57 protein-coding genes (2 of these 57 cut by a window edge) are annotated in these 54590 nt (G+C 62.5%); 31 read left to right on the top strand and 26 right to left on the bottom strand.

The genetic code is table 11. From position 1 onward, the window contains the following. A protein-coding gene (locus DM807_RS04215) for a sigma-54 interaction domain-containing protein (protein ID WP_012269859.1) crosses the window boundary here: on the bottom strand, nucleotides 1-1280 show its 5' portion. It extends 13 nt beyond the left edge of the window; the window shows 1280 of its 1293 coding nt (coding positions 1-1280); the start codon lies at nucleotides 1278-1280; its stop codon lies off the left edge, out of view. A 222-nt stretch (nucleotides 1281-1502) separates the two neighbouring features. On the opposite strand from DM807_RS04215, the gene DM807_RS04210 reads away from it, so the two are divergent. Genes DM807_RS04210 through DM807_RS04200 form a run of 3 tightly spaced genes read left to right on the top strand, consistent with a single transcriptional unit; the run spans nucleotide 1503 to nucleotide 4511 of the window. Further along, a complete protein-coding gene (locus tag DM807_RS04210; RefSeq protein WP_179027080.1) occupies nucleotides 1503-2387 on the top strand; it encodes an MBL fold metallo-hydrolase in 885 nt (294 codons plus the stop codon). Nucleotides 2388-2427: 40 nt separating this feature from the next. Next, a complete protein-coding gene (locus DM807_RS04205) occupies nucleotides 2428-3696 on the top strand; it encodes an NAD(P)/FAD-dependent oxidoreductase (protein ID WP_179027079.1) in 1269 nt (422 codons plus the stop codon). Beyond that, nucleotides 3693-4511 (top strand): sulfite exporter TauE/SafE family protein, encoded by an 819-nt coding sequence (locus DM807_RS04200; protein ID WP_012269862.1) that lies wholly within the window; start codon nucleotides 3693-3695, stop codon nucleotides 4509-4511. Before DM807_RS04205 ends, DM807_RS04200 begins: the two co-directional genes overlap by 4 nt. Here the strand turns inward: DM807_RS04200 and DM807_RS04195 are convergent. Further along, the gene (locus DM807_RS04195; protein WP_012269863.1) at nucleotides 4500-5387 is read right to left on the bottom strand and encodes a LysR family transcriptional regulator; all 888 of its coding nucleotides are present in this window, start codon (nucleotides 5385-5387) and stop codon (nucleotides 4500-4502) included. The genes DM807_RS04200 and DM807_RS04195 overlap by 12 nt on opposite strands. Before the next feature lie 178 nt (nucleotides 5388-5565). Between DM807_RS04195 and DM807_RS04190 the strand changes: the two genes are divergently transcribed. Both DM807_RS04190 and DM807_RS04185 read left to right on the top strand, forming a co-directional pair. Continuing rightward, nucleotides 5566-7212 carry a GMC family oxidoreductase gene (locus DM807_RS04190; RefSeq protein ID WP_179027078.1) on the top strand — a complete coding sequence of 549 codons (1647 nt, stop codon included), beginning with the start codon at nucleotides 5566-5568 and terminating at the stop codon, nucleotides 7210-7212. Nucleotides 7213-7309: 97 nt separating this feature from the next. Next, the gene (locus DM807_RS04185) at nucleotides 7310-8929 is read left to right on the top strand and encodes an MFS transporter (RefSeq protein WP_060493246.1); all 1620 of its coding nucleotides are present in this window, start codon (nucleotides 7310-7312) and stop codon (nucleotides 8927-8929) included. Between the two features lie 177 nt (nucleotides 8930-9106). Here DM807_RS04185 and DM807_RS04180 read toward each other — a convergent pair whose 3' ends face one another. Genes DM807_RS04180 through glyQ form a run of 4 tightly spaced genes read right to left on the bottom strand, consistent with a single transcriptional unit; the run spans nucleotide 9107 to nucleotide 13465 of the window. Continuing rightward, entirely contained in the window at nucleotides 9107-9892 is a 786-nt protein-coding gene (locus tag DM807_RS04180) for a lysophospholipid acyltransferase family protein (protein WP_012269866.1), read from the bottom strand. Nucleotides 9893-9938: 46 nt separating this feature from the next. After that, nucleotides 9939-10466 (bottom strand): D-glycero-beta-D-manno-heptose 1,7-bisphosphate 7-phosphatase, encoded by a 528-nt coding sequence (gene gmhB / locus DM807_RS04175; RefSeq protein WP_012269867.1) that lies wholly within the window; start codon nucleotides 10464-10466, stop codon nucleotides 9939-9941. Nucleotides 10467-10469: 3 nt separating this feature from the next. Then, nucleotides 10470-12521 carry a glycine--tRNA ligase subunit beta gene (gene glyS / locus DM807_RS04170; RefSeq protein ID WP_012269868.1) on the bottom strand — a complete coding sequence of 684 codons (2052 nt, stop codon included), beginning with the start codon at nucleotides 12519-12521 and terminating at the stop codon, nucleotides 10470-10472. Continuing rightward, on the bottom strand, nucleotides 12518-13465 hold the full coding sequence (gene glyQ / locus DM807_RS04165) for a glycine--tRNA ligase subunit alpha (protein WP_012269869.1): 948 nt from the start codon (nucleotides 13463-13465) through the stop codon (nucleotides 12518-12520). The genes glyS and glyQ overlap by 4 nt, the downstream gene beginning before the upstream one ends. An 83-nt stretch (nucleotides 13466-13548) precedes the next feature. Here glyQ and DM807_RS04160 point away from each other — a divergent pair, with 83 nt between their 5' ends. Together DM807_RS04160 and DM807_RS04155 are read left to right on the top strand one after the other, a co-directional pair. Next, nucleotides 13549-14100 carry a DNA-3-methyladenine glycosylase I gene (locus DM807_RS04160; protein ID WP_012269870.1) on the top strand — a complete coding sequence of 184 codons (552 nt, stop codon included), beginning with the start codon at nucleotides 13549-13551 and terminating at the stop codon, nucleotides 14098-14100. 41 nt (nucleotides 14101-14141) lie between these two features. Beyond that, complete coding sequence (locus tag DM807_RS04155; protein WP_012269871.1) at nucleotides 14142-15029, top strand: lysophospholipid acyltransferase; 888 nt, start codon at nucleotides 14142-14144, stop codon at nucleotides 15027-15029. A 117-nt stretch (nucleotides 15030-15146) separates the two neighbouring features. Here DM807_RS04155 and DM807_RS04150 read toward each other — a convergent pair whose 3' ends face one another. Genes DM807_RS04150 through def form a run of 5 tightly spaced genes read right to left on the bottom strand, consistent with a single transcriptional unit; the run spans nucleotide 15147 to nucleotide 19670 of the window. Next, nucleotides 15147-15455, bottom strand: coding sequence for a tetratricopeptide repeat protein (locus tag DM807_RS04150; RefSeq protein WP_012269872.1), 309 nt, complete (start codon nucleotides 15453-15455; stop codon nucleotides 15147-15149). 11 nt (nucleotides 15456-15466) lie between these two features. After that, nucleotides 15467-16840: a Trk system potassium transporter TrkA gene (gene trkA, locus DM807_RS04145; protein WP_012269873.1), complete on the bottom strand. Its 1374-nt coding sequence runs from the start codon at nucleotides 16838-16840 to the stop codon at nucleotides 15467-15469. A 23-nt stretch (nucleotides 16841-16863) separates the two neighbouring features. Beyond that, complete coding sequence (gene rsmB, locus DM807_RS04140) at nucleotides 16864-18174, bottom strand: 16S rRNA (cytosine(967)-C(5))-methyltransferase RsmB (RefSeq protein WP_060515214.1); 1311 nt, start codon at nucleotides 18172-18174, stop codon at nucleotides 16864-16866. Then, nucleotides 18171-19103: a methionyl-tRNA formyltransferase gene (fmt, locus tag DM807_RS04135; RefSeq protein WP_012269875.1), complete on the bottom strand. Its 933-nt coding sequence runs from the start codon at nucleotides 19101-19103 to the stop codon at nucleotides 18171-18173. The genes rsmB and fmt overlap by 4 nt, the downstream gene beginning before the upstream one ends. A 60-nt stretch (nucleotides 19104-19163) precedes the next feature. Further along, on the bottom strand, nucleotides 19164-19670 hold the full coding sequence (def, locus tag DM807_RS04130; RefSeq protein WP_012269876.1) for a peptide deformylase: 507 nt from the start codon (nucleotides 19668-19670) through the stop codon (nucleotides 19164-19166). A 206-nt stretch (nucleotides 19671-19876) separates the two neighbouring features. Here def and dprA point away from each other — a divergent pair, with 206 nt between their 5' ends. The 3 genes from dprA to DM807_RS04115 all read left to right on the top strand — a co-directional run bounded on the left by dprA (nucleotide 19877) and on the right by DM807_RS04115 (nucleotide 22787). After that, complete coding sequence (gene dprA / locus DM807_RS04125) at nucleotides 19877-20974, top strand: DNA-processing protein DprA (RefSeq protein WP_012269877.1); 1098 nt, start codon at nucleotides 19877-19879, stop codon at nucleotides 20972-20974. 42 nt (nucleotides 20975-21016) lie between these two features. After that, a complete protein-coding gene (gene tsaC / locus DM807_RS04120) occupies nucleotides 21017-21574 on the top strand; it encodes an L-threonylcarbamoyladenylate synthase type 1 TsaC (protein ID WP_179027077.1) in 558 nt (185 codons plus the stop codon). 895 nt (nucleotides 21575-22469) lie between these two features. Continuing rightward, nucleotides 22470-22787, top strand: a complete 318-nt coding sequence (locus DM807_RS04115; RefSeq protein ID WP_060515218.1) for a hypothetical protein — start codon at nucleotides 22470-22472, stop codon at nucleotides 22785-22787. A gap of 127 nt (nucleotides 22788-22914) precedes the next feature. On the opposite strand, the gene DM807_RS04110 is transcribed toward DM807_RS04115, so the two are convergent. Then, on the bottom strand, nucleotides 22915-23892 hold the full coding sequence (locus DM807_RS04110) for an NADPH:quinone reductase (protein WP_179027076.1): 978 nt from the start codon (nucleotides 23890-23892) through the stop codon (nucleotides 22915-22917). Between the two features lie 134 nt (nucleotides 23893-24026). On the opposite strand from DM807_RS04110, the gene hemF reads away from it, so the two are divergent. Next, a complete protein-coding gene (hemF, locus tag DM807_RS04105; RefSeq protein ID WP_060515219.1) occupies nucleotides 24027-24938 on the top strand; it encodes an oxygen-dependent coproporphyrinogen oxidase in 912 nt (303 codons plus the stop codon). Between the two features lie 25 nt (nucleotides 24939-24963). Further along, a complete protein-coding gene (aroE, locus tag DM807_RS04100; RefSeq protein ID WP_179027075.1) occupies nucleotides 24964-25788 on the top strand; it encodes a shikimate dehydrogenase in 825 nt (274 codons plus the stop codon). 143 nt (nucleotides 25789-25931) lie between these two features. On the opposite strand, the gene DM807_RS04095 is transcribed toward aroE, so the two are convergent. The 3 genes from DM807_RS04095 to betC all read right to left on the bottom strand — a co-directional run bounded on the left by DM807_RS04095 (nucleotide 25932) and on the right by betC (nucleotide 30080). After that, nucleotides 25932-27497 (bottom strand): SulP family inorganic anion transporter, encoded by a 1566-nt coding sequence (locus DM807_RS04095; RefSeq protein WP_179027074.1) that lies wholly within the window; start codon nucleotides 27495-27497, stop codon nucleotides 25932-25934. 127 nt (nucleotides 27498-27624) lie between these two features. Further along, nucleotides 27625-28548 (bottom strand): choline ABC transporter substrate-binding protein, encoded by a 924-nt coding sequence (gene choX / locus DM807_RS04090; protein WP_012269884.1) that lies wholly within the window; start codon nucleotides 28546-28548, stop codon nucleotides 27625-27627. 14 nt (nucleotides 28549-28562) lie between these two features. Next, nucleotides 28563-30080 carry a choline-sulfatase gene (gene betC, locus DM807_RS04085; RefSeq protein WP_012269885.1) on the bottom strand — a complete coding sequence of 506 codons (1518 nt, stop codon included), beginning with the start codon at nucleotides 30078-30080 and terminating at the stop codon, nucleotides 28563-28565. Nucleotides 30081-30188: 108 nt separating this feature from the next. Here betC and DM807_RS04080 point away from each other — a divergent pair, with 108 nt between their 5' ends. After that, nucleotides 30189-31088 (top strand): choline sulfate utilization transcriptional regulator, encoded by a 900-nt coding sequence (locus tag DM807_RS04080; RefSeq protein ID WP_012269886.1) that lies wholly within the window; start codon nucleotides 30189-30191, stop codon nucleotides 31086-31088. Between the two features lie 74 nt (nucleotides 31089-31162). On the opposite strand, the gene DM807_RS04075 is transcribed toward DM807_RS04080, so the two are convergent. Continuing rightward, a complete protein-coding gene (locus DM807_RS04075; protein WP_012269887.1) occupies nucleotides 31163-31717 on the bottom strand; it encodes an NAD(P)H-binding protein in 555 nt (184 codons plus the stop codon). 52 nt (nucleotides 31718-31769) lie between these two features. Between DM807_RS04075 and DM807_RS04070 the strand changes: the two genes are divergently transcribed. After that, complete coding sequence (locus DM807_RS04070) at nucleotides 31770-32102, top strand: DOPA 4,5-dioxygenase family protein (RefSeq protein ID WP_012269888.1); 333 nt, start codon at nucleotides 31770-31772, stop codon at nucleotides 32100-32102. A gap of 119 nt (nucleotides 32103-32221) precedes the next feature. Here DM807_RS04070 and trpA read toward each other — a convergent pair whose 3' ends face one another. Both trpA and trpB read right to left on the bottom strand, forming a co-directional pair. After that, on the bottom strand, nucleotides 32222-33031 hold the full coding sequence (gene trpA / locus DM807_RS04065) for a tryptophan synthase subunit alpha (protein WP_179027073.1): 810 nt from the start codon (nucleotides 33029-33031) through the stop codon (nucleotides 32222-32224). Next, on the bottom strand, nucleotides 33028-34245 hold the full coding sequence (trpB, locus tag DM807_RS04060; protein WP_012269890.1) for a tryptophan synthase subunit beta: 1218 nt from the start codon (nucleotides 34243-34245) through the stop codon (nucleotides 33028-33030). Before trpB ends, trpA begins: the two co-directional genes overlap by 4 nt. Before the next feature lie 110 nt (nucleotides 34246-34355). Between trpB and DM807_RS04055 the strand changes: the two genes are divergently transcribed. After that, the gene (locus DM807_RS04055) at nucleotides 34356-35252 is read left to right on the top strand and encodes a LysR family transcriptional regulator (protein WP_179027072.1); all 897 of its coding nucleotides are present in this window, start codon (nucleotides 34356-34358) and stop codon (nucleotides 35250-35252) included. Here the strand turns inward: DM807_RS04055 and DM807_RS04050 are convergent. Continuing rightward, the gene (locus DM807_RS04050; protein ID WP_179027071.1) at nucleotides 35249-35572 is read right to left on the bottom strand and encodes an ElaB/YgaM/YqjD family protein; all 324 of its coding nucleotides are present in this window, start codon (nucleotides 35570-35572) and stop codon (nucleotides 35249-35251) included. The two genes, DM807_RS04055 and DM807_RS04050, sit on opposite strands and share 4 nt — an antisense overlap. Nucleotides 35573-35722: 150 nt before the next feature. On the opposite strand from DM807_RS04050, the gene DM807_RS04045 reads away from it, so the two are divergent. Further along, complete coding sequence (locus DM807_RS04045; RefSeq protein ID WP_012269893.1) at nucleotides 35723-35938, top strand: dodecin; 216 nt, start codon at nucleotides 35723-35725, stop codon at nucleotides 35936-35938. 101 nt (nucleotides 35939-36039) lie between these two features. Then, nucleotides 36040-36261 carry a DUF1161 domain-containing protein gene (locus tag DM807_RS04040; RefSeq protein ID WP_003253075.1) on the top strand — a complete coding sequence of 74 codons (222 nt, stop codon included), beginning with the start codon at nucleotides 36040-36042 and terminating at the stop codon, nucleotides 36259-36261. Between the two features lie 37 nt (nucleotides 36262-36298). Here the strand turns inward: DM807_RS04040 and DM807_RS04035 are convergent, their stop codons facing one another. Further along, on the bottom strand, nucleotides 36299-37303 hold the full coding sequence (locus DM807_RS04035; protein WP_060494173.1) for an LLM class flavin-dependent oxidoreductase: 1005 nt from the start codon (nucleotides 37301-37303) through the stop codon (nucleotides 36299-36301). Between the two features lie 152 nt (nucleotides 37304-37455). On the opposite strand from DM807_RS04035, the gene DM807_RS04030 reads away from it, so the two are divergent. After that, nucleotides 37456-37881: an OsmC family protein gene (locus tag DM807_RS04030; protein ID WP_012269895.1), complete on the top strand. Its 426-nt coding sequence runs from the start codon at nucleotides 37456-37458 to the stop codon at nucleotides 37879-37881. A gap of 74 nt (nucleotides 37882-37955) precedes the next feature. Beyond that, nucleotides 37956-38189: a DUF1161 domain-containing protein gene (locus DM807_RS04025; protein ID WP_179027070.1), complete on the top strand. Its 234-nt coding sequence runs from the start codon at nucleotides 37956-37958 to the stop codon at nucleotides 38187-38189. Between the two features lie 35 nt (nucleotides 38190-38224). Here DM807_RS04025 and DM807_RS04020 read toward each other — a convergent pair whose 3' ends face one another. Further along, nucleotides 38225-38638 carry a PA0061/PA0062 family lipoprotein gene (locus DM807_RS04020; RefSeq protein ID WP_012269897.1) on the bottom strand — a complete coding sequence of 138 codons (414 nt, stop codon included), beginning with the start codon at nucleotides 38636-38638 and terminating at the stop codon, nucleotides 38225-38227. A 55-nt stretch (nucleotides 38639-38693) separates the two neighbouring features. Beyond that, complete coding sequence (locus DM807_RS04015; RefSeq protein WP_012269898.1) at nucleotides 38694-39107, bottom strand: PA0061/PA0062 family lipoprotein; 414 nt, start codon at nucleotides 39105-39107, stop codon at nucleotides 38694-38696. A gap of 85 nt (nucleotides 39108-39192) precedes the next feature. On the opposite strand from DM807_RS04015, the gene DM807_RS04010 reads away from it, so the two are divergent. Beyond that, complete coding sequence (locus tag DM807_RS04010; RefSeq protein ID WP_179027069.1) at nucleotides 39193-40266, top strand: aminopeptidase; 1074 nt, start codon at nucleotides 39193-39195, stop codon at nucleotides 40264-40266. A 33-nt stretch (nucleotides 40267-40299) separates the two neighbouring features. Here the strand turns inward: DM807_RS04010 and DM807_RS04005 are convergent, their stop codons facing one another. Further along, nucleotides 40300-40950, bottom strand: coding sequence for an HAD family hydrolase (locus DM807_RS04005; RefSeq protein ID WP_041166626.1), 651 nt, complete (start codon nucleotides 40948-40950; stop codon nucleotides 40300-40302). Nucleotides 40951-40970: 20 nt separating this feature from the next. Further along, the gene (locus DM807_RS04000) at nucleotides 40971-41519 is read right to left on the bottom strand and encodes a gamma carbonic anhydrase family protein (protein WP_012269901.1); all 549 of its coding nucleotides are present in this window, start codon (nucleotides 41517-41519) and stop codon (nucleotides 40971-40973) included. A 102-nt stretch (nucleotides 41520-41621) separates the two neighbouring features. Here DM807_RS04000 and prlC point away from each other — a divergent pair, with 102 nt between their 5' ends. The 5 genes from prlC to DM807_RS03975 all read left to right on the top strand — a co-directional run bounded on the left by prlC (nucleotide 41622) and on the right by DM807_RS03975 (nucleotide 47827). After that, nucleotides 41622-43673, top strand: coding sequence for an oligopeptidase A (prlC, locus tag DM807_RS03995; protein ID WP_247861714.1), 2052 nt, complete (start codon nucleotides 41622-41624; stop codon nucleotides 43671-43673). Next, nucleotides 43670-43951: a YheV family putative zinc ribbon protein gene (locus DM807_RS03990; protein ID WP_012269903.1), complete on the top strand. Its 282-nt coding sequence runs from the start codon at nucleotides 43670-43672 to the stop codon at nucleotides 43949-43951. Before prlC ends, DM807_RS03990 begins: the two co-directional genes overlap by 4 nt. An 80-nt stretch (nucleotides 43952-44031) precedes the next feature. Next, the gene (locus DM807_RS03985) at nucleotides 44032-45090 is read left to right on the top strand and encodes a PA0069 family radical SAM protein (protein ID WP_012269904.1); all 1059 of its coding nucleotides are present in this window, start codon (nucleotides 44032-44034) and stop codon (nucleotides 45088-45090) included. 292 nt (nucleotides 45091-45382) lie between these two features. Beyond that, nucleotides 45383-46102, top strand: coding sequence for a carbonic anhydrase (locus tag DM807_RS03980; protein ID WP_012269905.1), 720 nt, complete (start codon nucleotides 45383-45385; stop codon nucleotides 46100-46102). Between the two features lie 192 nt (nucleotides 46103-46294). Then, the gene (locus DM807_RS03975) at nucleotides 46295-47827 is read left to right on the top strand and encodes a SulP family inorganic anion transporter (RefSeq protein WP_060494170.1); all 1533 of its coding nucleotides are present in this window, start codon (nucleotides 46295-46297) and stop codon (nucleotides 47825-47827) included. A 133-nt stretch (nucleotides 47828-47960) separates the two neighbouring features. Here the strand turns inward: DM807_RS03975 and DM807_RS03970 are convergent, their stop codons facing one another. Beyond that, nucleotides 47961-48602, bottom strand: a complete 642-nt coding sequence (locus DM807_RS03970) for a hypothetical protein (protein ID WP_012269907.1) — start codon at nucleotides 48600-48602, stop codon at nucleotides 47961-47963. A gap of 369 nt (nucleotides 48603-48971) precedes the next feature. Between DM807_RS03970 and coxB the strand changes: the two genes are divergently transcribed. The 4 genes from coxB to DM807_RS03950 are packed head-to-tail and all read left to right on the top strand — an operon-like array spanning nucleotide 48972 to nucleotide 53213. After that, a complete protein-coding gene (gene coxB / locus DM807_RS03965; RefSeq protein ID WP_179027068.1) occupies nucleotides 48972-50099 on the top strand; it encodes a cytochrome c oxidase subunit II in 1128 nt (375 codons plus the stop codon). A gap of 43 nt (nucleotides 50100-50142) precedes the next feature. Continuing rightward, nucleotides 50143-51732, top strand: coding sequence for a cytochrome c oxidase subunit I (ctaD, locus tag DM807_RS03960; protein WP_012269909.1), 1590 nt, complete (start codon nucleotides 50143-50145; stop codon nucleotides 51730-51732). Nucleotides 51733-51742: 10 nt separating this feature from the next. Further along, a complete protein-coding gene (locus tag DM807_RS03955; RefSeq protein ID WP_012269910.1) occupies nucleotides 51743-52309 on the top strand; it encodes a cytochrome c oxidase assembly protein in 567 nt (188 codons plus the stop codon). Nucleotides 52310-52325: 16 nt separating this feature from the next. Further along, complete coding sequence (locus DM807_RS03950) at nucleotides 52326-53213, top strand: cytochrome c oxidase subunit 3 (RefSeq protein WP_012269911.1); 888 nt, start codon at nucleotides 52326-52328, stop codon at nucleotides 53211-53213. A gap of 61 nt (nucleotides 53214-53274) precedes the next feature. Here DM807_RS03950 and DM807_RS03945 read toward each other — a convergent pair whose 3' ends face one another. Continuing rightward, nucleotides 53275-53478, bottom strand: coding sequence for a twin transmembrane helix small protein (locus DM807_RS03945; protein ID WP_003258925.1), 204 nt, complete (start codon nucleotides 53476-53478; stop codon nucleotides 53275-53277). 51 nt (nucleotides 53479-53529) lie between these two features. On the opposite strand from DM807_RS03945, the gene DM807_RS03940 reads away from it, so the two are divergent. Both DM807_RS03940 and DM807_RS03935 read left to right on the top strand, forming a co-directional pair. Further along, nucleotides 53530-54267, top strand: a complete 738-nt coding sequence (locus DM807_RS03940) for an SURF1 family protein (protein WP_060494169.1) — start codon at nucleotides 53530-53532, stop codon at nucleotides 54265-54267. Beyond that, nucleotides 54236-54590, top strand: the 5' portion of a protein-coding gene (locus DM807_RS03935; RefSeq protein WP_012269913.1) for a hypothetical protein. It continues 227 nt past the right edge of the window; the window shows 355 of its 582 coding nt (coding positions 1-355); the start codon lies at nucleotides 54236-54238; its stop codon lies beyond the right edge, outside the window. The genes DM807_RS03940 and DM807_RS03935 overlap by 32 nt, the downstream gene beginning before the upstream one ends.

The raw sequence follows: 54590 nt of genomic DNA, 5'->3' as shown, positions 1-54590 counted from the left end.
AGCGCCTTCAGTCGGCGATACAGCGTGCGTTCACTCATACCAAGATGGCTGGCCAGTTCGCTACGCGAACCCTTGAACTGCTCCAACGCCTGCGCCAACGCCCCCAAATCATTGCGACGGCTACCCGTTGTGATCGCCCCCGCCGGCCCGATATCTGCCGGAAAGTGCTCAGGCCTGATCAGCCCGTCATCGGCAAACAGCCGCGCCCTTTCCAGTATGTTGCGCAGCTCTCGGATATTGCCCGGAAACGGATGCAGCCCAAGTTGCTGCAAGGCATCGTCACTCAGCCTGGGCGTTGGCTTGCCAGCCATGCGCTGCAGCAGGCTCTGCGCAAGCAGTGGTAGATCTTCCACCCGCTCGCGCAGCGCAGGCAGGCGAATCGGGAAGCCGCTGATACGGTAATACAGGTCTTCACGGAAGGTGCCATCCGCGACCATTTGCTTGAGCGGCTTGTGGGTGGCCGATACCAGTCGGAAATCTGAATGCACCGTGCGCAAGCTGCCAACCGGGCGGAAGCTGCCAGACTCGATCAGGCGCAGCAGCTTCACCTGCATCGCCAGGGGTACTTCACCGATTTCGTCGAGAAACAAGGTGCCGCCATGGGCCGCCTCTGCCAGGCCGATCTTGCGTTGGTGGGCACCGGTGAACGCACCTTTCTCGTAACCGAACAGCTCACTTTCGAACAAGGATTCGGTCAAACCAGTGCAGTCGACCACCACCAGCGGCCCGTTGGCCCGTGGGCTGCCCATGTGTAGCGCGCGCGCGAACAGTTCCTTGCCGGTGCCCGACTCACCCTGCAGCAATACCGGAATCTGCGCGGGTGCCGCACGTTGCAGGCTGGCCAAGGCGGCCTTGAAGGTTGGCGCGCGGCCGACCAAACCTTGCTCCTGGGGCTGTGCCGAGGCGAGGGTGATGGTGGTCAGGCGTTCGACAAAGGCCACCACCCTGCCCTGTTCATCCAGGATTGGCCGCAACTCGACGTCGACGTGCTCGGGGCCGCGTGGTGTGTGATGAATGTGCAACACCCGCTCCGGTACCTTGCTGTCCCACGCCTTGCGCATCGGGCAATGCTCGCCAGCCTGGTCGCACGGTACGGCATAGTGATGCGAGACCTTGTGGCACTTCTCGCCCAACGGCGCCTGATCATGCCGGCCGAACTGGCGACGATAGGCCGCATTGGCGGCGAGGATGTTGTAGTCGGTGTCCAGCACGATGGTCGGCAGGGCATCGTGCTCAAGGTAGGAAACCAGAGCTAGGATGAGGGGATGGGCTTCAGGCATGACGGCACCGTTTGGATGACCGATGCAGGGTAACAAGGACTGCCAAACACTGCCATTGGCTGACAGTCGACTGCCACCTTCACTGCCAGTCATGCCAACAGCTGTCAGCAACCGGCCCGTTTCATTGGCCCATGCGCAGCAAAAAGCCTGGCATGCATCTTGATAAACCTCCTGTCACTGCCTACGCCTGTACAAGGCGGGGCGGATAAATTGGAGAACGTGATGATCATCGGTAACAACCTTCACGTGGACGCCTTTTTCGACGAGGCGACCTCGACCATCAGCTACTTGGTCATGGACCGTGAAACCCGGCAATGCGCCTTGATCGACAGCGTGCTGGATTATGACCCCAAGTCCGGGCGCACCTGCAGCGCATCGGCGGATCGCCTGATCGAGCGCGTGAGCGAGCTGAACGCCAGCGTGCGTTGGGTGCTGGAAACCCATGTACACGCCGATCATCTTTCAGCGGCTGCCTACCTCAAGGAAAAGCTCGGCGGCCATACCGCTATCGGCGCGCACATCACCCAAGTGCAGAAGGTGTTCGGTGCCTTGTTCAATGCCGAGCCTGCCTTCGCCCGTGACGGCAGCCAGTTCGATGTGCTGCTTGAAGACGAGGAAGGTTTCCGCATTGGCAACCTGCATGCCCGTGCGCTGCATACGCCGGGGCATACGCCTGCATGCATGAGCTTCATGATCGAGGACGCCGGCGAGATCGCAGTGTTCGTCGGCGACACCTTGTTCATGCCCGACTACGGCACAGCCCGTTGTGATTTCCCAGGCGCCGACGCCCGTACTTTGTACCGCTCGATTCGTCGCCTGCTGGCGTTCCCCGACCAGACCCGGCTGTTCATGTGCCACGACTACCTGCCAGGTGGCCGCGACATGCAGTACGTCACCACCGTGGCAGAGCAGCGCGCCCACAACATCCACATCCACCAGGGTATCGATGAGGACAGCTTCGTTGCCATGCGCGAAGCCCGCGACAAGACCCTCGACATGCCGGTGCTTATCCTGCCCTCGGTGCAGGTGAACATGCGCAGCGGCCAGCTCCCCGCGCCGGAAGCAAACGGCGTGAGCTATTTGAAGATCCCGCTGAACAAGCTGTAACCGCCCTGCCCCCATAACCAGATTTTCAGGATTTACCGACATGCCTGCCTTGTTGTCCCCTGCCAATACCAACCACCACAAGGTGGTCATCGTCGGTGCCGGTGCCGCCGGTATCGCCACCGCCTCCAGCCTGATCAGCCGCGATCCGTCGTTGGATGTGGCTTTGATCGACCCTGCCGAGGTGCATTACTACCAGCCCGGCTGGACCATGGTCGGTGCCGGTGTGTTCAAGGCACCGAGCACCGCCCGCACCATGGCCTCGACCATTCCGCGTGGTGTGCGCTGGGTCAAGGCGCGGGTAGAGGGTTTCGATCCGTTGAGCCAGTTAGTCATGCTCGAAGGTGGCCGCTCCATCAGTTACGAACAGCTGATAGTTTGCCCCGGCCTGAAGCTGGACTGGGCGGCCATCGATGGGCTCAGCGAGACCCTGGGCCGTAACGGCGTCACCTCCAACTATCGTTACGACCTGGCGCCCTATACCTGGGAGCTGGTGCAGAAGCTCAAGCAAGGCCATGCCGTGTTCAGCCAGCCGCCCATGCCGATCAAGTGCGCCGGAGCACCGCAGAAGGCGCTGTACCTGTCTTGCGACCACTGGCTACGCCATGGCTATCTGGGCGCAGTGAAAGCCAGCTTCTTCAATGCGGGGGCTGTGTTGTTCGGCGTAGCGGACTATGTGCCCGCGCTGATGAAGTACATCGAAAAGTACGCCGTCGACCTTAATTTTTCGCACCGTCTGGTCGCCGTGGACGGCCCGAACAAGCGTGCTACCTTCGTGCGTACCCTGGCCGATGGCAGCAGCGAAACCCGCATCGAAAGCTTCGACATGCTCCATGTGGTTCCACCACAGGTGGCGCCAGACTTCATTCGCGAAAGCCCTTTGGCCGATAGCACCGGCTGGGTCGATGTCGACCCGCATACCCTGCGCCATCGCAAGTACACCAATGTGCACGCCCTTGGAGACGTGGCCAACACCAGCAACGCCAAAACCGCTGCGGCTGCCCGCAAGCAAGCACCCGTGGTGGCCAACAATGTGCTGGTAGCATTGGGTCGATTGCCGAGCCTGGCCCAGTACGACGGCTACGGCTCGTGTCCACTTACCGTCGAGCGCGGCAAGATCGTTCTGGCCGAATTCACCTATGGCGGCAAGCTGGCACCGAGCTTTCCAAGCTGGTTGCTGGATGGGCGCAAGCCGACTCGCCTGGCCTGGTTGCTCAAGGCCCAGGCGCTACCACCGTTGTACTGGCAAGGCATGCTCAAGGGCCGCGAGTGGTTGGCACGCCCGCAACTGGTCGCCGAGGGTGGGCAGTGATCGAGCATCAATTACTGGGGGCGGGCTTGGGCGCGATCATCGGCGCGGTGTTGGCGTTGACTGGCGCAGGTGGCGGCATTCTCGCAGTACCCTTGCTGGTGTTCGGTCTTGGCTTGTCGATGGTCGAAGCGGCACCGGTCGGCTTGCTGGCCGTGGGCCTGGCGGCGGCAGTGGGCGCTGTGCTGGGCTTGCGCCAAGGCTTGGTGCGTTACCGGGCGGCATTGTTCATTGCGCTGGTCGGTGTAGCAGCGGCACCCTTCGGGCTGATGCTGGCGCACCGTCTGCCCAATACACCATTGCAGTTGGTGTTCGCCGGGGTGCTGGTTTATGCCTGCCTGCGTATCTGGCGCAAGGCGGCCAAAGAGCTGCGCGGCGAAGCCAATGATGCCCATCGTTACATCGAGCCATGTGTGCTGAATCCGTTGCAGGGCCGTTTGCGCTGGACCCTACCCTGTGCACGCGCATTGGCATTCACGGGTGCCTTGTCCGGGTTGTTGTCCGGCCTGCTGGGGGTGGGCGGTGGGTTTGTCATCATCCCGGCCCTGAACCGCTACACCAACCTGCGCATGGCCAGTATCGTGTCCACCTCGCTGGCGGTGATCGCCCTGGTCTCCACTGGCAGCGTGGTCAGCGCCAGCCTGGCGGGCGTCATGCACTGGCAGGTCGGTGCCCCGTTTGCCGTCGGCGCGGTACTTGGCCTGCTGTTGGCGCGGCCTTTGGCTGCCAGGCTGGCAGGGCCGCGCTTACAGCAGATGTTTGCAGTGGCAGGTTGGACGGCGGCCTTGCTGCTGGCTGGCAAGTCGCTATTGGGCTAGCAGCTCATCCTGCTGCGCCGCGCACAGCGCCAGCAAATAGTCCCACACCACCCGCAGGCGCACCGATTTATGCAGCTCGCGACGGGTGCAGATCCAGTAACTGCGCTGGATGGTTTCGCCAGGCAGCACGCGTACCAGTGTCGGGTCGTGGCGAGCCATGTAGTTGGGCAGCACGGCGATGCCCAGCCCGGCGCGGGCGGCGGCTTGCTGGGCGATCACGCTGGTGCTGCGAAACACCACGTTGGGTGCCCGGCAGAAGCTGTTGAGAAACAGCAACTCCTGGCTGAACAGCAAGTCGTCGACGTAGCCGATCCAGCTGTGCCGGGCCAGGTCTTCGCGGTTGCGCAGTGGTGGCGCGCGGTGCAAATAGTCCTGGCTGGCGTACAGCGCCAGGCGATAATCGGTGAGTTTGCGAGTGATCAGCAGATCGGCGTTGGGCCGCTCCAGGTGGATGCTGATTTCCGCCTCGCGGTTGAGGATGCTGACGAAACGCGGTACGGCCACCAGTTCCACTTCAAGGCCAGGGTAACGCTCGAACAACGCGTTCATGCGTGGGGTGAAGAACATGATGCCGATGCCTTCGGTCACCCCCAGGCGAATCTTGCCCAGCGGCGTGATGGCCTGAGTGATTTCTTCCTGCGCCAGCAGGGCGACGTTCTCCATGGCTTCGGCATGCTTGAGCAAGGCTTGGCCCGAGGGGGTTAACTCGTAACCCTGGGCATGCTGCACGAACAGCGCGGTGCCCAGGCTCTGCTCGATGCTCTCGATGTGCCGGGCCACGGTGCTGTGGGTGGTGTTCAGGCGCTTGGCGGCGGTAAGCAGGCGGCCGCTGCGCTGTAACTCGAGGAAAAACCGCAGATCGTTCCAGTCGAACATGCTGATCCTTTTTGGCAGTTCGTCTCGGCCGTATTCTGGGCATGCCCGCGAAACGGTCGGTACAGGCTTACCGCTGTGCTAAAACGCACAGCGGCTGCGTGAAATCTCGTGTTCCCTCCACGAAATTACTCACTAAGATGGATCGGGACAAGAATAATAATCAGGCCCGAGGTTGCACATGCCATCAGCCGATTCTGTCTTCGACTACGTGGTCGTTGGTGCCGGTCCTGCCGGTTGCCTGCTGGCCAATCGTTTGTCCGCCGATCCTTCCTGCCGCGTGCTGCTGCTGGAGGCAGGTGGTCGCGACAACTATCCCTGGATCCACATTCCCGTCGGTTACCTCTACTGCATCGGCAACCCACGCACCGACTGGTGCTTCAGGACCGAGGCACAGCCTGGCCTGGGCGGTCGCGCACTGGGTTACCCAAGGGGCAAGGTGCTAGGTGGCTGTTCTTCGATCAACGGCATGATCTACATGCGTGGCCAGGCCGCCGACTATGACCAGTGGGCTGAGCAAGGCAACGATGGCTGGGCCTGGAAAGACGTGCTGCCGCTGTTCAAGGCCAGCGAGAACCACTTTGCCGGCACCAGCGAGCACCATGGCGCTGACGGCGAATGGCGAGTCGAGCGCCAGCGCTACAGCTGGCCAATTCTCGATGCTTTCCGCGATGCCGCCGAGCAAAGCGGTATCGGCAAGGTCGATGACTTCAACACCGGCGACAACGAGGGCTGTGGATACTTTCAGGTCAACCAGCGTAGCGGCGTGCGCTGGAATGCCTCCAAAGCTTTCCTGCGGCCTATCAAGGACCGCGCCAACCTCACGGTGCTGACCGGCGTTCAGGTTGAACAGGTACTGCTCAACAACACCCGCGCGCGGGCCGTGAAAGCGTTTTGGCAAGGCGCCTGGCATGAGTTTGCGGCGCGCCGTGAAATCATCCTCTGTGCGGGTGCGGTCGGCTCGCCCGGAATCTTGCAGCGCTCCGGCATTGGCCCGCGTCAGTTGCTGGAAACCTTGGGGATTGGCGTTCGGCACGACATGCCTGGCGTTGGTGGCAACCTGCAGGACCACCTGCAACTTCGGCTGATCTACCAGATCCGCAATACCCGCACCTTGAACCAGATGGCCAACAGCCTTTGGGGCAAGATGGGCATGGGCCTGCGCTACCTCTACGACCGCAGCGGTCCACTGGCCATGGCGCCAAGCCAGCTGGGCGCCTTCGTGCGTTCCAGCACCGACCAGGCCACCGCCAACCTGCAGTACCACGTGCAGCCGCTATCACTGGAGCGTTTCGGCGAACCGTTGCATCAGTTCCCGGCCTTTACTGCTTCGGTATGCAACCTGCGCCCGGCCAGCCGTGGGCGTATCGATATCTGCAGCACTGACATGAACAGTACGCCGCTGATCAACCCCAACTACCTCAGCGACCCGCAAGACCTGCGTGTCGCCGCCGATGCCATCCGCCTCACCCGGCGCATCGTCCAGGCCCCTGCCCTGGCGGCGTTCGAGCCTAAGGAATACCTGCCGGGCCCGGCCCTGCAATCCGAGGAGGAGCTGTTCGACGCTGCTGGCAAGATCGGCACCACCATCTTCCACCCGGTCGGTACCTGCCGCATGGGCAATGGTGCCATGGATGTTGTGGATAACCAGCTGCGCGTACACGGCATCCCCGGCCTGCGCGTGGCAGATGCCTCGATCATGCCGCAGATCACCTCCGGCAATACCTGTTCCCCCACCCTGATGATCGCCGAGAAGGCGGCGCAACTGATCCTCAAAGGAGCTGCTACCCAGACCTACTTGAACGAAGACGCGTTACCGACGCCCTGACCCGGGTGTGTGCAGTACCGGCGGCTTGCGGTCGAAAGCTGCCGACAGTGGAACAACAAGAATAATCACTGTGGCCTAAGGGCCGAGGACAGCAACGATGTCGGATTACATCCAAGAGCAGGGTGCGGCGGCCAGCAGCTCCAGCCGCCGTGAAGAGCGCAAGATCATTTTCGCGTCATCCCTTGGGACGGTTTTCGAGTGGTATGACTTTTTTCTCTATGGTGCGCTGGCAGCGGTCATCAGCAAGCAATTCTTCGCTGGTGTGAACGACACCACCGCCTTCATCTTCGCCCTGATGGCCTTTGCTGCGGGCTTTCTGGTACGGCCCTTCGGCGCGCTGGTGTTCGGCCGCCTGGGTGACATGATCGGGCGCAAGTACACCTTCCTGGTCACCATCGTGCTGATGGGCCTGTCCACTTTCGCGGTGGGGTTGTTGCCTACCTACGCCAGCATTGGCATTGCCGCACCGATCATTCTGGTAATCCTGCGCATGTTGCAGGGGCTGGCGCTGGGCGGCGAATATGGCGGTGCGGCCACTTACGTGGCCGAGCATGCGCCCCCCGGCAAGCGTGGCTTCCACACCGGTTTCATCCAATCCACTGCAACCTTGGGTCTGTTGTTGTCGCTGCTGGTGGTACTGGGCAGCCGCTACATCAGTGGTGACCAGTTCGAAACCTGGGGCTGGCGCCTGCCGTTCCTGCTGTCGATCGTGCTACTGGCCATTTCCACCTGGATCCGCATGAGCATGCACGAATCGCCTGCGTTCGTGAAAATGAAGGCCCAGGGCAAGATCAGCAAGTCGCCGATCCGTGAGTCGTTTACATCCTGGCCAAACCTGAAAGTGGTGCTCACCGCACTGTTCAGCATCAACGCCGGCCAAGCCGTGACCTTTTACACGGCACAGTTCTACGTGCTGTTCTTCATGACCCAGATGCTGAAGATGGACCCCGCCCAAGCCAACACCCTGTTGATTATCAGTGTGGTGATCGGTGCGCCATTCTTCGTGTTCTTTGGCTGGCTGTCGGACCGCATCGGCCGCAAGCCAATCCTGATGCTCGGCCTGCTGTTGGCCACGGTGCTGTACTTCCCGCTGTTCAAGGCCCTGAGCCATTACGCCAACCCACAGATTGACGCCGCCAGCCGTCAGGCGCCGATCGTGGTTACCGCCGATCCGCAAAGCTGCACCTTCCAGTTCGACCCCGTGGGCAAGGCACGTTTCGACAGCCCGTGCGACAAGGTCAAGACCTTCCTGGTGAAGCAGGGCCTGCCGTACAGCTCGGTAAGCGTGGCCGGTAGCGATGTGGTGGTGAACATTGGTGAAAAGACCATCAACGGCTTCGACGAAACCGCCATGCGCTCTGCAATCGAGCAGGCGGGCTACCCGGCCAAGGCCGACCCTGAGCAGGTCAACCAGGTGATGGTGGTGGTGCTGATCGTGGCGATGATCCTGATCGCGACCATGACCTATGGCCCGTTGGCGGCGGTGATGGTCGAGCTGTTCCCGACCCGTATCCGCTACACCTCGATGTCGCTGCCCTATCACATAGGCAATGGCTGGTTCGGTGGCTTCCTGCCGACCGTATCGTTCGCGCTGGTGGTCTATACCGGGGATATCTTCTACGGGCTGTGGTACCCGGTGCTGGTGACCGGTATCAGTCTGGTGGTGGGGATCTTCTGCCTGAAAGAAACCAAGGACGTCGATATCGACAAAGTCTGATGCTGTCTGCATGCCATAAAAAAACCGGCTGTAAAAGCCGGTTTTTTTATGCCTCGAAAAAACTTATGCACGATTTTCAAGAAAATGTAATGCACAGAAATAAACAGATAATTCAAACACTTAGAGATCACTTTAAGCATTTGATGGAAAAATTGCTCACAAGTTATCCACAGATGATCAGGCCATCTGCTCCTGGGGCTTTTCCGCAGCTGGTGGCAGCGAGCCCATGGCCCGCTGGGTTGCCTCGTTCCACGCCGCAGCGCGGTCGTTGAGCTCGGCGATAGCACGTGGCCCGGTACCATTGGCGTACATCGGCTCGCCAATGACCACCTCGATGGTACCGGCACGCTTGCCCCAACCGGTCTTCGGCCAGAACTTGCCGGCGTTGTGGGCAATTGGCAGCACCGGTAACCCGGCATTCACAGCCAGTGCGGTGCCGCCGCGGGAGAACTTGCCGATCGTACCGAACGGCACGCGTGTACCTTCCGGGAAAATCAGCACCCAGGTTTTCTGCTTGAGCAGCTCGTCACCCTTGCTCGCCACCTGGCGCAGCGCTTCCTTGGGGTTGTCGCGGTTGATGGCGATCGGCCGCAGCATGGCCATGGCCCAGCCGAAAAACGGCACGTACAGCAGCTCGCGCTTGAGCACCTGGCTAAGCGGTGAGAAGTACTGGGACAGGAAGAAGGTTTCCCAGGTGCTTTGGTGATTGGACAGAATCACGCAAGGCTCATCCGGTACGTTCTCGGCGCCAGTGATCTTGTAGTCGATACCCAGGATGGTACGCACCAGAAACAGCGCGCAGCGGCACCAGTACACGTTGATGAACTTGTAGCGCTTGGGGAACGACAGGAATGGCGCGATGAAGAAGCTCAGCGAGCACCACAGCAGCGAACTGGTGCCCAGCAGCAGGTAAAAAAGAAAGATTCTGATCGCCTGCAGGATCGACATAGTGGCTTGTACCATTGCGGGGCATGCCCGCCTGAGAAAAATGCGCCCGAAGGCGCACTGTTTAAATTAGTTCTCTGGCGATAGCTGCCAGATCGTCGAAAATCAGTGTAGTTTCCGGGACGCCTTTTTCCAGGGTCCGCTCGCCCTTGCCGGTTTTCACCAACACGGGCTGTGCACCGACGGCCAGGGCAGCCTCCAGGTCACCTTTGCTGTCGCCGACGAACCAGACGCCTTCAAGGCCGGCCTGGTAATGCGCGGCGATCGCCCGCAGCATGCCAGGCTTGGGCTTGCGGCAATCGCAGCCTTCGTCTGGCCCGTGCGGGCAATACACGATGTGGCCCACTTCGCCACCCTGCTCGGCCACCAGCGCACGCAGGCGCGCGTGCATGGCTTCGAGGGTTGCCAGCGGGTAATAGCCACGGGCAATGCCGGACTGGTTGGTGGCCACAGCCACCGTCCAGCCGGCCTTGCTCAACTGCGCGATCGCTTCGACCGAGCCTGGGATCGGCACCCACTCTTCCAGCGTCTTGATGTAGGCGTCGGAGTCGTAGTTGATCACCCCGTCACGGTCGAGAATCAGCAGTTTCAAGGCTTACCCCAGCAGCGAAATGTCGGCCACGCCCAGGAACAGGCCGCGCAGGCGGCTGAGCAGGGCATAACGGTTGGCACGTACCTTGGCGTCTTCGGCGTTCACCATCACCGCCTCGAAGAAGGCATCGACCGGGTCACGCAGGGCGGCCAGGCGGGCCAGCGATTCGCTGTACTGGCGTGCAGCAGCCATCGGTTGCACGGCCTGGTCGGCCTGCTGGATGGCCGAGTACAGGGAGAACTCGTTGGCGTTGTCGAAGTACTTCGGCTCGACCTGTTCGGCGATGGCGCCTTCAGCCTTGCTCAGCAGGTTCGATACACGCTTGTTCACCGCGGCCAGGGCTTCGGCTTCCGGCAGCTTGCGGAAGGCCTGCACGGCCTGCACGCGCTGGTCGAAGTCCAGGGCCGAGCCTGGCTGCAGGGCACGTACCGACAGGTAAGTGGCGACGTCGATGCCTTCGTCTTCGTAACGCGCACGCAGGCGGTCGAAGATGAACTCCAGTACCTGCTCCGCCAGGCCCGCGGCCTTGACCTTGGCACCGAATTGCTTGACCGCGAACTCGACCGCACCGGTCAGGTTCAGGTCCAGCTGCTTCTCGATCAGGATACGCAGCACGCCCAGCGCGGCACGGCGCAGGGCATACGGGTCCTTGCTGCCGGTAGGCAGCATACCGATGCCGAAGATGCCGACCAGGGTGTCGAGCTTGTCGGCGATGGCCACGGCAGCACCGGTGAGGGTCTGCGGCAGCTCGGCGCCAGCACCGCGCGGCATGTACTGCTCGTTCAGGGCCAGGGCAACGTCTTGCGGCTCACCGTCGTTGAGCGCGTAATAGTAACCGGCAACACCCTGCATCTCAGGGAATTCGCCGACCATTTCAGTGGCCAGGTCGCACTTGGACAGCAGGCCCGCACGGCCGGCACGCTGGGCGTCGCCACCGATCAGCGGGGCGATGAAGGCAGCCAGCTTGGAAACACGCTCGGCCTTGTCGTACACGGTGCCCAACTGAGCCTGGAACACCACGTTTTTCAGGCGCTCGTTGAAGGTTTCCAGCGGCTGCTTCTTGTCTTGCTTGAAGAAGAACTCGGCGTCGGTCAGGCGTGGGCGCACGACCTTCTCGTTGCCTTGCACGATCTGCTTCGGGTCACGGCTTTCGACGTTGGCCACGGTGATGAAGCGCGGCAGCAGCTTGCCTTCGCTGTCCAGCAGGCAGAAGTACTTCTGGTTGTCCTGCATGGTGGTAATCAGGGCTTCCTGCGGCACCTCGAGGAAACGCTCCTCGAACGAGCACACCAGCGGCACTGGCCACTCGACCAGGGCGGTCACTTCGTCCAGCAGCGCCGGCGGCACGATGGCCGTGCCTTCCTGCTGCATGGCAAGCTCGGCGGTACGCTTGCTGATCAGCTCGCGGCGCTCGGCGAAGTCCGCCAGCACGTAGGCTTTGCGCAGGTCTTCGACGTAGTTGGCCGGGGTGGTGATCACCACGTTTTCCGGGTGGTGGAAGCGGTGACCACGGGATTCACGGCCGGCCTTCTGCGACAGGATAGTGCAGTCGACCACCTGGTCGCCCAGCAGCATCACCAACCATTGGGTTGGGCGCACGAACTCTTCACGGCTGGCCGCCCAGCGCATGCGCTTGGGGATCGGCAGGTCGTTGAGCGAATCCTCGATGATGGTCGGCAGCAGGCTGGCGGTGGCCTTGCCCGGAATGTGCTGGGAGAAGCGTAGCTTGGCGCCGCTCTGGTCGATTTCGGCCAGCTCTACGCCGCACTTCTTGGCAAAGCCCAAGGCTGCCTGGGTCGGCTCGCCGTCTTTGAAAGCAGCCTGCATGGGCGGGCCGTCGATGTTGATGCTGCGGTCAGGCTGCTGCACGTCCAGCTGGCGGATCAGCACGGCCAGGCGACGTGGCGCGGCGTACACCTGCTTGCCGGTGTAGTTCAGGCCAGCGGCCTGCAGACCTTTCTCGATGCCGGCCAGGAAGGCGTCGCCGAGGCTGGCGAGGGCCTTGGGTGGCAGCTCTTCGGTGCCCAGTTCTACCAGGAAATCTTGAGCACTCATTGTGCAGCCTCCAGCTTAGCCAACACTTCGTCACGCAGTTCAGGGGTGGCCATCGGGAAGCCCAGGCGTGCGCGGGCTTGCAGATAGCTTTGCGCCACGTCCCGGGCCAGGGTACGTACACGCAGGATGTAACGCTGGCGCTCGGTTACCGAGATGGCGCGGCGGGCGTCCAGCAGGTTGAAGGTGTGCGAGGCCTTCAGGACCATTTCGTAGGTCGGCAACGGCAGGTCCAGCTTGATCAGGCGGTTGGCTTCGCTTTCGTAGAAGTCGAACAGTTCGAACAGCTTGTCGACGTTGGCGTGTTCGAAGTTATAGGTCGACTGCTCCACTTCGTTCTGGTGGAACACATCGCCATAGGTGACTTTGCCGAACGGGCCGTCGGCCCACACCAGGTCGTACACCGAGTCCACGCCCTGAATGTACATGGCCAGGCGCTCCAGGCCGTAGGTGATTTCACCGGTAACCGGGTAGCACTCGATGCCGCCTACCTGCTGGAAGTAGGTGAACTGGGTGACTTCCATGCCGTTCAGCCAGATTTCCCAGCCCAGACCCCAGGCGCCGAGGGTCGGCGATTCCCAGTTGTCTTCGACGAAGCGGATGTCGTGCACCAGCGGGTCCAGGCCGATGGCTTTCAGCGAGCCGAGGTACAGCTCCTGGAAGTTGGCCGGGTTGGGCTTGAGCACTACCTGGAACTGGTAGTAGTGCTGCAGGCGGTTTGGGTTTTCGCCATACCGCCCGTCGGCAGGGCGACGGCTAGGCTGCACGTAGGCGGCGTTCCAGGTCTCTGGGCCGACGGCGCGCAGGAACGTGGCGGTATGGAAAGTGCCGGCGCCTACTTCCATATCGTAGGGCTGAAGCACCACACAACCTTGAGCTGCCCAGTAGTTCTGCAGGGCGAGGATCAGGTCTTGGAAGGTACGCACGGCTGGCGTAGGCTGGCTCACGAAATTCACCTGTATCTGGGGATGCGGATGTAAAGAGCGGGAGTATAACCTGATTCGCCTCGCCCTCTACTCATTGGAGCCTTATGCCACGCTGCTTTTGGTGTACCGACGATCCGTTGTACCAGGCCTACCATGACCAGGAATGGGGAACGCCCCAGCGTGACCCGGCGTTGCTCTTCGAGATGCTTTTGCTCGAAGGGTTCCAGGCCGGGCTTTCGTGGATCACCGTTTTGCGCAAACGCGAGCGTTATCGCCAGGTGATGTACGGCTTCGACCCGGTGAAACTGGCCGCCATGAGCGACGAACGCATCGAAGAACTGATGCAAGATGCCGGCATCATTCGCAATCGCCTCAAGCTCAAGGCTGCGCGGCGCAACGCGCAAGCCTGGCTGGCTGTGGATAACCCTGCGCAATGGCTGTGGTCGTTCGTCGGCGGCGAGCCGAAGATCAACCACTTCAAGGGGCGCGGCGAAGTGCCGGCTGTCACCGACGAAGCCACGGCCATGAGCAAGGCCCTGCAGAAGGCCGGTTTCACCTTCGTCGGCCCGACCATCTGCTACGCCTTCATGCAGGCCACCGGCATGGTCATGGACCACACCACCGATTGCGATCGCTACGCCGCCTTGTTGCGCTGAGGGGTTACAATGCGCGCCTTGCTGAAATAAGGAATTCGCCTGTGGAAAAGTTCAAGGGCGCCCTGATGGTCGGGGTGCTGCGCCTGTTTGCCAAGCTGCCCTGGGGCGCTGTACAGCGCGTCGGCGCGGGTATTGGCTGGCTGATGTGGAAAGTCCCCAACGGTTCGCGCAACGTGGTGCGGATCAACCTGGCCAAGTGTTTCCCCGAGATGGACCCGGTTGCCCGTGAGCAGCTGGTTGGCCAGGCGCTGCGGGATATCGGCAAATCCTTTGTCGAAAGTGCCTGTGCCTGGATCTGGCCGCCGCAGCGTTCGCTGGAGCTGGTCAAGGAAGTGCACGGCCTGGAAGTGCTGGAGCAGGCCCTGGCTTCGGGCAAGGGCGTGGTGGGTATTACCAGCCACCTGGGCAACTGGGAAGTGCTGAACCACTTCTACTGTAACCAGTGCAAACCAATCATCTTCTACCGCCCGCCAAAGCTGAAGGCGGTGGATGACCTGCTGCGCGAGCAGCGCGTGCAGATGGGCAACCGCGTGGCGCCTTCGACCAAGGAAGGCATCCTCAGCGTGATCAAGGAAGTGCGCCGCGGTGGCCAGGTGGGCATTCCTGCCGACCCGGAGCCTGCGGAATCGGCAGGGGTGTTCGTGCCGTTCCTGGGCACCCAGGCGCTGACCAGCAAGTTCGTGCCTAACATGCTGGCGGGTGGCAAGGCGGTGGGGGTGTTTCTGCATGCGCTGCGGCTGCCGGATGGTTCGGGCTTCAAGGTGTTTCTGGAGGCGGCGCCCGAGGAGATGTACAGCACCGACGTCAACGTGTCGGCGGCGGCGATGAGTAAGGTAGTCGAACGCTATGTGCGCGAGTACCCGAGCCAGTACATGTGGAGCATGAAGCGCTTCAAGAAGCGACCGGCTGGCGAGCCGCGCTGGTATTGAGATTTTTGGGGGCGCTTTGCGCCCCTTTCGCGACACAAGGCCGCTCCTACAAAGGATGGCGGTCACCTGTAGGAGCGGCCTTGTGTCGCGATGGGCTGCAAAGCAGCCCAGACAATCTCAGACCTTGTTGAGCTTCTTGAGGAACACGGTCATCTCTTTCTCGGCCTGCTTGTCCCCATGGGCCTGCGCCGCCACGATTCCGTCTTCCCAGGCCTTGCGTGCTGCCGTCAGGTCACCCTGCAACTGATACGCCTTGCCCAGCAGCTTCCACGCTGCGGAATATTTCGGGTCCTGCTCAACACAGCGCGCCAGGTGCACCGCCGCTTCAACGCCGTTGCCTTCATCCAGCCAAGCCTTGCCCAGCCCAAACCTGAGCAGCGGGTTATCCACACCCTTGGCCAGCATCTTCTCCAGCGATTCGCGCATGCCCTCTTCTCCTAGAAGAAACTCAAGCCGACGTGGAACAGCTTTTCCACATCGCGAATATGCTTTTTATCCACAACGAACAGGATCACATGGTCCCCCGATTCGATCATGGTGTCGTCGTGGGCGATCATCACTTCTTCGTCACGGATGATCGCACCGATCGTGGTACCCGGTGGCAGGGCGATGTCTTCGATGGCCTTGCCGACCACCTTGCTCGACTTCGAATCCCCGTGCGCCACGGCCTCGATGGCCTCGGCCGCGCCGCGGCGCAGCGAATGCACGCTGACGATGTCGCCCCGGCGCACGTGCGCCAGCAGGGTGCCGATGGTTGCCAGCTGCGGGCTGATGGCGATGTCGATATCGCCGCCCTGCACCAGGTCGACATAGGCCGGGTTGTTGATGATAGTCATCACCTTGCCCGCACCCAGGCGCTTGGCCAGCAGCGACGACATGATGTTGGCTTCGTCGTCGTTGGTCAGGGCCAGGAAAATATCGGCATCGGCGATGTTCTCTTCGAGCATCAGGTCCTTGTCCGAGGCACTGCCCTGGAGCACCACAGTGCTTTCCAGGGTATCGGACAGGTGCCGGCAACGGGCCGGGCTCATCTCGATGATCTTCACCTGGTAGCGGCTTTCGATGGCTTCGGCCAGACGCTCGCCGATCTGCCCGCCGCCGGCGATGACAATGCGCTTGTTGGTTTCGTCGATGCGCCGCAGTTCGCCCATCACGGCGCGAATGTCCTTTTTGGCGGCGATGAAGAACACTTCGTCGTCAGCCTCGATCACTGTGTCGCCACGCGGAGTGATCGGCCGGTCGCGGCGGAAGATGGCCGCCACGCGGGTGTCGACGTTGGGCATGTGCGCACGTATCTGGCGCAGTTGCTGGCCGACCAGCGGGCCGCCGTAGTAGGCCTTTACCGCCACCAACTGGGCCTTTCCTTCGGCGAAGTCGATTACTTGCAGCGAGCCTGGGTGTTCGATCAGGCGCTTGATGTAGTTGGTCACCACCTGCTCGGGGCTGATCAGCACGTCCACCGGGATGTGGTCGTTGTCGAACAGCTCTTCGCGGGTCAGGTAGGACGATTCACGCACCCGGGCGATCTTGGTCGGGGTGTGGAACAACGAATAGGCCACCTGGCAGGCGACCATGTTGGTTTCGTCGCTGTTGGTGACCGCCACCAGCATGTCGGCGTCGTCGGCACCGGCCTGGCGCAGCACCGTCGGCAGCGAGCCGCGGCCCTGCACGGTACGGATGTCCAGGCGATCGCCGAGGTCGCGCAGGCGGTCGCCGTCTGTATCGACCACGGTAATGTCGTTCGCTTCGCTGGCCAGGTGCTCTGCCAGCGTACCGCCTACCTGCCCTGCGCCAAGGATGATGATCTTCATCCGCTACTCCCTACCCTGTGTGCTTATCCGCGTGAGGCGGCGATCTTGATCAGCTTGGCATAGTAGAAGCCGTCGTGGCCGCCTTCCTGGGCCAGCAACTGGCGGCCGTGGGGCTGGCGCAGGCCGGCCTCGGTGGCCAGGTCCAGCTCACGGGCACCTGGGGTGCGGGCGAGGAAAGCGTCGATTACTTCGGTGTTCTCGGTCGGCAGGCTGGAGCAGGTGGCGTACAACAGCATGCCGCCTACTTCCAGGGTTGGCCACAGGGCGTCGAGCAGCTCGCCTTGCAGCGCTGCCAGGGCCGGGATGTCGTCGGCCTGGCGGGTCAGCTTGATGTCTGGGTGACGGCGGATCACGCCGGTGGCCGAGCATGGCGCGTCGAGCAGGATGCGCTGGAACGGTTTGCCATCCCACCAGCTGGCGGTGTCGCGGGCATCGCAGGCGATCAGCTCGGCGTCGAGCTTGAGGCGGTCGAGGTTTTCGCGCACGCGGATCAGGCGTTTGGCTTCGAGGTCGATGGCCACGACGTGGGCCAGGCCGGCTTCGGCCTCCAGCAAGTGGCAGGTTTTGCCGCCCGGTGCGCAGCAGGCGTCCAGCACGCGCTGGCCGGGGGCCAGTTCGAGCAGGTCGGCGGACAGCTGCGCGGCTTCGTCCTGCACACTCACCCAGCCCTCGGCGAAGCCTGGCAAGCCGCGCACGTCACAGGCCTCGGCCAGCACGATGCCGTCACGGCTGTACTGGCAGGCGCTGGCGCCAATGCCCGCTTCGGCCAGCAGTGCCAGGTAGGCATCGCGGCTGTGGTGACGGCGGTTGACCCGCAGAATCATCGGCGGGTGGGCGTTGTTGGCGGCGCAGATGGCTTCCCATTGCTCGGGCCAGAACGCTTTCAGCGCCTTCTGCAGCCAGCGCGGGTGGGCGGTACGCACCACTGGGTCGCGCTCCATGCTGGCGAGCAGTTCCTCGCCTTCGCGCTGGGCACGGCGCAGCACGGCATTGAGCAGGCCCTTGGCCCATGGCTTCTTCAGCTTGTCGGCACAGCCCACGGTTTCGCCGATGGCGGCGTGGGCCGGAATGCGGGTGTAGAACAGCTGGTACAGGCCAACCAGCAGCAGCGCCTGAACATCGGCGTCGGCGGCCTTGAAGGGCTTTTGCAGCAGTTGGGCGGCCAGCAGGTCGAGGCGTGGTTGCCAGCGCGCGGTGCCGAACGCCAGGTCCTGGGTCAGGCCACGGTCGCGTTCGTCGACCTTGTCCAGTTGGGCCGGCAGCGAGCTGTTCAGCGAGGCCTTGCCGCTAAGCACAGCGGCAAGGGCACGGGCGGCAGCGAGGCGTGGGTTCATTGGCCCAGCACCTTGCCGGCGGCGAACTTCTCGCGGCGGCTGTTGAACAGGTCGCTGAAGCTCAGCGCCTTGCCGCCAGGCAATTGCAGGCGGGTCAGGCTCAGCGCCTGGTCACCGCAAGCAACGACGAGACCGTCCTTGCTGGCGGAAAGGATTTCGCCCGGGGCGCCCTTGCCTGTGGACAAGTTGGCGGCCAGCACCTTCACGCTTTCGCCATCGAGGGTGCTGTGGCACACGGGCCACGGGTTGAAGGCGCGGATCAGGCGCTCCAGCTCGACGGCCGGGCGGCTCCAGTCGATGCGCGCCTCGTCCTTGTTCAGTTTGTGTGCGTAGGTCGCCAGGGCATCATCCTGTACTTCACCTTGCAGCGAGCCGTCGGCCAGGCCGGCGATGGCCTGTACGACGGCAGGCGGGCCCATCTCGGCCAGGCGGTCGTGCAAGGTGCCGCCGGTGTCGTCGGCACTGATCGGGGTGACGACCTTGAGCAGCATCGGGCCGGTGTCCAGGCCAGCTTCCATACGCATCACGGTTACGCCGCTCTCGGCGTCGCCGGCTTCCACGGCGCGCTGGATCGGTGCCGCACCGCGCCAGCGTGGCAGCAGAGAAGCGTGGCTGTTGATGCAGCCCAGGCGCGGGATATCCAGCACCGCCTGCGGCAGGATCAGGCCGTAGGCGACCACCACCATCAGGTCTGGCTTCAATGCGGCCAGTTCGGCCTGGGCATCGGCGTTGCGCAGGGTCTGCGGCTGGAACACCGGGATGTCATGGGCCACGGCCAGTGCCTTGACCGCACTTGGCATGAGCTTCTGGCCACGGCCGGCTGGGCGGTCGGGCTGGGTGTAGACGGCCACGATCTCGTAGGGGCTGTCGAGCAGGGCCTTGAGGTGTTCGGCGGCAAACTCTGGAGTGCCTGCAAAGACGATGCGCATGGAGTTCTCGCTTCAAAAAAGAAAAAGGCTTGCCGGAGCAAGCCTTCTGGAAGGTGGGGATCAGGCTTGCTGGCGGTGCTGCTTTTCCAGTTTCTTCTTGATCCGGTCGCGTTTGAGCTGCGACAGGTAGTCAACGAACAGCTTGCCGTTGAGGTGATCGAATTCGTGCTGCACGCACACCGCCAACAGGCCTTCGCATTCCAGCTCGAACGGCTTGCCGTCGCGGTCCTGGGCCTTGACCCGAACACGCAGCGGGCGGTCGACGTTCTCGTAGAAGCCGGGCACCGACAGGCAACCTTCCTGGTACTGGCCCATGTCGTGGGTGAGTTCTTCGACCGTGGGGTTGATGAAGACGCGCGGCTCGCTGCGGTCTTCGCTGAGGTCCATGACCACGACCTGCAGGTGCACGTTGACCTGGGTGGCGGCCAGGCCGATACCAGGGGCTTCGTACATGGTTTCAAACATGTCGTCGATCAGCTGACGCAGGGCGTCGTCGAACTCCGTCACCGGTTTGGCGATAGTGCGCAGGCGCGGGTCCGGGAATTCGAGAATGTTCAAGATGGCCATAAGGTCAGGCAGTCACTGTGCGTTCGGTTGAAAACTGAGCACACATAATAAAGGGAAACGGGCATTTCGGCACCTGGCAAGCTCGTCTAGGGTGTCTATGGGCTTGATAGCCCCCAATCAATGGACAGCTTTTCAAAGTGTTACTCACAGAGTTATCCACAGGTTGTGCCACGTAAATGGCCCTGTTTCGATCAAGGACGATCCTCATGCCCCGTTACCATTCGTCGCTCTGCCCGCCTGCCGAACTTGAGGCGCGATTACGTCTGCATCGCCTGCCCGAGACAGGACTGCGACGTTTTCGCACCTTGCTCGATGCCTTCGGCAGTGCCTCTTGCGCGCTCAGTGCGCCCGGTGCGGCCTGGCGAGCGTTGGGCATCCCGCAAGCCACCATCGATGCCCGGCGCAGTGCCGAGGTACGAGATGGGGCGCTGGCCGCAATGGCCTGGTTAGAGCGCCCGGGCCAGCATTTGCTGATGTGGGACGACCCTGGCTACCCTGCCTTGCTGGCAGAAACCGACGATGCCCCGCCGCTGCTTTTCGTTGCGGGTGAACCGGCCTTGCTCGACCGCCCTCAGCTGGCCATCGTGGGCAGCAGACGTGCTACACCCCCGGCGCTCGACACTGCCCGGGCATTTTCCCGCTATCTCGCACAAGCCGGTTTCACCATTACCAGCGGGCTGGCGGTAGGTGTCGACGGTGCCGCTCATCGGGCCGCGTTGCAGGCCGGTGGGTGCACGATTGCCGTGCTCGGTACGGGGCTGCAAAAACTTTATCCACAGCGCCATCATGAGCTTGCGCAGGCGATGATCGACAATGGCAGTGCGCTGGTTTCCGAGTATCCGCTGGATGCCGGGCCACTGCCCGGCAATTTCCCACGGCGCAATCGCATCATCAGCGGCTTGTCGCTGGGGGTGTTGGTGGTCGAGGCCAGCCTGGCCAGCGGCTCGCTCATCACGGCGCGCCTGGCGGCCGAGCAAGGCCGCGAGGTGTATGCCATTCCGGGTTCCATTCACCACCCGGGGGCCAAGGGCTGTCACCAGCTGATCCGTGATGGGGCGCTGCTGGTGGAAAGTGTGGAGCAGATCCTGGAAAGCCTGAAGGGTTGGCAGAACCTGCCGCCTGCAGTTGTGGACAGGTTCGAGCATCCCCTGCTTGCCCTGCTGCATGCAGCACCGCAAACCAGCGAAAGCCTGGCGCACTGCAGCGAGCTGCCGTTGGCCGAGGTACTGGCGCAGCTGACCGAGCTGGAGCTGGACGGCCGGGTCAGCAATGAAGCCGGGCGTTGGTTTGCCCGCGCGGGCTAAGTACACTGCTCACATGCAAGGTATAGAGGCGGAGAAACAGCAATGGTGAGCAGTTTTCGTGTGCAACAAGCCGCACGTGAGATCCGGGCGGGCGCAGTAATCGCCTACCCGACGGAAGCGGTCTGGGGCCTTGGCTGCGATCCATGGAATGAGGACGCGGTGTATCGCCTGCTGGCGCTCAAGTCGCGGCCTGTGGATAAAGGACTGATCCTGATTGCCGACAACATCCGCCAGTTCGACTTCCTGTTCGAGGACTTCCCCGAAGACTGGATCGAGCGCATGGGTAGCACCTGGCCGGGGCCCAATACCTGGCTGGTGCCGCACCAGGAACTGTTGCCCGAATGGGTGACCGGGCAGCATGACACCGTGGCGCTGCGGGTCAGTGACCATCCGCAGGTGCGTGAACTGTGCGCGCTGGTGGGGCCGCTGATTTCCACCTCGTGCAACCCTGGCGGGCGCCCGGCGGCCAAGACCCGGTTGCGGGTTGAGCAGTACTTCCATGGCCAGCTGGACCTGGTGTTGGGTGGGGCGCTGGGTGGGCGGAAGAACCCTAGTGTGATTCGTAACCTGGCTACTGGCGAAGTCGTTCGGCCTGGCTGATACCTATCCACAGGCCTGGCGGATGACCCGCTCCCACAGGGGGCCAATGTCCCAGGTGTTAGCCTTGATGCTTTCTTTGCCTGTGAGATCGAGCGCCGCCCGCGCGCCGCATCGCGAGCTGCGCTCGCTCCTACGTTTGTTTTGGGCCAGTCATGCCTGTTACAGGCGCGCGCGACCGCCTTGTTTGTACGACACGATATCGCGCCATGCGCCAATGGGGGCCGCGCGCAAATGGCACAGGAATAATTGGCCCGAAACAAACGTAGGAGCGAGCGTAGCTCGCGATGCGCCGCGCGGGCGGCGCTCGATTTACGCAGCGCCACAGAAACCAAGGCAAGCGCTTGGTTGCCATTACGCGGTCTGCGTAGTGCGCCAAATCGATTGGGGGGCGTAGGCATACCTACCCGAAAAAACAAAGGCCGCATAAGCGGCCTCAATGGTAAGGATGTACTCGCCCGGATAACTTGAGCTCAGCCGGCGCACCAGTACAACCTGAACAGGGAACGCTACGCTTCCAAACCAGCACGGTCAAGGCAGCCCCCTTTTTCTCGCGTGCTGTGCATGCGCCTCCTGTTGCCTTCTAAATGATCAGACTTTTCTGATTATTACCAAAATGGCTGTCCAGCCGGCCGCTTCGGAAATATCCTACGACCCGCGTCCTCTGCCGTCACCTTCTCAGCGGGAACCTCTGCCCTTAGGCTTAAACCGTCGCCGAATAACTTGGCGATCGGGTGTGGTAACCCGGGTTCAGAGAGATCTTGGCAGTCCATGGCGGCTGTTCGCAGGAGGCTTCGTGCCTGCTGGGTTTTAGATCTCTCACCCGGTTTACCACCCTGCGTACAGCTGCCACCCATTCGTGTGGTACCGACTGGGTGGGGCCATGAAGCGAGATCTAATGATGAAGAAAATTGTTCCAGATCCACCCCTACCCTGCACCTCCACCCGCTCCTTCGGCCGCTGCGACGCCGGCCATGACCCGCTCTTCACCGTCAACCCGAACATTTCCGCCGAGGACGCTCTGGTCCACGTAGCCCTATACCTGCGCAGCGCCTACGAAACCGGGTACAAAGCCCTGGACTACATGCGTGAAGAAGGCCGTGGCATGTTTTGGTCGAACCTGCATGCGATTGAAATGGCGGAGGGTGTGATTGAGGCGATACTCGATGGCATCGAGTCGACCCCACCACCGGCAAACCGACCCTTAAAGGCATAGCGCAGCTATCGAAGCCGACACAGTACCTGTGGGAGCGGGCATGCCCGCGAACACCGGCAAAGCCGGTGCCATGCACTGCGGTGGCATCTTCGCGGGCATGCCCGCTCCCACAGGGAATGTGTCGGGTTCAGGGGATCAGTACAGTCGACCCCACAGTCCTGCGCGCCGACAGCTCTGCCTGTGCCTTGGCCGCCTCGCTCAGCGGATACCGCTGCTGGATATCCACAACCAGCTTGCCACTGCCAATCATTGCAAACAGGTCATCGGCCATGGCCTGGGTGTTCTCGGCATTGTTGGCATAGGTGGCCAAGGTCGGCCGGGTCACATACAGCGAGCCCTTCTGCGCCAGAATCCCCAGGTTCACCCCGCTCACCGCGCCCGAGGCATTGCCGAAGCTCACCATCAGCCCACGTGGTTGCAGGCAGTCCAGCGAGGTCAGCCAGGTATCGGCGCCCACCCCGTCATACACCACCGGGCATTTCTTGCCGTCGGTCAGCTCCAGTACTCGCTTGGCCACATCTTCATGGCTGTAGTCGATGGTTTCCCATGCCCCCAGCGCCTTGGCCCGTTCGGCCTTCTCGGCAGAACTCACGGTACCGATCAGCTTGGCGCCCAGGGCCTTGGCCCACTGGCACGCCAACGAACCCACGCCACCCGCTGCCGCGTGGAACAGGATCACGTCGCCCGGTTTGACTTCATAGGTCTGCTTCAGCAGGTATTGCACGGTCAAACCCTTGAGCATCACCGCTGCCGCCTGCTCGAAGCTGATGTTGTCGGGCAGCTTGACCAGGTTGGCCTCCGGCAGCGTATGCACCTCGCTGTACGCACCCAGCGGCCCGCCGGCATGGGCCACGCGGTCACCCACTTTCAGCCGGGTCACGCCCTCGCCTACGGCCTCGACCACACCGGCCGCTTCTGTGCCCAGGCCAGCAGGCAGGGACGGCGGCGCATACAGCCCGCTGCGAAAATACGTGTCGATGAAGTTCAGGCCGATGGCATGGTTGCGCACACGCACCTGCTGCGGCGCGGGCGGGGCGGGTTCGAATTCCACAAACTGCAGCACTTCCGGGCCGCCATGCTGGCTGAACTGGATACGCTTGGCCATCTCGCACTCCTGTCGTCGGGATCGGGAAAGGCCTTCTATCGGACGCCTTTGCTTGATCGCCGTCAACTGCGGCGCGCGGGCTGGCGGTGGTATGCTACGCGGCGAATTCTTCCCTGCCCGTTTCTGGTGACCCGATGACTAGCCGCACCGAGGCCGTGAAAGCCTACCTGCTCGACCTGCAAGACCGCATCTGCTCTGCCCTCGAAACAGAAGACGGCGGCGCCCGCTTCGTCGAGGATGCCTGGGTGCGCGAAGCCGGTGGCGGGGGCCGCACGCGGGTGATCGGCGACGGCAAGGTGATCGAGAAAGGCGGGGTCAACTTCTCCCATGTGTTTGGTGCCGGCCTGCCGCCCTCGGCCAGTGCCCACCGCCCTGAACTGGCTGGCCGTGGCTTCGAGGCCCTGGGTGTGTCGCTGGTGATTCACCCGCACAACCCGCATGTGCCCACTTCCCACGCCAACGTGCGGTTCTTCATCGCCGAGAAAGAAGGTGAAGAAGCCGTGTGGTGGTTTGGCGGCGGCTTCGACCTGACGCCGTACTACGGCAATGAAGAAGATTGCATCCACTGGCACCATGTGGCCGAGCAGGCCTGCGCGCCCTTCGGCGCCGACGTGTACCCACGCTACAAAGCCTGGTGCGACCGCTACTTCCACCTCAAGCACCGTGGCGAGCCACGCGGTATCGGCGGCCTGTTCTTCGATGACCTGAACGAGTGGGACTTCGACACCTGCTTCGCCTTCATCCGCGCCATTGGCGATGCCTACGTCAACGCCTACCTGCCGATCGTCCAGCGCCGCAAGGACACGCCTTACACCCCGCAGCAGCGCGAGTTCCAGGAATACCGTCGCGGCCGTTACGTGGAGTTCAACCTGGTGTACGACCGTGGCACCCTGTTCGGCCTGCAGTCCGGTGGCCGCACCGAGTCCATCCTCATGTCGCTGCCGCCTCAGGTGCGTTGGGGCTACGACTGGAAGGCTGCGCCCGGCAGCGAAGAAGCGCGCCTGACCGAGTACTTCCTGCAGGACCGCGACTGGCTAGGCCAGTAAGCCTGTGGATAAACAAGGAGCCGTCATGGACCAGTACGTCGTTTTTGGTAACCCCATCGGCCACAGCAAGTCGCCGCTGATCCACCGCCTGTTTGCCGAGCAGACCGGGCAGGACCTGGAATACGCCACCCTGCTGGCGCCGCTGGACGAGTTCAGTGATTGCGCGCGCGGCTTCTTCAAGCAAGGCAGCGGCGGTAACGTCACCGTGCCGTTCAAGGAAGAAGCCTACCGCTTGTGCGACAGCCTGACCCCGCGTGCCCTGCGCGCTGGTGCAGTGAACACGCTGAGCAAGCTGGCTGATGGCACCCTGCAGGGCGACAACACCGATGGCGCTGGCCTGGTGCGCGACTTGACGGTGAATGCCGGGGTCGAGCTTGCCGGTAAGCGCATTCTCATCCTGGGGGCCGGTGGCGCCGTGCGTGGCGTGCTGGAGCCCATATTGGCGCACAAGCCGCAATCGTTGGTAATTGCAAACCGGACGGTGGAAAAGGCCGAGCAGCTGGCGCGTGAGTTCGATGAGCTGGGCCCGGTGGTGGCGAGCGGGTTCGCCTGGTTGCAGGAGCCGGTGGATGTGATCATCAACGCCACCTCGGCGAGCCTGGCCGGGGAAATGCCGCCGATTGCCGACAGCCTGGTCGAGGCGGGGCGTACGGTTTGCTACGACATGATGTATGGCAAGGAGCCTACGCCGTTTTGCCAATGGGCCGCTGACTTGGGCGCTGCAAAGGTGCTGGATGGGTTAGGGATGCTGGCTGAGCAGGCGGCTGAAGCCTTCTTTATCTGGCGTGGGGTTCGGCCTGATACCGCGCCGGTGTTGGCGGAGCTGCGACGGCAGCTCGCTCGGGGCTGAGATTGTCGGGGCCGCTTTGCGGCCCATCGCGACACAAGGCCGCTCCTACAGGGGATCGCGGTCTGGCGGCAAATCGAGATCCCTGTAGGAGCGGCCTTGTGTCGCGATGGGCTGCAAGGCAGCCCCAGGATCTCGACCCAACCTCACTCTTCAAACCGGATCGGGCACAACGCCACCCCTTCGAGCTTCTGCAATTCCTCGATCACCTGCGGCCTGGCCCGGTGCAGGGTCAAACTCCCGCCCAACCGCCGCAAGCGCCGCGCCTCGCGGTGCAACATATCCACACCCGAGTAATCGATGAAATTCACCTGCCGCGCATCGATCACCACATGCGGCCCTTGGCAGCGCTGCAAGCGCACCTGCAGGTAATGCGCGGCACCAAAGAAAATCGACCCGCCCACCCGCAACACATCCGCGTCCCCTTCACGGCTTTGCTGCACCCGTGGCCGTGAAGTGCGCTTCAAATAGAAGAACAGCGACGCCAGCACCCCGGCATAGATCGCTGTCTGCAGCTCCAGCAACAACGTCGCCGCCGCCGTCAGCGCCATCACCAGAAACTCCGAGCGGCTGACCCTGAACAGCGCGCGAATCCCTCGATGGTCCACCAACCCCCAACAGATCAGCAGAATGCTGCCGGCCATGGCCGGTATCGGCAGGTGCGCGATCAGGCCGGCGCCGGTAACGGCAAACAACGCCACCCACAGCGCCGAGAACACCCCGGCCATGGGCGAGCGGGCACCCGCCTCGTAGCTCAGGCCGGAGCGGGTGAAGGAACCGGCGGACAGGTAGCCGGAGAAGAATGCACCGGCGATGTTCGACAGGCCCTGTGCGCGTATTTCCTGATCAGGGTCGATCAGTTGTTCCGAACGTGCCGACAACGAGCGGGCAATCGACAGGCTGGTGACCAGCCCCAGCATGCCCACCGCTACGGCGCTGGGCAGCAGACGCAGCATCAGTTCCACATCCAGCAAAGGCAGCGGGCTGAAGGGTGGGAGTTGCCCGGTGAACGCCGTCACCCTTGGCACATGGCCAAAGTAGCCAGGCAGCAACCAGGCCAGCAGGCTCACCAGCATCAGGCTAATCAACAGGCTCGGCCAGCGCGGGCGCCAGAGCTTGAAGGCCACGCCGATCATGACGGTGGCCAAACCCAGAACCAGGGAAGGCAGGTCGACCTCGCCGGCATGGCTGGCCAGGTCCTGCATGGTCTTCAGGGCCGTGGCCTGGCTGGGCAGGTCCATGCCCAGCAGGTTGGGCAGTTGGCCCAGGGCAATGACGATAGCGGCGCCCAGGGTGAAACCGAGTACCACGGAATGGGAAACGAAATTGACCAGCGCGCCAAAGCGCAAAAGCCCGAGCAGCAGCTGGAAGATGCCGCCGAGGAAGGTCAGCAGCAGCACCAGGGTGATGTAATCGGCGCTGCCGGCCACGGCCAACGGGCTGATACTGGCGTAGAGCACGATGGAAATGGCGGCGGTCGGGCCGCAGATCAGGTGCCAGGACGAGCCCCACAGGCAGGCGATCAGCACCGGCACGATGGCAGCGTACAAGCCGTATTCGGCGGGCAGGCCGGCGATCAGGGCATAGGCGATGGATTGTGGCAGGGCGAGGATGGCACCGCTCAGGCCGACCAGCAGGTCCTGGCGCAGGCTGTGGCCCGATTGGCGGGGTAGCCAGGAGAGGAAGGGCAGCAGGTGGATGATGCGATGCATGAGATATTCACATTTCCAAAGGTCCACTGTCCCTCTGTGGGAGCGGGTTTACCCGCGAATGCGTCGGTACATTCACTGCAGCATTCGCGGGTGAACCCGCTCCCACAGGGGCGCGTCGTATCTAAGACTACAGTTTGGCTTTGACGGCCTCCAGGGCATTGCCATCGGCCTTGGTAGTCACTCCAGCCAACCACCCGTCCAGCACCTCGGGATACGTCTTCACCCAAGCCTTGGCCGCGTCATCGAAGCTGATCTTCTTATCCACAACCTCGGCCATGATGGAGTTTTCCATGTCCAGTGTGAACTTAAGGTTACCCAACAGCTTCGCTGCATTCGGGCAGGCTTGTGGATAACCCTTTCGGGTCAGCGTGTACACCTCGCCCTTGCTGCCGAACCACTTTTCCCCGCCGGTCAGGTAGTGCATTTTCAACTTCACGTTCATCGGGTGCGGGGTCCAGCCAAGGAAGGTGATGAACTGCTGCTTCTTCACCGCCCGGTCGACCTGGGCCAGCATCGCCTGCTCGCTGGACTCCACCAGCTTCCACTGGCCAAGGTTGAACTCATTCTTGTCGATGATTTCCTTCAACGACAGGTTGGCCGGGGCGCCGGAGCCGATGCCGTACAATTTCTTGTCGAACTGGTCGGCGTGCTTCTGCAGGTCGGCAAAGTCCTTCACCCCGGCATTCCACACATAGTCGGGCACTGCCAGAGTGAATTCGGTTCCCTCCAGGTTACGCGACAGCTGCTGCACATCGCCGTTGGCGATGAACTTGTCATGGAAGCCTTGCTGCGCCGGCATCCAGTTGCCGAGGAAGGCATCGACGCGGCCGTCCTTCAGGCCGCCATAGATGATTGGCACGGCCAGGCTGTCGATTTTCACCTGGTAGCCCAGGCTTTCCAGTAACAGGCGGGCGACGGCGTTGGTCGAGGCAATATCGCTCCAGCCGGGGTCGGCCATTTTCACGGTACTGCATTGCGCGTCGCTGTCGGCGGCGTGGGCCGTGGCGGTGCTTATGGCCAGGGCGAACACGGCGGCGGAGAACTTGTGCATGGCGGCCTCTCTTCTCAATCCAGGGGGGCGGGCTGTGGATAACGTGCCTTGCGCTCGAGGTCGTCGAGATCGATGTGGTTGCGCATGTACTGTTGGCTGGCGTCCACCAGCGGTTGGTGGTCCCAGCTTTTCAGCGTGCCGATGGCCAGCGCCTCGGCCACCAGGCGGCGGCGCCGCTGGCTGGCCAGTACCTGCTGGCGCAGGCTGGGGATATCCCAGCGCTGTTGTGCTTCATCGACAAATGCCTGCAGCAGCGCCTGATGCTCCGGGCTGCCGGTGAGGTTCTCCCGCTCGTGCGGGTCGCGGCTCAGGTCATAGAGTAGGCTGGGGTCATCCTCGCTGTACACGAACTTGTACGGCCCGCGGCGGATCATCATCAGCGGGCCGACGGTGCCTTCGGCCATGTATTCGCCGATCACTTCATCGTGACCGCCCTGCCCTTGCAGATGGCCGACAAGCGAGCGGCCGTCCAGGTGCAGGCTTTTATCCACAGCCCCGCCGGCCAGTTCGACCAGGGTTGGCAGCAGGTCGCAGGTCGATACCGAGGCGCTGACCCGGCCTGCTGCAAAGCGCTTGGGCGCATGGACAAGCAGCGGAACCCGCGCCGACATCTCGAACCAGTGCATCTTGTACCAGAGGCCACGCTCGCCAAGCATGTCGCCGTGGTCGCCGGAGAACACGATCAGGGTGTCGTCGGCGAGGTTGCACTCCTCCAGGGTTTGCAGCAGCTGGCCGATGTTGTCGTCGATGTAGCTGCAAGCGCCGAAGTAGGCGCGGCGGGCGTCGCGGATCTTTTCCATAGGCAGCGGCTTGTTCCACAGGTCATAGACCTTCAGCAGGCGCTGCGAATGCGGGTCGAGTTCTGCCTGGCCGAACTCGGCACGGGGCATGGGGATATCCACACCCTCGTAGCGGTCCCAGTAACGCTTGGGGATGGTGTAGGGGTCGTGCGGGTGGGTCATGGAAACGGTCAGGCAGAACGGTCGGCCATCGTTATCACGCACGTGGTCGTACAGGTACTGGCGTGCCTTGAACACCACTTCTTCGTCGAAATCCAGCTGGTTGGTGCGCACGCACGGACCGGCCTGCAGCACCGAGGACATGTTGTGGTACCAGCTCGGGCGAACATCCGGCTCATCCCAGTTCACTGCCCAGCCATAGTCGGCTGGGTAAATATCGCTGGTCAGGCGCTCTTCGTAGCCATGCAGTTGGTCCGGGCCGCAGAAGTGCATCTTGCCTGACAGTGCGGTGCGGTAACCCAGGCGGCGCAGGTAGTGGGCATAGGTCGGCACATCGGCAGGGAAATCGGCGGCATTGTCGTAGGCTCCGATGCGGCTAGGCAGTTGGCCGCTGACCAGGGTAAAGCGGGACGGTGCGCACAGCGGGCTGTTGCAGTAGGCCGACTCGAACACCACCGCCTGCTCGGCCAGGCGGCTCAGGTGCGGCATCTGGATGGGCGAAGGGGCGTAGATTGGCAGCAAGGGTGCGGCCATCTGGTCGGCCATGATGAACAGGATATTCGGGCGCGTCATGGTGGCTTCCATCGTTTGGAGTTATGCGATCTGCTTGCCTACCAAGATGAGACTGTGGATAACATGGGTAAAGCCCATGGTGGGCAATGACTGGGATTAGCTGAGCTTATGTTTGACCACCTCGCAGAGTTGTCGCTGGATACCTTGCGCGTATTCGAAGCCGCAGCACGCCTGCGGGGCTTTACCGCTGCGGCGCTGGCGCTGGGTACCACGCAGCCGGCCGTGAGCCAGCAGGTTAAGCGCCTGGAAGCACAGCTGGGCACGCGCCTGTTCGATCGCATTTACCGGGGCATCGAGTTGACCGAGGCCGGCCAGGTGTTGTTCCAGCAGGTGCACCAGGGCCTGCAGGCGATGGATGACGGCATTGCCCAAGCCACCGGTCGCGGCCAGCGCGAGGTGCTGCAGGTGGCCACCGACTTTGCTTTTGCGGCGTTCTGGCTGATGCCAAGGCTGCAGCGCTTTCATGAGGCTTATCCACAGGTGGATGTGAGCCTGGTCACCGGTGAACGCAGCCAGGGGATGCTGCGCCCGGACATCGATGTGGCGGTGCTTTTCGGTGATGGGCGCTTTCACCAGGGCGAAAGCCGCTGGCTGTTCGATGAGGAAGTTTTCCCGGTGTGCAGCCCCCGGCTGACGGATGGCAAACCCTTGTCAGCCGTGGCTTTGCAACGATTGCCCTTGCTGCATTTGAAGGGCGAGCAAGCCAGCCGCTGGTTTGACTGGGCGGGGGTGTTTCGCGGGTTTGGTGTGGCCAGCCCGCCGGCGGCGGGGCAGTTGCGTTTCGACAACTACACGTTGCTGATTCAGGCAGCGATTGCTGGCCAGGGCGTGGCGATTGGGTGGGGGCACTTGGTGGATAAGTTGGTGGAGCAAGGGTTGCTTTGCCGGCCTTTGGAGGGGAGTTTGCGCTCGGAGCGTGGATATTATGCGGTTCTGCCACCGCGCAAGCGGCGTGGGGCGCTGATCGAGCGGTTTGTCGGTTGGCTGGAGCATGAGCGCAGCCTTTGAGATTTTGGGCCGCTTTGCGGCCCATCCGACCGGTACGGCGCCCCGGCGAGGCCGCTCCCACAGGCTGCTCAGATCTAGACCACGAAGTTCAGATGCTCGCCCCGGTGCAGGTCCAGTTCCAGCATATCCGCCATCCCCGCCGCCACACGTGCCCACCCCTCATCGGGCAACGCCTGCGGCGTATTGATCAGGGTCCAGCGCAACGCACTGCGCTGCAACCCATCAACCACATGGTCCACGCATTCCCGCTCTGCCTCGCTGTACTTGCCCGGCTCATCCAGCACAGCGAAATCGCCCACCAGCAACAGCCGGCGTATAGTCGTACGCTCAAGCCCCGCCACCAGTGCCTCGCTCAGGCGTGCTTGCCCCGGCAAGTCACCTGGCGCCAGCGCCGATAGCAGGGCGATTACTGCCGAGCCGCCTGCCGCGCCCTGTTCAGCCTGGTCGGCATCGTGCAGCCCGCCTATCTTGAAGTGCAGGCCCGGGCGCGCTGTGTGGCGGTTGAGGTCATCAACCACGGCGGTGACTTCGTGCTGGCGCGACAGCAGCTCGGCCATCAGGGCATTGCCCAGGCTGCTTTCAGGCCCGAACAAGACCAGTTTGTACACTGGGGTTTCGGCGTTTTTCACTGCATCACTCCCTTTGCAGGTGGTGATGGTTGGACCGCAATCAGGAGTTATCGTGCAGAGGATCAAGGGTTACCACGCCCACGTTTATTACGACGCAGCGACCATGGAGCAGGCCCGGGAACTGTGCGAGGAGGCGGCGCGGCTGTTCCCCGTGACGATGGGGCGCATGCACCAGAAGCCGGTGGGGCCGCACCCGGACTGGAGTTGCCAGCTGGCGTTCGAGCCGGAGTTCGTGGGCGTGGTGCTGCCATGGCTGGCGCTGTATCGGAAGGGTTTGGTGGTGTTCATGCACCCGCTGACCGGGGATGAGCTGGCGGACCACCGGGATCATGCGATCTGGATGGGGGCTTTGCGGCCCTTGGACCTGTCGATTTTTGGTGGGTAGATTGGTATGCCTGTGCCGGCGTCTTCGCGGGTAAACCCGCTCCCACAGGTACTGCACAGACCTTGAGAGCGGCGCGTTCCTTGTGGGAGCGGGTTTACCCGCGAAGCAGGCGACGCGGTTTAGCGACGGGCGCCGCGCACCCCTTCAGCCAGTGCCGAGCACAGGCTGAGCACATCATTCACTGCCTGGTCGGCACTCTTGGCCTGGGCAATCTTGTCGACCAGCGCCGAACCCACCACTACACCATCCGCCAGGCGGGCGATGTTCGCAGCCTGCTCCGGGGTACGGATGCCGAAACCAACGCTGATCGGCAGGTCGGTATGCCGGCGCAGGCGGGCAATGGCTTCGGTCACGTGCTCGGTGGTCGCCGAGCCGGCACCGGTCACCCCGGCCACCGACACGTAGTAGACAAACCCGGAGCTGCGCTCCAGCACCCGCGGCAGGCGCGCATCGTCGGTGGTCGGTGTGGTCAGGCGGATGAAGTCGATGCCTGCGGCCTGGGCCGGGGTGGCCAGTTCGGCGTCGTGCTCTGGCGGCAGGTCGACGATGATCAGGCCATCGACGCCCGCTACTTTGGCTTCAGCCACGAACGGTTCCACGCCAAAGCGGTGGATCGGGTTGTAGTAGCCCATCAGCACGATTGGCGTGGTCTGGTTATCCACACGGAATTCGCGAACCATCTGCAGGGTCTTGGCCAAGGTCTGGCCAGCTTCCAGGGCGCGCAGGGTGGCCAGCTGGATGGCCACGCCATCGGCCATCGGGTCGGTGAACGGCATGCCCAGTTCGATCACGTCGGCGCCAGCGGCCGGCAGCCCCTTGAGGATCTGCAGCGAGGCGTCGTAGCCCGGGTCGCCTGCGGTGACGAAGGTGACCAGTGCCGAACGGCCTTCGGCCTTCAGTTCGGCGAAGCGTTGTTCAAGACGGCTCATGCCTGTTTCTCCTGGGCGGCCATGTGGTTCATGACGGTTTGCATGTCTTTGTCGCCGCGGCCTGACAGGCACACGACCATCAGGTGGTCCTTGGGCAGCTTCGGTGCGCGCTTGATCGCTTCGGCCAGGGCGTGGGAGCTTTCCAGGGCCGGGATGATGCCTTCCAGGCGGCAGGTGGCGTGGAACGCATCCAGCGCTTCGTCATCGGTGATGCTGACGTATTCGACGCGCTTCACTTCGTGCAGGTAGGCGTGTTCCGGGCCGATGCCTGGGTAGTCGAGGCCTGCGGAAATCGAGTGGGCGTCGGTGATCTGGCCGTCTGCATCTTGCAGCAGGTAGGTACGGTTGCCGTGCAGTACGCCCGGTACGCCGCCGTTCAGGCTGGCGGCGTGCTTGTCGGTGTGCACGCCGTGGCCACCGGCTTCGACGCCGATGATCTGCACGCTCGGCTCTTCGAGAAACTCATGGAACAGGCCCATGGCATTGGAGCCACCGCCAACGCAGGCAACCAGGCTGTCTGGCAGGCGGCCTTCCTTCTCTTGCAACTGGGCGCGGGTTTCTTTGCCTATGATCGACTGGAAGTCGCGAACCATCGCCGGGTACGGGTGTGGACCCGCCACGGTGCCGATCAGGTAGAAGGTGTCTTCGACGTTGGTCACCCAGTCGCGCAGAGCTTCGTTCATGGCGTCTTTGAGGGTGCCGGTGCCGGCAGTGACCGGGACGATCTCGGCGCCCAGCAGTTTCATGCGGAACACGTTGGCCTGCTGGCGCTCGATGTCGGTGGCGCCCATGTAGATCACGCAAGGCAGGCCGAAGCGGGCGGCGACGGTGGCGGTAGCCACACCGTGCATGCCGGCGCCGGTTTCGGCGATCAGGCGCTTCTTGCCCATGCGTTTGGCCAGCAGCACCTGGCCGATGCAGTTGTTCACCTTGTGCGCGCCGGTGTGGTTGAGCTCTTCACGCTTGAAGAAGATTTTCGCGCCGCCGCAGTGCTCGGTCAGGCGTTCGGCGAAGTACAGCGGGTTGGGGCGGCCGATGTAGTCGCGCTGGAAATAGGCCAGCTCTTCAAGGAACTTGGGGTCTGCCTTGGCCGCTTCGTATTCGCGGGCCAGGTCCAGCACCAGTGGCATCAGGGTTTCGGCCACGTAGCGGCCGCCGAACGAGCCGAACAGGCCATTGGCGTCGGGGCCGGGGCGGTATTGGGACTGGGTCATGGGGCGCTCCAGGGCGTAATGAATGAGTGATGGGCTTTACTCTAACCACGGCAGGCCCCGCTGAAAACCGATAAGATTGCGCAAACTTGTCAGAAAAACTCACAGGTAACATGGCCCACGACCTCCCTCCCCTGAACGCCCTGCGCGCCTTCGAGGCAACCGCCAGGCTCAACAGCGTTAGCCAGGCGGCTGAAGCGCTGCATGTCACCCATGGCGCAGTCAGCCGGCAGATCAAGGTGCTGGAGGAGCACCTTGGCGTAGCCCTGTTCGTCAAGGACGGGCGTGGCATCAAACTCACAGATGCCGGCGTGCGCCTGCGTGATGCCAGTGGCGAGGCTTTCGACCGGCTGCGCAGCGTGTGTGCCGAACTCAGCCATGATGTCAGCGAGGCACCGTTCGTGCTGGGCTGCTCGGGCAGCCTGCTGGCGCGCTGGTTTATTCCCAGGCTGGGGCGACTCAAGGCGGAATTACCTGAATTGCGTCTGCACTTGTCGGCAGGTGAAGGCGACCTCGACCCGCGTCGTCCAGGGCTCGATGCATTGCTGGTGTACGCAGAGCCTCCGTGGCCTGCGGACATGCAGGTGCATGTGCTGGCCGAAGAGCGTATCGGCCCGGTGCTCAGCCCCCACTTTGCCGGCTTCGAACGCTTGCGCGGCGCGCCTGCCAGCGCCTTGCTGGAGGAGGCCCTTTTGCATACCACCTCACGGCCACAAGCATGGCCAACCTGGGTTCGGCAGCAGGGGTTGGACCCGGCCGGGTTGCACTATGGCCAGGCGTTCGAGCATTTGTATTACTTGCTGGAGGCTGCAGTCGCGGGCCTTGGCGTGGCCATTGCGCCGCAGCCGCTGGTGGCGGATGACTTGAGGGCTGGACGGCTCAGCGCGCCGTGGGGGTTTTCCCCTACGCGGGCAGCGCTGGCGTTGTGGGTGCCACGGCGCGCCGCGGATGGGCGCGCCGAGCAACTGGCGCAGTGGCTGCGCCGTGAGTTGCAACGCCAGGCGGGTTAGTTGCGACGCGACAACAGATAGGCCGCCAGCAGACCGAGGGCACCAATGGCTACGCCTGCCGTTGTAATCGGGTGTTCCTGGGCGTAATCACGGGTGGCGATGCCGGTCTGGCGGGTGCGGGTCTTCACTTCCTCATAAGCATCGCTGAGCAGGCTGCGCGAGTGTTTCAGCGCGCTTTCGGCGTTGCTGCGGATTGCCTTCACCGACTTCTGGGATTCTTCCGACGCATCGTGCTTGAGGTTCTCCAGGCTTTTCAGAAGGCTCTCGATCTCCGCTTCCATGCTTTCCAGGGACTTTTTGCGCAGCGAGTTGCGGTGCATGTTGACTCTCCTTTGCAGAATGGACTGTAAGAAATGCGACCCTCGGCCTGCGTGAAAGTGCGATCGAACTTTCGCTGACGGTGATGGCTCGCAGGTAAACCAGGCCTGCGCTGCTAGGCTCAATCTCACAGTCACCCATGGAGAGCGCTCATGACCGATCATCACACCTACAAGAAGATCGAACTGGTAGGGTCTTCGCCCACCAGTATCGAAGATGCGATCAACAATGCCCTGGCCGAAGCCGGCAAAAGCATCAAGCACCTGGAATGGTTCGAAGTGGTCGATACCCGTGGCCATATCCGCGATAACAAGGCAGCGCACTTCCAGGTCACGCTGAAGGTGGGCTTTCGTATCGCCAACAGCTGAAACAGCGCCGGGCTGGATGATCTCGGCGTGATGGAGTATTTAAGAGAGGGGCGCCTTGGCGGGCGCCCTTTCTGATTTCATCTGCACAAGGAAAGCGAGTGATGAACAAACTGATTCTGGCGCTGGGCCTGATGACCCTGGCCGGTGGTGCGCTGGCAGCGGGCAAGCCGTGCGAGGAGCTGAAGGCGGAAATTGCGGCCAAGCTGGATGCCAAGGGTGTCACTGGCTACAAGCTGGAGATCGTCAAGAAAGGCGACCCGGCGGGCAAGGTGATTGGTAGCTGCGAGGCCGGTACCAAGGAGATTGTGTACCGGCGCGGCTGATGTGTTGGCTTCTTCGCGGGCAAGCCCGCGAAGGGGCTCATTCGGCTTTGAGGGCCTGTGCCATCAGTTCATAAGACCGAATCCGGTCCTCATGCTCATACAGGTCACAGGTAAAGATCAGTTCGTCCGCCCCGGTCTGCTCCAGCAGCACCTCCACCTTGGCCCGCACCTTCTGCGGGCTGCCGATCATCGCCAGGCCCAGGAAACTGCCCACCGCGTCGCGTTCATGGGGCAACCACAGCCCATCCATGCTTTCCACCGGCGGTTTCTGCATCAGGCTTTGCCCACGAATCAGCGCGAGAATGCGCTGATACACCGAGGTAGCGAGGAATTCGGCCTTCTCGTCGGTTTCCGCCACCACCATGGGAATGCCCAACATCACATAGGGCTTGTCCAGCGTGGTCGATGGCTTGAAATGATTGCGGTACACGCGAATGGCCTCGTGCATGTAGCGCGGCGCGAAATGCGAGGCGAAGGCGTAGGGCATGCCGCGTATGCCGGCCAGCTGGGCGCTGAACAGGCTGGAGCCCAGCAACCACATGGGCACGTCGGTATCGTGCCCCGGTACGGCGATCACTTTTTGATCATCGGTGCGTGGCCCGAGGTAGCGCGACAGCTCCTCGACATCGTCCGGGAAGTCGTCCGGGCCGCCTGCGCGGTCACGTCGCAGGGCATAGGCCGTCATCTGGTCCGAACCCGGCGCACGGCCTAGGCCCAGGTCGATACGCCCTGGATACAGGCTGGCCAGGGTGCCGAACTGCTCAGCGATCACCAGCGGCGCATGGTTGGGCAGCATGACCCCGCCAGAGCCCACGCGAATGGTCGAAGTCCCCCCGGCCAGGTAACCGATCAGCACCGATGTGGCTGAGCTGGCGATGCCGTCCATGTTGTGGTGCTCGGCCACCCAGAAGCGGTTGTAGCCAAAGCGCTCGACGTGCTGCGCCAAGTCCAGAGAGTTGCGCAGCGACTGCGCCGGGCCTGCGCCTGCGCGCACGGGCACCAGGTCGAGGGTGGAAATCTTCAGGTCACGCAGCTGCGTCATGGTGCCTCCGCAAAAGTGGTTGGCCAGCGGCCTCTTTGACTCTGTATGGGCGCATTCGTTGGATTCAATGCCTGCACTCATATTGCGCTGAACTTGCGGCTGGCGGCAGGCCTCTGAACGGTAGGTAAGTAACCCAGTGACCAGGAGGCATCATGAAAAAGACAGCATCGGCAATCTGGCAAGGTGGCCTGAAGGATGGCAAAGGCCTGCTTTCTACCGAAAGTGGCGCACTCAAGCAGAACCCTTACGGCTTCAACACCCGTTTTGAAGGCACGCCCGGGACCAACCCGGAGGAGCTGATCGGGGCGGCGCATGCCGGCTGTTTCTCGATGGCGCTGTCGATGATGCTGGGTGAAGCGGGGCTGACCGCGGACCGGATCGACACTGCGGCCGAGGTGACGCTCGACAAGCAAGCGGATGGTTTTGCCATTACGGCTGTGCACCTGGTGCTCAGGGCCAAGGTGCCTGGGGCCAGCGAGGCGCAGTTCCTGGAGATCGCCAACAAGGCCAAGGAAGGGTGCCCGGTGTCCAAGGTGTTGAACGCCAAGATCAGCCTGGATGCAGCGTTGGTGGGCTGAAGCGGCGCAACGGTGGCGCTTTGCTGTAGTCTAAACAGCGTCGGCAGCACCACTGCCTTTTCAGGAGCCGTTCCATGATTCGCGTAGCAATCGCCGTGTTGGCTTCCCTGGTCGCCACGTCTGCGTTGGCGGGGGTGAAGCCGTGCGAGGAGCTTAAAGCCGAGATCGAGGCCAAGATCCAGGCCCAGGGGGTGACTTCCTACACCTTGGAGATCGTGCCCAACAGCGAGGCCAAGGACCAGAACATGGTCGTTGGTAGCTGTGATGGCGGGACCAAGAAGATCATTTACCAGAAGAATGATCGGTAGGTTCACGATTTTGGGGCTGCAAAGCAGCCCCAGCATCATGGAATGCAGAACACGTTGCTAGGCTCGTTCACCACCACCTTGCGGCTGGCGTCATACAGCAGCACTTGCGGCTCCATCACCGGCGCACGCGCCTCCAGGCGATAGCGCTCGCCGGCCTTGAAGTCATCAAAGCGCACGGTCAGGTAGCAGGTACGGTCCCTGGGTTCGGACATGATGCCGCCCGAGTAGATTTCATAATCGAAGCGCACCACCAACTCGTGCTTGCCCGGCGTTACCTGGAAATAGCGGCCATCATCCAGGCGCTTGCCGTCGAGGCGGTCGGCCATGATCACTCGGCCGGGGGTCATGGTGTAGAGGTCGACCCAGGCCTGCTTGGGGTCGACGGGCGGCAAGGGGCTGGCGCAAGCCCCCAGTGCACTGAGGGCGATCAGCATCATGGGCTGGCGCATGGCAAAACTCCCACTTGCGATTTACACGTTACAAGCATAGCGCCGATTGTACGCTTCAGGTGCGTTGGCAGCCTGCGGGCAAGCCTTGGCCGACCATTTTTTGCTGGTCGTCGTAAAGCTTGATCCAGGGGCGGAAGCCGATACTGCCCGCGTGCAGCTGATAGCGCTGGCCGGCGCCGAAGTCCTTGAAGGTCAGCTTGACCTGGCAATCGCGCCACAGCGGTTCGCTGACCGGGCCGATATTGCTGGGGGTAACCGGGAACTGGTAGCGCACGGTCAGCTCGTGGCTGCCGGGTTGTACTTCGAAATAGCGGCTGTCGGCCCAGTCACGCTCATCTACCTGCAGGGCGTCCAGCGAGGTGTTGTCGTAGGGCGTGAGGTCGATCCAGGCCTGGTTCGGGTCTGGGTCTGGCAACGTCGAACAGGCGGAAATCATTAACAGTGAGCCGGCGACCAACAATGCACGCATGGCGAAACTCCCCCTTGGCGAGATAGTCTTGGAGCGAATCAGCCTTGAGCGAGTCAGACAGTCCCGGATGCTTCGACTTTTTCTTATGCAGCGCTCAGGCCCTGGGGCACTCGACCGCGTTTTCACCCGTTTGGTTCCGCTGCTGGCGGCGCTTCTGCTGAACGGTTGCACCAGCGCGGCCTACTACGGGCAGTTGGCAGAGGGGCAGTGGCAACTGCTGCGTGCGCGCCAGCCAGTAGAGCAGGTGGTGGCTGACCCTGCTACCCCCGCGCCATTGCGCGCGCACTTGCAACAGGCCGAACGGGCGCGGGTGTTTGCCAGCCAGCAATTGAAACTGCCGGATAACCGCAGCTATCGGGTTTACGCCGACCTTGGCCGCCCTTACGTGGTGTGGAATGTGTTCGCCACGCCCGAGTTGTCGTTGCAACCGGTGACGCACTGTTTTCCGATTGCAGGGTGTGTGGCGTACCGCGGCTACTACCAGCAAGGCGCGGCGCGCGGCGCGGCGGCGCTGATGCGCCAGGACGGCCTGGATGTGTACGTGGGGGGTGTGGAAGCTTATTCGACCCTGGGCTGGTTCGATGACCCGATCCTGTCCTCGATGGTGGGCTGGGGCGATGAGCGCTTGGCGACGTTGATTTTCCATGAGCTGGCCCACCAGCGCTTTTATGTGCAGGACGACACCGAATTCAACGAGTCGTTTGCCTCGTTCGTCGAGCAGGAAGGCACGCGGCAATGGCGTGCGGCGCGTGGGTTGGCTGCCGGTGGCGAGGCGCAGGGGCAGCAGCGTGACCAGTTCATTCGGCTGGTGCTGGCCAGTCGTGAGCGGTTGCAGGCGATTTATGCCGGGCCTTTGGACGATGCGCACAAGCGGCTGGCCAAACGGGCGGAGTTCGATCGGCTGAGGCAGGAGTATCGGCGGTTGCGAGATGGCCAATGGGGCGGGGACAAGCGCTATGACGCCTGGGTGTATGGGCCGATGAACAATGCCAAGTTGTTACCGTTCGGGCTTTATGACCAGTGGGTGCCGGCGTTTACGGCGGTGTTTCGTGAGGTTGGCGGAGATTGGGCCAGGTTTTACCAGCGGGTCGAGCAACTGGGGCGGTTGCCGATTGATGAACGGAAGGCCGCATTGCAGGGGTTGATGGTTAGCCAGTGAGATTTTGGGGCCGCTTTGCGGCCCCAGTGGCCCTTAACCCTTGCTGAAAGCCTGATGCAGCTCGGCTACCGTAGCGAAATGGAAAGCGGGCTCCTCCGCCATCAACTCTTCCTGGCTACCAAACCCATACCCCACCGCCACTGCCTGCAAGCCATTGCTGCGCGCGCCAATCAGGTCATGCTTGCGGTCACCGATCATCAGCGTCTGCGCCGGGTCCAGCCCTTCTTCATCGAGCAGGTGGCGAATCAGCTCGACCTTGTTGGTGCGCGTGCCGTCCAGCTCGCTGCCGTAGATCACCTTGAAGTGGTGGTCGAAGGCGAAGTGCCGGGCGATTTCCCGGGCAAATTCCCAAGGTTTGGAGGTGGCGATGTACAGCGTACGGCCCTGCCCGTTCAGGGTTTCAAGCAACGCCGGCACGCCTTCGAACACCAGGTTTTCGTACAACCCGGTTACGCGAAAGCGCTCCCGGTAGAAATTCACCGCATCCCAGGCCTTGGCTTCGTCGAAGCTGTAGAACTGCATGAAAGCCTGAAGCAGGGGCGGGCCGATGAAGTGCTCGAGGCGGGCCAGGTCCGGTTCGTCGATACCCAGCTTGGCCAGGGCGTACTGGATCGAGCGGGTGATGCCCAGGCGCGGGTCGGTCAGGGTGCCGTCGAGGTCGAAGAGGATATTTTGCTGATGCATGTTCGTCTCGGTAGTCGGGTTCATTCCGGTTGGTCGTAGCCTTCGGCCAGGTGCTGGTCCTTGAGCTTCACGTAGTTGCCGGCGCTGTAGGAGAAGAATGCGCGCTCCTTGTCGTTCAGCAGCCGGGCCTGTTTCACCGGGCTGCCCATGTACAGATAGCCGCTGACCAGGCGCTTGCCTGGCGGGACCAGGCTGCCGGCGCCGATGATCACTTCGTCCTCGACGATGGCGCCGTCCATGATGGTGCTGCCCATGCCGACCAGGATGCGGTTGCCCAGGGTACAGCCATGCAACATCACCTTGTGGCCGATGGTCACTTCGTCGCCGATGATCAGCGGGAAGCCGTCCGGGTTGAACGGGCCGGCGTGGGTGATATGCAGCACACTGCCATCCTGCACGCTGGTGCGCGCGCCGATGCGGATGCGGTGCATGTCGCCGCGTACCACGGTCAACGGCCAGACCGAGCTGTCTTCACCGATCTCCACGTCGCCCAGCACCACCGCCGAACGGTCGACGAAGGCCCTGGGCCCCACTTTCGGAGTGTGTTGCTGGAAGTTGCGAATGGCCATGATAGCGTCTCTCATCTGTGCCGATAGGCAGGCTGCCTGCTGCGGTCGGCGTCGATTGTAATTAAGATGGGGCAGTGTTTCTTCTGCCAAGGTATCCAAACCGTGACTGCGAACAACCCGCTTCTGCAATCCCACGATCTGCCGCCCTTCTCGCAAATTCGTGCCGAACACGTGTTGCCGGCGATCGAAGCGATCCTGGCCGACAACCGTAAAGCCATTGCCGAGATCCTCGAAAAGCAGGGCAAGAACCCCACCTGGGCCGGCCTGGTGCTGGCCATGGACGAACTGAACGACCGCCTGGGCGCCGCCTGGAGCCCGGTCAGCCACCTTAACGCGGTGTGCAACAGCGCGGAGCTGCGCGAGGCCTACGAGTCATGCCTGCCGGCGTTGAGCGCCTACTCTACCGAACTGGGCCAGAACCGTGCGCTGTTCGAAGCCTACCAGGCACTGATCGACAGCCCGGAAGCCGCCGGCTTCGACGTGGCGCAAAAGACTATCCTCGAGCATGCCCTGCGTGACTTCCGCCTGTCGGGTATCGACCTGCCGGCGGACAAGCAGCAGCGCTACGCCGAAGTGCAGAGCAAACTCAGCGAGCTGGGCAGCCGCTTCTCCAACCAGCTGCTCGATGCCACCCAGGCCTGGACCAAGCACGTTACCGATGAAGCCGCACTGGCCGGCCTGACCGACTCGGCCAAGGCGCAGATGGCCGCCGCTGCCCAAGCCAAGGGCCTCGACGGCTGGCTGATCACGTTGGAGTTCCCCAGCTACTACGCGGTGATGACCTACGCCAGCGACCGCGCCCTGCGCGAAGAGCTATACGCCGCTTACTGCACCCGCGCCTCGGACCAGGGCCCGAATGCCGGCCAGTTCGACAACGGTCCGGTGATGGGCGAAATCCTCGATCTGCGTCAGGAACTGGCCGAGCTGCTTGGCTACAAGAACTACGCCGAGCTGAGCCTGGCCACCAAGATGGCCGAGTCCAGCGACCAGGTGCTGAGCTTCCTGCGAGACCTGGCCAAGCGCTCCAAGCCGTTCGCCGCCCAGGACCTGCAACAGCTCAAGGCCTACGCCGCCGAACAAGGCTGCCCTGAACTGGCCAGCTGGGACACTGGCTACTTTGGCGAGAAGCTGCGCGAGCAGCGCTACAGCGTGTCGCAGGAAGCCCTGCGTGCCTATTTCCCGATCGACAAGGTGCTGGGCGGTCTGTTCAGCATCGTGCAGCGCCTGTACGGCATCGAAATCGCCGAACTCAAGGGCTTCGACAGCTGGCACCCAGACGTACGCTTGTTCGAGATCAAGGAAAACGGCCAGCACGTCGGCCGCTTCTTCTTCGACCTGTACGCCCGCGCCAACAAGCGTGGTGGCGCCTGGATGGATGGCGCCCGTGACCGTCGCCGCACGGCCGGCGGCCAGCTGCAGAGCCCGGTGGCCAACCTGGTGTGCAACTTCACCCCGGCTGCACCCGGCAAGCCGGCGCTGCTGACCCACGATGAAGTAACCACCCTGTTCCACGAGTTCGGCCACGGCCTGCACCACATGTTGACCCGCATCGAACACGCCGGGGTTTCCGGCATCAATGGCGTGGCCTGGGATGCGGTCGAACTGCCGAGCCAGTTCATGGAAAACTGGTGCTGGGAGCCGGAAGGCCTGGCACTGATCTCCGGGCACTACGAAACGGGTGCTGCCCTGCCCCAGGACCTGCTGGACAAGATGCTGGCGGCTAAAAACTTCCAGTCGGGCATGATGATGGTGCGCCAGCTGGAGTTTTCGCTGTTCGACTTCGAACTGCACGCCAGCCATGGCGACGGTCGCAGCGTGCTGCAGGTGCTCGAAGGCGTGCGCGACGAGGTATCGGTCATGCGCCCACCGGCGTATAACCGCTTCCCCAACAGCTTTGCGCATATTTTTGCGGGCGGTTACGCAGCGGGCTACTACAGCTACAAGTGGGCTGAAGTGCTGTCGGCCGACGCTTTCTCGCGTTTCGAAGAAGAAGGTGTTCTCAATGCCGAGACTGGCCGCGCCTTCCGCGAGGCGATCCTGGCCCGTGGTGGGTCGCGCGAGCCGATGGAGCTGTTCGTCGACTTCCGTGGCCGTGAGCCTTCCATCGATGCATTGCTGCGCCACAGTGGCCTCACCGAGGACGCTGCGGCATGAGTGAGGTTGCTGTGAACAAGACCAAGAAACGCTTTATTGCCGGGGCGGTATGCCCGGCATGCAGCGAGCCCGACAAGCTGATGATGTGGAATGAAGACGGCGTGCCGCACCGTGAGTGTGTGGCTTGCGGCTTTACCGACACCCTCAACGAACAGGGCCTGTCGGTGCCCAAGGAACTCGGCACGCGGGTCAACAACCTGGCACCCAAAGCCGCGCCGGCCAAGGTGCAGACGGTGCAGTTCTTCCCTAATCCGAAGCTGAAGAAACCGACAGAGTAAGTACTGGCTGTCGGATCAGAGGCGCTGGTGGATTCAAGGCAGGTACGATACTGTATGTAAATACAGTATAGGGGTTGGCCATGAATCCTCCAGCACCACTAAAGGGCCGTGGCACGGCACACAATCCGCACAACCGTTTTGCCCCCAGCCATTCGCTGGTAGAGGACGACGGCTGGTATCAGGAAGTGCCGCAGACCCAAGGCACCGAGGTGCGTAGCGAAACGGCGAAATCGGTTATCACCCGCAACACCTCGCCCGACCTGCCCTTCGACCGCTCCATCAACCCTTACCGCGGCTGCGAGCATGGCTGCATCTACTGCTATGCCCGCCCCTCCCATGCCTATTGGGACCTCTCCCCCGGCTTGGACTTCGAAACCAAGCTGATCGCCAAGACCAATGCCGCCGAAGTGCTCGCGCAACAGCTGAGCAAACCGGGTTACGTGTGCGCGCCAATCAATCTGGGTTCCAATACCGACCCGTACCAGCCGATCGAGCGGGAACAGATGCTGACCCGGCGTCTGCTGGAAGTGTTGCTGCGTTTTCGTCACCCGGTGACCATCGTGACCAAGGGCTCGCTGGTGTTGCGTGACCTCGATCTGCTGGCAGAGATGGCCCGCCAGCGCCTGGCACGGGTAATGATCAGCCTGACCACACTGGACGACGATCTCAAGCGGGTGCTGGAGCCACGGGCGGCGTCACCCAATGCCCGGTTGAGGGCCATCCGCGTGTTGCGCGAGGCGGGTGTGCCGGTAGGTGTGTTGTGTTCGCCGATGATTCCGATGATCAACGACAGTGAGCTGGAGCGCTTGCTGGAGGCTGCCAAGGACGCTGGCGCACAGAGTGCGGCCTACATGATGTTGCGCCTGCCGCTGGAAGTGGCGCCGTTGTTCGAGCAATGGCTGCAGGACCATTACCCGCAGCGGGCGGCGCATGTATTGAGCCTGATCCGCCAGAGCCGGGGGGGCGAGCTGTATGACAGCCGGTTTGGCACGCGCATGCGTGGCGAGGGTGTGTTTGCCGAGCTGCTGGGGCAGCGTTTTGCCAAGGCCATGAAGCGGCTGGAATTCGAAGGCCGGGAAGCGCAGGGGCTGGATTGCTCGGCCTTCTGTCCGCCGGGTGGGCAGATGGCCCTGTTCTGAAACCCAAGGGCACAATGCCAGCCCAGAATTTAACTAATCCCAGTTAATAAATGCGCTAATGCATCTTGGCAATTGATGTTTTTTTGCTATTATCCAAGTCCCGCCTTTTCTATCTGGAACACCCGTTCTAGAGCCTTCGAATTAAGTTTCAGTTAAGTTTTCCCCGCTAGCGTAGGAAATCAGTCCACACCGACTGTGATCTATGGCCTGTGCGTGTCATCTAAATCCCTGCATAGCCAGAATCTTTCACCGGTAAAATGGATTTACCTACACACCGTCAAGAGGATGAATCATGCCCGTCAAGGACCCATCCAAGGTCGTACCGCAGGTCCCCGCGGAAAGCGCCGATGCTGCCCTGAAGCACATCGTCGACGGCTTCCTGCGCTTTCACCATGATGTCTTCCCTGATCAGCAAGAGCTGTTCAAGAAGCTTGCCACCGCGCAAACACCGCGCGCCATGTTCATTACCTGTGCAGACTCGCGCATTGTCCCCGAGCTGATCACCCAGAGCTCGCCAGGCGACCTGTTCGTGACCCGTAACGTGGGCAACGTGGTACCGCCTTATGGCCAGATGAATGGCGGTGTTTCCAGCGCGATCGAGTACGCCGTACTTGCGCTGAAAGTGCACCACATCATCATTTGCGGTCACTCCGACTGTGGCGCCATGCGTGCTGTACTCAACCCGCACTCGCTGGACAAGATGCCGACAGTCGGGGCCTGGTTGCGCCATGCCGAAGTGGCTCGCACCGTGGTCGAGAACAACTGCTCGTGCGGCAGTGAACACGAAACGATGCAGGTGCTGACCAAGGAAAACGTCATCGCCCAGCTGCACCACCTGCGTACCCACCCTTCGGTGGCCTCGCGTCTGGCCGCTGGCCAGCTGTACATTCATGGCTGGGTCTACGACATTGAGACCAGCAGGATCGAAGCCTATGACGCCGCCAGCGACAGCTTCCTGCCCCTGGCCGCCGGCGAGCCGGTCCCCTGCGCCACTCCGAGAGGCCGCTACTAAGCGACCCATCCACCGCTAGAACCTTGATAGCCGGCTGCACCCTGTAGGGGTGTGGCGCGGCCTTCGGCTGCCTTGAAATCCCTGACTGCCCTGCCGGCAAACCCGCTGGCGGCCCGCGCCTGCGCGCTCGTCAGGGGCAAACGTGCCCACGGCCAGAGGAATGGCCGTGCGACTAGAGAAAGGAGAAACACGGTGAACATTACACAGTTGAAAGCGGCCCTGCCGCGTGAGTTGCTGGCGTCGGTGGTGGTCTTCCTGGTGGCGCTGCCATTGTGCATGGGCATTGCGATCGCCTCGGGTATGCCGCCGGCCAAAGGCCTGATTACCGGCATTATCGGCGGCATTGTCGTCGGTTTTCTGGCTGGATCACCGCTGCAGGTCAGTGGACCGGCCGCAGGCCTGGCAGTACTGGTGTTCGAGCTGGTGCGCCAACATGGCATGCCCATGCTTGGGCCGATCCTGCTGCTGGCCGGCCTGCTGCAGTTGCTGGCTGGGCGTTTGCGCCTGGGCTGCTGGTTCCGCGTCACCGCGCCGGCGGTGGTGTATGGCATGTTGGCGGGGATTGGGGTGCTGATCGTGCTGTCGCAGGTGCATGTGATGTTCGATACGGCGCCGCAGCCTTCCGGGTTGCAGAACCTGCTGACATTCCCGTCCACCGTTGCCGCAGCCCTGCCACAGGAACGCGCAGGCGCTGGCTGGATGGCCGGTGCGCTGGGCCTCGGCACCATCGCCATCATGTGGGGCTGGGAGCGCCTTCGGCCGCAGCGGCTGCGCTTCGTGCCGGGTGCCTTGCTCGGTGTGGCGAGCATGACCGCCATCAGCCTGTGGCTGGCCTTGCCGGTGAACCGCGTACAAGTGCCGGCAGACCTGTCCGAGGCCATTGACTGGATTCGCCCAGATGACCTGATGCAACTCGCCGACCCTACCCTGCTGGTCGCTGCCTTTGCCCTGGCGTTCATCGCCAGCGCCGAAACCTTGCTGTCGGCCGCAGCGGTTGACCGCATGCACAGTGGCCAGCGTTCGGACTTCGACCGCGAGCTGTCAGCCCAGGGCATCGGCAACATGCTTTGCGGGGCGCTGGGCGCTTTGCCGATGACCGGGGTAATCGTGCGCAGCTCGGCCAACGTGCAGGCGGGGGCGCAGACGCGGGCCTCCGCGATATTCCATGGCCTTTGGCTGTTGGCTTTCGTGGTGGCGCTGAGCAGCGTGCTGCAGCAGATTCCGGTGGCGAGCCTGGCGGGTGTGCTGGTGTACACCGGGGTCAAGCTGGTCGATTTCAAGGCGTTTCGTGGGCTGGGCCGTTATGGCCGCATGCCGATGTTCACCTATGCGGTGACGGCGCTGGCGATCATTTTCACCGACCTGCTGACCGGCGTGATGCTGGGTTTTGCCCTGACCCTGCTGAAGCTGGCGTTCAAGGCGGCGCGGCTGAAGATCAACCTGGTCAGCCTGGAGAAAGCTGGGCATATGGAGCTGCGGCTCAGTGGTGCGGCGACGTTCCTGAAGGTGCCGGCGCTGACCCAGGTGCTGGATACCGTACCGGCGGGCACTACGTTGCACGTGCCGTTGGGTAACCTGAGCTACATCGACCACTCGTGCCTTGAGTTGCTGGAAGACTGGAACCGCAGTAATGGGGCGAATGGGTCGCGGCTGCTGATCGAGCAGCGGCGGTTGAAGCGGCGGATCGAGGGGAGGTTGCGGACTACGGCGGGGATTGGGGCCTGAAGCTGAAAATCTCTGTTGTCTGAACTGGCCTCTTCGCGGGTAAACCCGCTCCCACAGGGTACTGCACAGCATTCAAAGCCTGTGCGGTCCCTGTGGGATCGGGCGTGCCCGCGAAGAGGCCGGTACAGGAGGATCAGGCCGGTTGGCCCAGCTCCACACCCAGCTGTCGCGACAGGCACGGCCAGCGCTTCCACGCCTCGCCAGTTGCAGGGCTGCTCAGCTTCTCGCGATAAGCCTCCACCGATTCCACCGCAAAGCTCTCGTCATCGAGCATTTCGTCAACCGAGTGATGCACCACCTCATCCAGCTGGTTGGCAAAGCTCTCGCCAATCAACTGGTGGGCAATCAGGTTGGCGACGGTGGTGTCGACCGGGATCAGCGGCTGCTGGAAGTGGCGGATGTACAGGTCATTCACTTCCTCCACCAGACGGTGTGCCAGGTAAGCCTCATCCAGCAGGCAGTCCAGGCCTACATGCCCTTGCATCACACTGGGCGGTTGCAGGAAGTAGGCTTCGGCAATTTTCAGTACCGGTTTGATCTGCGATTCGATCCCGGCTTCGCGGGCGACCTCATGCGCGGCCTCCAGCAATTCCGGAACCTGGTCGATGTAGGCGCTGACGAAGCGCGCCAAAGTACCCTGGGCGTCCTGCTCAGGCAGTTGGATCGAGGGGTGCAGGTGGGGCAGTTGCAGCTCGAGACGCTGTTTCAATTGGCCGGTCTGGCCTTCATGTTGATGGGCTTGGCTTACCTGCTCGCGTACAGCAGCGATGTTCATGACAACTCCAGGGACATTACGTTTCAAACGGAAGACACTAAATTAGCTCGGTATACAGAATACCTAAGACGTATTTGTTATAAATCCCGCAAACGTGTGCGCTCTCAGGCATATCGAAATGCCATTATTTCGCCACACCCTATCAACCTCGCGGTTTTCAGGCCATTTGCCTATTTCGTGAGGTTCATTTCACAGGCTTCATTGCGTGCCATTGGTCGCTGTCTATACTCCCGTTGAACGTGATTCGTTGATGAGGCCCGACTGCTTTTAGCAGGGGCTCGGTCGTCGAAGCCAGGCAGTCTTGACCGCCGTTCCCTCTTGCCGCAGGCCACGCCTCCGGGACAACAAGAATTAGAAGGGGAACCCGCAATGATGCGACATCCACATGTCTGGATGGGCCTCCTGTTGTGGTCGGTTTTTGGTCAGGCCAACGCCGCCTGGACCGTGAACATGCACCCAGGGGCGACGGAGGTCTCCAACGCCGTCTTCGACCTGCACATGACCATCTTCTGGATCTGCGTGATCATCGGCATCGTGGTGTTTGGCGCGATGTTCTGGTCGATGGTCATCCACCGCCGCGCCACCGGCCAGCAGGCCGCGCATTTCCACGAGCATACCTGGGTGGAAATCCTCTGGACCGTGGTGCCCTTCCTGATCCTGGTGGTCATGGCCATCCCGGCCACCAAGACCCTGATCGACATCTACGACGCCAGCGAGTCGGACATCGACATTCAGGTCACCGGCTACCAGTGGAAGTGGCACTACAAATACCTGGGCCAGGACGTGGAGTTCTTCAGCAACCTGGCCACGCCCGCCGATCAGATTCACAACAAAGCCCCCAAGGACGAGCATTACCTGCTTGAAGTCGATCAGCCGCTGGTGCTGCCGGTGGGTGCCAAGGTGCGTTTCCTGGTGACCGCTGCCGACGTCATTCACTCCTGGTGGGTGCCGGCCTTCGCGGTCAAGCGCGACGCCATCCCCGGCTTCGTCAACGAAGCCTGGACCCGTATCGAGAAGCCCGGCATCTACCGTGGCCAATGCACCGAGCTGTGCGGCAAGGACCACGGCTTCATGCCGGTGGTGGTCGAGGTCAAGTCCAAGGCCGATTACGACACCTGGCTAGGCGAGCGCAAGGCCGAAGCCGCCAAGCTCAAGGAGCTGACCAGCAAGGAATGGACCCTGGAAGAGCTGGTGGAACGTGGCGACAAGATCTACCACACCACCTGCGTGGCGTGTCACCAGGCTGAAGGCCAAGGCCTGCCGCCGATGTTCCCGGCACTCAAGGGCTCGAAGATCGCCACCGGGCCGAAGGAAGGCCACTTGAGCATTGTCTTCCACGGCAAGCCCGGCACGGCCATGGCGGCCTTCGGCAAGCAGCTGTCGGAAGTCGACATCGCCGCTGTGGTCACCTACGAGCGCAATGCCTGGGGCAACAACAAAGGCGACATGGTCACGCCGAAGGACGTGCTGGCGCTGAAGCAGGCAGAAGCCAAGTGAACCGGGTTACTCGCGGCAATCAATGGGTTGCAGGAGACAGGACATGAGTGCAGTGATCGACGACCACGCCCACGGCCATGAGCATGCACACGGCCCGGCCAAGGGCCTGATGCGCTGGGTGCTGACCACCAACCACAAGGACATCGGCACCATGTACCTGTGGTTCGCCTTCATGATGTTCCTGCTTGGTGGCTCGTTCGCCATGGTGATCCGCGCCGAGCTGTTCCAGCCGGGCTTGCAGATCGTTGAGCCGGCGTTCTTCAACCAGATGACCACCATGCATGGCCTGATCATGGTGTTCGGTGCAGTGATGCCGGCCTTCGTCGGGCTGGCCAACTGGATGATCCCATTGATGATCGGCGCGCCAGACATGGCCTTGCCGCGGATGAACAACTTCAGCTTCTGGCTGCTGCCGGCGGCCTTCCTGCTGCTGGTCTCGACCCTGTTCAGCCCGGGTGGCGGGCCTAACTTCGGCTGGACGTTCTACGCCCCGCTGTCTACCACCTATGCGCCAGCCAGCGTCACCTTCTTCATCTTCGCCATCCACCTGATGGGTATCAGCTCGATCATGGGGGCGATCAACGTGATCGCCACCATCCTCAACCTGCGTGCCCCAGGCATGACCCTGATGAAAATGCCGCTGTTCGTCTGGACGTGGCTGATTACCGCGTTCCTGCTGATTGCAGTGATGCCGGTACTGGCCGGCGTGGTGACCATGATGCTGATGGACATCCACTTCGGTACCAGCTTCTTCAGTGCCGCCGGTGGCGGTGACCCGGTGCTGTTCCAGCATGTGTTCTGGTTCTTCGGCCACCCCGAGGTGTACATCATGATCCTGCCGGCCTTCGGCGCGGTCAGCTCGATCATCCCGGCGTTTTCGCGCAAGCCGCTGTTCGGCTACACCTCGATGGTATATGCCACCGGCGCCATCGCCTTTCTGTCGTTCATCGTTTGGGCCCACCATATGTTCGTGGTTGGCATCCCGGTGGTCGGCGAGCTGTTCTTCATGTACGCCACCATGCTGATTGCCGTGCCCACCGGGGTGAAGGTGTTCAACTGGGTCAGCACCATGTGGGAAGGCTCGCTCACCTTCGAAACGCCAATGCTGTTCGCCATTGCCTTCGTCATCCTGTTCACCATCGGCGGTTTCTCCGGCCTGATGCTGGCGATTGCCCCGGCGGACTTCCAGTACCACGACACCTACTTCGTGGTGGCGCATTTCCACTACGTGTTGGTGCCAGGGGCAATTTTCGGCATCTTTGCATCGGCCTACTACTGGCTGCCGAAATGGACCGGCCACATGTACGACGAAACCCTCGGCAAGCTGCACTTCTGGCTGTCGTTCATCGGCATGAACATGGCCTTCTTCCCCATGCACTTCGTGGGGCTGGCCGGCATGCCGCGACGCATCCCGGACTACAACCTGCAGTTCGCCGACTTCAACATGGTGTCGTCGATCGGCGCCTTCATGTTTGGCGCCACGCAGATCTTCTTCCTGTTCATTGTCATCAAGTGCATACGTGGGGGCGCGCCGGCGCCTGCCAAGCCTTGGGATGGCGCTGAGGGCCTGGAATGGTCGATTCCTTCGCCTGCGCCCTACCACACCTTCCAGACACCCCCGGAAGTGAAATAGGAAATCAGCCATGAACGGCCTGTCGCTGAAACGCCTGGTAACGCGCCTGCTGATGCTGACGGTGGTGATGTTCGCCTTCGGTTTCGCCCTGGTGCCGATCTACGACGTGATGTGCAAGGCCTTTGGCATCAACGGCAAAACGGGTGGCCAGTACGAAGGTAGCCAGGTCAGCGACCCGACGCGTTCGGTGCGGGTGCAGTTCATGTCGACCAACGCCAGCGACATGGTCTGGGACTTCTATTCCACGGCCGATCAGCTGGAGGTGAACCCAGGGGCGGTGAACCAGATGATCTTCGTCGCGCATAACCCGACCGATCGGCCGATGAGCGCGCAGGCCATACCCAGCATCACCCCGGCCGAGGCCGCGGCGTACTTCCACAAGACCGAGTGCTTCTGCTTTACCCAGCAGGTGCTGCAGCCCGGCGAACGCATAGAGATGCCGGTGCGCTTCATCGTCGACCGCGATCTGCCGGCCAGCGTGAAGCACCTGACACTGGCCTACACCTTGTTCGACATCACCGCTCGCCACCCGCCGGTCGCGCATGTTGCGGCCCAGGACGTCCAGGGCGCCCGTTAAGGGAAGGAGAACAGCAATGGCAAGTCATGAGCACTACTACGTCCCGGCGCAGAGCAAGTGGCCGATCATCGCCACCATCGGCATGTTCATCACGGTGTTCGGTCTGGGAACCTGGTTCAACGACATGAAGGCCGGCCACCCGGACTCGCATGGGCCGCTGATCTTCTTCATCGGCGCGTTGTTCCTGGCCTACATGTTGTTCGGTTGGTTTGGGGCCGTGGTCAAAGAGAGCCGCGCCGGGTTGTACAGCCCGCAGCTGGACCGCTCGTTTCGCTGGGGCATGAGCTGGTTCATCTTCTCCGAGGTGATGTTCTTCCTGGCCTTCTTCGGTGCGCTGTTCTACGTGCGGGTGTTGGCAGGGCCATGGCTGGGCGGCGAAGGGGCCAAAGGTGTCGCGCACATGCTGTGGCCGACCTTCGAATTCACCTGGCCGCTGCTGCACACACCCGACCCGAAACTGTTCCCGCCGCCCAAGGAGGTGATCGACCCGTGGCACTTGCCACTGATCAACACCATCTTGCTGGTCAGTTCCAGTGTGACCATCACCCTTGCCCACCACGCCTTGCGCCGTGACCACCGTGGGCCGCTGAAATTCTGGATGGCGCTGACCATCGTGCTGGGTATCAGCTTCATCGCCTTGCAGGCCTTTGAATACCACGAGGCCTATACCAAGCTGGGGCTGACGCTGGGCTCGGGGATTTATGGCGCGACGTTCTTCATGCTCACCGGGTTTCACGGCGCCCACGTGACCTTGGGCACGATCATCCTGATCGTGATGTTCGTGCGTATTTTGCGTGGGCACTTCAACCCGGAGAAACACTTCGGCTTCGAAGCGGCCAGCTGGTATTGGCACTTCGTCGATGTGGTGTGGGTGGGGTTGTTCATATTCGTATACGTGCTTTGAAGGGAAACAGAGACCCTGTAGGCGCGGGCAAGCCCGCGCCTACAGGGGGCAGATGAAAACTTCAGAAGGGGGCGTGGGACACGAGCTGACCGCTGATGAAGCCCCAGGCCACCAGGCCAATGGTCAGCGCCGCCAGGGTCACCCGCACTGTCAGTGCCTTGAGCAGACGAGTTGAGTTTTCATCGTCCTTGACCAGAAACACCAGGCCACTGAACAAGCTGGCAATCGTGGCCAACAGCATCAGGACAATCGCGGCCTTGAGCATGGCGCTACTCCGGGGGGATGCGGTGATGTGGATAAGTATAGCGAGGCGCCCGTGAGGCCGTTTCGCCCAGGCTGGGTACCGACCCTGGTGGTGCTTGCGCTGCTGCCGGGGCTGATTGCCCTTGGCTGCTGGCAACTCGGCCGAGCCGAAGAAAAGCGTGGGCTGTTGGCCAGCTATGCCGAGCGACGGGTCGAGGCGCCGCTGGCCGCAGCCCAGCTGACGTCCAGTGACGACAACGCGTTCCGCCGCGTGCATTTGTATGGCCGCTTCGATGCCGAGCACAGCCTGCTGCTGGACAACCGCATGCGTGACGGCCAGGCCGGTGTCGAACTGCTGCAACCCTTCCATGACCAGGCCAGTGGCCTGTGGTTGCTGGTCAACCGCGGTTGGCTGCCATGGCCGGACCGCCGGGTGCCGGTGCATTTCGAAACCCCGTCCCAGGCCTTGGCGCTGGACGCGTCCGTGTATGTCTCGCCCGGCAGCACCTTCCAGTTGCATCCCGACCCTGAAGGCGGCCAATGGCCGCATTTGCTTACCGCCATTGATGCCGCGCAGCTATGGCCGCAGCTCGACCGCGAAGGCTTCGCCCACGAACTGCGCCTGGAGCCCGGCCCGGCGACCTATCGCCTGGACTGGCCGGTCGTGGCCATGGGCCCGGAAAAACACCTGGGCTACGCCGTGCAGTGGTTCGCCCTGGCGACCGCTCTGGTTCTGCTCTACCTCTATTTCGGCTGGCACCAAAACAAGGAGAAACGCCATGGCCACCGCCACTCCACTGGACCTGCCTGAACGTAGCAAGCCCCGAGCCCGCGGGCGTTTGCAGCTGTTGCTGATTCTGCTGGTAGTGCTCGGGCCGATGATCCTGGCCACCAGCATGTACAAACTCAACTTCTGGGTACCGGAAGGCCGCAGCTACCACGGCGCGATGATCGGCAACGGGGAAAGCCGTGCCGATCTTGGCGTGGCCGGCGAGGACGAGCGCTGGCAGTTGCTGGTCAGCGCGCCTCAGGCCTGTGCCGAAGACTGCCAGCGGCTGGTGTACCTGGCCCGGCAGATTCAGGTCGGCCTGGGCCGCGATGCCAGCCGCGCCAGCCATGCACTGGCCGCTGCCC

Source organism: Pseudomonas hunanensis (assembly GCF_013393325.1).
In the GTDB taxonomy this organism is placed as follows: Bacteria; Pseudomonadota; Gammaproteobacteria; order Pseudomonadales; family Pseudomonadaceae; genus Aquipseudomonas; species Aquipseudomonas putida_P.
This window is presented reverse-complemented; position numbering and strand designations above follow the sequence as displayed.

Excerpts from the sequence above, each read along its gene's own strand:
- DM807_RS04210 (WP_179027080.1), top strand. The coding sequence starts at position 1,503 with ATGATCATCGGTAACAACCTTCACGTGGACGCCTTTTTCGACGAGGCG.
- DM807_RS04205 (WP_179027079.1), top strand. The coding sequence starts at position 2,428 with ATGCCTGCCTTGTTGTCCCCTGCCAATACCAACCACCACAAGGTGGTC.
- DM807_RS04195 (WP_012269863.1), bottom strand. The coding sequence starts at position 5,387 with ATGTTCGACTGGAACGATCTGCGGTTTTTCCTCGAGTTACAGCGCAGC.
- DM807_RS04190 (WP_179027078.1), top strand. The coding sequence starts at position 5,566 with ATGCCATCAGCCGATTCTGTCTTCGACTACGTGGTCGTTGGTGCCGGT.
- DM807_RS04185 (WP_060493246.1), top strand. The coding sequence starts at position 7,310 with ATGTCGGATTACATCCAAGAGCAGGGTGCGGCGGCCAGCAGCTCCAGC.
- DM807_RS04180 (WP_012269866.1), bottom strand. The coding sequence starts at position 9,892 with ATGGTACAAGCCACTATGTCGATCCTGCAGGCGATCAGAATCTTTCTT.
- glyS (WP_012269868.1), bottom strand. The coding sequence starts at position 12,521 with ATGAGTGCTCAAGATTTCCTGGTAGAACTGGGCACCGAAGAGCTGCCA.
- DM807_RS04160 (WP_012269870.1), top strand. The coding sequence starts at position 13,549 with ATGCCACGCTGCTTTTGGTGTACCGACGATCCGTTGTACCAGGCCTAC.
- DM807_RS04150 (WP_012269872.1), bottom strand. The coding sequence starts at position 15,455 with ATGCGCGAATCGCTGGAGAAGATGCTGGCCAAGGGTGTGGATAACCCG.
- trkA (WP_012269873.1), bottom strand. The coding sequence starts at position 16,840 with ATGAAGATCATCATCCTTGGCGCAGGGCAGGTAGGCGGTACGCTGGCA.
- rsmB (WP_060515214.1), bottom strand. The coding sequence starts at position 18,174 with ATGAACCCACGCCTCGCTGCCGCCCGTGCCCTTGCCGCTGTGCTTAGC.
- fmt (WP_012269875.1), bottom strand. The coding sequence starts at position 19,103 with ATGCGCATCGTCTTTGCAGGCACTCCAGAGTTTGCCGCCGAACACCTC.
- def (WP_012269876.1), bottom strand. The coding sequence starts at position 19,670 with ATGGCCATCTTGAACATTCTCGAATTCCCGGACCCGCGCCTGCGCACT.
- dprA (WP_012269877.1), top strand. The coding sequence starts at position 19,877 with ATGCCCCGTTACCATTCGTCGCTCTGCCCGCCTGCCGAACTTGAGGCG.
- tsaC (WP_179027077.1), top strand. The coding sequence starts at position 21,017 with ATGGTGAGCAGTTTTCGTGTGCAACAAGCCGCACGTGAGATCCGGGCG.
- DM807_RS04115 (WP_060515218.1), top strand. The coding sequence starts at position 22,470 with ATGATGAAGAAAATTGTTCCAGATCCACCCCTACCCTGCACCTCCACC.
- DM807_RS04110 (WP_179027076.1), bottom strand. The coding sequence starts at position 23,892 with ATGGCCAAGCGTATCCAGTTCAGCCAGCATGGCGGCCCGGAAGTGCTG.
- hemF (WP_060515219.1), top strand. The coding sequence starts at position 24,027 with ATGACTAGCCGCACCGAGGCCGTGAAAGCCTACCTGCTCGACCTGCAA.
- aroE (WP_179027075.1), top strand. The coding sequence starts at position 24,964 with ATGGACCAGTACGTCGTTTTTGGTAACCCCATCGGCCACAGCAAGTCG.
- DM807_RS04095 (WP_179027074.1), bottom strand. The coding sequence starts at position 27,497 with ATGCATCGCATCATCCACCTGCTGCCCTTCCTCTCCTGGCTACCCCGC.
- choX (WP_012269884.1), bottom strand. The coding sequence starts at position 28,548 with ATGCACAAGTTCTCCGCCGCCGTGTTCGCCCTGGCCATAAGCACCGCC.
- betC (WP_012269885.1), bottom strand. The coding sequence starts at position 30,080 with ATGACGCGCCCGAATATCCTGTTCATCATGGCCGACCAGATGGCCGCA.
- DM807_RS04080 (WP_012269886.1), top strand. The coding sequence starts at position 30,189 with ATGTTTGACCACCTCGCAGAGTTGTCGCTGGATACCTTGCGCGTATTC.
- trpA (WP_179027073.1), bottom strand. The coding sequence starts at position 33,031 with ATGAGCCGTCTTGAACAACGCTTCGCCGAACTGAAGGCCGAAGGCCGT.
- trpB (WP_012269890.1), bottom strand. The coding sequence starts at position 34,245 with ATGACCCAGTCCCAATACCGCCCCGGCCCCGACGCCAATGGCCTGTTC.
- DM807_RS04055 (WP_179027072.1), top strand. The coding sequence starts at position 34,356 with ATGGCCCACGACCTCCCTCCCCTGAACGCCCTGCGCGCCTTCGAGGCA.
- DM807_RS04050 (WP_179027071.1), bottom strand. The coding sequence starts at position 35,572 with ATGCACCGCAACTCGCTGCGCAAAAAGTCCCTGGAAAGCATGGAAGCG.
- DM807_RS04045 (WP_012269893.1), top strand. The coding sequence starts at position 35,723 with ATGACCGATCATCACACCTACAAGAAGATCGAACTGGTAGGGTCTTCG.
- DM807_RS04040 (WP_003253075.1), top strand. The coding sequence starts at position 36,040 with ATGAACAAACTGATTCTGGCGCTGGGCCTGATGACCCTGGCCGGTGGT.
- DM807_RS04035 (WP_060494173.1), bottom strand. The coding sequence starts at position 37,303 with ATGACGCAGCTGCGTGACCTGAAGATTTCCACCCTCGACCTGGTGCCC.
- DM807_RS04030 (WP_012269895.1), top strand. The coding sequence starts at position 37,456 with ATGAAAAAGACAGCATCGGCAATCTGGCAAGGTGGCCTGAAGGATGGC.
- DM807_RS04025 (WP_179027070.1), top strand. The coding sequence starts at position 37,956 with ATGATTCGCGTAGCAATCGCCGTGTTGGCTTCCCTGGTCGCCACGTCT.
- DM807_RS04020 (WP_012269897.1), bottom strand. The coding sequence starts at position 38,638 with ATGCGCCAGCCCATGATGCTGATCGCCCTCAGTGCACTGGGGGCTTGC.
- DM807_RS04015 (WP_012269898.1), bottom strand. The coding sequence starts at position 39,107 with ATGCGTGCATTGTTGGTCGCCGGCTCACTGTTAATGATTTCCGCCTGT.
- DM807_RS04010 (WP_179027069.1), top strand. The coding sequence starts at position 39,193 with ATGCAGCGCTCAGGCCCTGGGGCACTCGACCGCGTTTTCACCCGTTTG.
- DM807_RS04005 (WP_041166626.1), bottom strand. The coding sequence starts at position 40,950 with ATGCATCAGCAAAATATCCTCTTCGACCTCGACGGCACCCTGACCGAC.
- DM807_RS04000 (WP_012269901.1), bottom strand. The coding sequence starts at position 41,519 with ATGGCCATTCGCAACTTCCAGCAACACACTCCGAAAGTGGGGCCCAGG.
- DM807_RS03990 (WP_012269903.1), top strand. The coding sequence starts at position 43,670 with ATGAGTGAGGTTGCTGTGAACAAGACCAAGAAACGCTTTATTGCCGGG.
- DM807_RS03985 (WP_012269904.1), top strand. The coding sequence starts at position 44,032 with ATGAATCCTCCAGCACCACTAAAGGGCCGTGGCACGGCACACAATCCG.
- DM807_RS03980 (WP_012269905.1), top strand. The coding sequence starts at position 45,383 with ATGCCCGTCAAGGACCCATCCAAGGTCGTACCGCAGGTCCCCGCGGAA.
- DM807_RS03970 (WP_012269907.1), bottom strand. The coding sequence starts at position 48,602 with ATGAACATCGCTGCTGTACGCGAGCAGGTAAGCCAAGCCCATCAACAT.
- coxB (WP_179027068.1), top strand. The coding sequence starts at position 48,972 with ATGATGCGACATCCACATGTCTGGATGGGCCTCCTGTTGTGGTCGGTT.
- ctaD (WP_012269909.1), top strand. The coding sequence starts at position 50,143 with ATGAGTGCAGTGATCGACGACCACGCCCACGGCCATGAGCATGCACAC.
- DM807_RS03955 (WP_012269910.1), top strand. The coding sequence starts at position 51,743 with ATGAACGGCCTGTCGCTGAAACGCCTGGTAACGCGCCTGCTGATGCTG.
- DM807_RS03950 (WP_012269911.1), top strand. The coding sequence starts at position 52,326 with ATGGCAAGTCATGAGCACTACTACGTCCCGGCGCAGAGCAAGTGGCCG.
- DM807_RS03945 (WP_003258925.1), bottom strand. The coding sequence starts at position 53,478 with ATGCTCAAGGCCGCGATTGTCCTGATGCTGTTGGCCACGATTGCCAGC.